At 61.4% G+C, this 57,671-nt stretch carries 42 protein-coding genes and 1 pseudogene (2 of these 43 only partly in view); 21 read left to right on the top strand and 22 right to left on the bottom strand.

Annotated features, from left to right (window positions below; all coding sequences use genetic code 11):
* The 5 genes from U1A53_RS10990 to U1A53_RS10970 form a co-directional block, all read right to left on the bottom strand.
* Positions 1–517, bottom strand: the 5' portion of a protein-coding gene (locus U1A53_RS10990; protein WP_322280853.1) for a GYF domain-containing protein. Its footprint begins 164 nt before the window's first position; only the first 517 of its 681 coding nucleotides appear in the window; its start codon is at positions 515–517; its stop codon lies beyond the left edge, outside the window.
* A gap of 29 nt (positions 518–546) precedes the next feature.
* The gene (locus U1A53_RS10985) at positions 547–5,157 is read right to left on the bottom strand and encodes a hypothetical protein (RefSeq protein WP_322280851.1); all 4,611 of its coding nucleotides are present in this window, start codon (positions 5,155–5,157) and stop codon (positions 547–549) included.
* 18 nt (positions 5,158–5,175) lie between these two features.
* A complete protein-coding gene (locus U1A53_RS10980) occupies positions 5,176–6,210 on the bottom strand; it encodes a hypothetical protein (RefSeq protein ID WP_322280849.1) in 1,035 nt (344 codons plus the stop codon).
* 157 nt (positions 6,211–6,367) lie between these two features.
* On the bottom strand, positions 6,368–7,525 hold the full coding sequence (locus tag U1A53_RS10975) for a two-component regulator propeller domain-containing protein (protein ID WP_322280848.1): 1,158 nt from the start codon (positions 7,523–7,525) through the stop codon (positions 6,368–6,370).
* Complete coding sequence (locus U1A53_RS10970) at positions 7,522–8,139, bottom strand: DUF6789 family protein (RefSeq protein WP_322280846.1); 618 nt, start codon at positions 8,137–8,139, stop codon at positions 7,522–7,524. The genes U1A53_RS10975 and U1A53_RS10970 overlap by 4 nt, the downstream gene beginning before the upstream one ends.
* 97 nt (positions 8,140–8,236) lie before the next feature.
* Between U1A53_RS10970 and U1A53_RS10965 the strand changes: the two genes are divergently transcribed.
* The 3 genes from U1A53_RS10965 to U1A53_RS10955 all read left to right on the top strand — a co-directional run bounded on the left by U1A53_RS10965 (position 8,237) and on the right by U1A53_RS10955 (position 11,204).
* On the top strand, positions 8,237–9,763 hold the full coding sequence (locus U1A53_RS10965; RefSeq protein WP_322280845.1) for a zinc ribbon domain-containing protein: 1,527 nt from the start codon (positions 8,237–8,239) through the stop codon (positions 9,761–9,763).
* A gap of 128 nt (positions 9,764–9,891) precedes the next feature.
* Complete coding sequence (locus U1A53_RS10960; RefSeq protein WP_322280843.1) at positions 9,892–10,425, top strand: DUF2726 domain-containing protein; 534 nt, start codon at positions 9,892–9,894, stop codon at positions 10,423–10,425.
* Between the two features lie 146 nt (positions 10,426–10,571).
* Positions 10,572–11,204: a PEP-CTERM sorting domain-containing protein gene (locus tag U1A53_RS10955; RefSeq protein ID WP_322280842.1), complete on the top strand. Its 633-nt coding sequence runs from the start codon at positions 10,572–10,574 to the stop codon at positions 11,202–11,204.
* Between the two features lie 150 nt (positions 11,205–11,354).
* Here the strand turns inward: U1A53_RS10955 and U1A53_RS10950 are convergent, their stop codons facing one another.
* Positions 11,355–12,392 (bottom strand): sialidase family protein, encoded by a 1,038-nt coding sequence (locus U1A53_RS10950; protein WP_322280840.1) that lies wholly within the window; start codon positions 12,390–12,392, stop codon positions 11,355–11,357.
* 56 nt (positions 12,393–12,448) lie between these two features.
* Between U1A53_RS10950 and U1A53_RS10945 the strand changes: the two genes are divergently transcribed.
* From U1A53_RS10945 to U1A53_RS10925, 5 genes are all read left to right on the top strand, one after another.
* The gene (locus U1A53_RS10945; protein ID WP_322280838.1) at positions 12,449–12,802 is read left to right on the top strand and encodes a DUF2200 domain-containing protein; all 354 of its coding nucleotides are present in this window, start codon (positions 12,449–12,451) and stop codon (positions 12,800–12,802) included.
* Between the two features lie 177 nt (positions 12,803–12,979).
* The gene (locus U1A53_RS10940) at positions 12,980–15,973 is read left to right on the top strand and encodes a PQQ-binding-like beta-propeller repeat protein (protein WP_322280836.1); all 2,994 of its coding nucleotides are present in this window, start codon (positions 12,980–12,982) and stop codon (positions 15,971–15,973) included.
* A gap of 315 nt (positions 15,974–16,288) precedes the next feature.
* Positions 16,289–17,167, top strand: coding sequence for a DUF4238 domain-containing protein (locus tag U1A53_RS10935; RefSeq protein WP_322280835.1), 879 nt, complete (start codon positions 16,289–16,291; stop codon positions 17,165–17,167).
* Positions 17,168–17,235: 68 nt separating this feature from the next.
* On the top strand, positions 17,236–18,489 hold the full coding sequence (locus tag U1A53_RS10930) for an MFS transporter (RefSeq protein WP_322280834.1): 1,254 nt from the start codon (positions 17,236–17,238) through the stop codon (positions 18,487–18,489).
* A gap of 406 nt (positions 18,490–18,895) precedes the next feature.
* On the top strand, positions 18,896–20,071 hold the full coding sequence (locus U1A53_RS10925; protein ID WP_322280832.1) for a fatty acid desaturase: 1,176 nt from the start codon (positions 18,896–18,898) through the stop codon (positions 20,069–20,071).
* A 238-nt stretch (positions 20,072–20,309) separates the two neighbouring features.
* On the opposite strand, the gene U1A53_RS10920 is transcribed toward U1A53_RS10925, so the two are convergent.
* Genes U1A53_RS10920 through U1A53_RS10905 form a run of 4 tightly spaced genes read right to left on the bottom strand, consistent with a single transcriptional unit; the run spans position 20,310 to position 23,956 of the window.
* Entirely contained in the window at positions 20,310–20,702 is a 393-nt protein-coding gene (locus U1A53_RS10920) for a c-type cytochrome domain-containing protein (RefSeq protein ID WP_322280831.1), read from the bottom strand.
* A gap of 17 nt (positions 20,703–20,719) precedes the next feature.
* The gene (locus U1A53_RS10915) at positions 20,720–21,775 is read right to left on the bottom strand and encodes a DUF3500 domain-containing protein (protein ID WP_322280830.1); all 1,056 of its coding nucleotides are present in this window, start codon (positions 21,773–21,775) and stop codon (positions 20,720–20,722) included.
* A 52-nt stretch (positions 21,776–21,827) separates the two neighbouring features.
* On the bottom strand, positions 21,828–22,829 hold the full coding sequence (locus U1A53_RS10910) for an Ig-like domain-containing protein (protein ID WP_322280828.1): 1,002 nt from the start codon (positions 22,827–22,829) through the stop codon (positions 21,828–21,830).
* Complete coding sequence (locus U1A53_RS10905; RefSeq protein WP_322280826.1) at positions 22,826–23,956, bottom strand: hypothetical protein; 1,131 nt, start codon at positions 23,954–23,956, stop codon at positions 22,826–22,828. Before U1A53_RS10905 ends, U1A53_RS10910 begins: the two co-directional genes overlap by 4 nt.
* Positions 23,957–24,096: 140 nt before the next feature.
* Between U1A53_RS10905 and U1A53_RS10900 the strand changes: the two genes are divergently transcribed.
* Positions 24,097–26,274, top strand: coding sequence for a PBP1A family penicillin-binding protein (locus U1A53_RS10900; RefSeq protein ID WP_322280825.1), 2,178 nt, complete (start codon positions 24,097–24,099; stop codon positions 26,272–26,274).
* 70 nt (positions 26,275–26,344) lie between these two features.
* Here U1A53_RS10900 and U1A53_RS27075 read toward each other — a convergent pair whose 3' ends face one another.
* Positions 26,345–28,891, bottom strand: coding sequence for a vitamin B12 dependent-methionine synthase activation domain-containing protein (locus U1A53_RS27075; protein ID WP_345786486.1), 2,547 nt, complete (start codon positions 28,889–28,891; stop codon positions 26,345–26,347).
* Positions 28,874–31,189, bottom strand: a pseudogene (locus U1A53_RS27070) (homocysteine S-methyltransferase family protein); the annotation flags it as partial. The gene U1A53_RS27075 and the pseudogene U1A53_RS27070, both read right to left, overlap by 18 nt.
* Before the next feature lie 113 nt (positions 31,190–31,302).
* Between U1A53_RS27070 and U1A53_RS10890 the strand changes: the two are divergent.
* Together U1A53_RS10890 and U1A53_RS10885 are read left to right on the top strand one after the other, a co-directional pair.
* Entirely contained in the window at positions 31,303–31,902 is a 600-nt protein-coding gene (locus U1A53_RS10890; RefSeq protein WP_322280821.1) for an XRE family transcriptional regulator, read from the top strand.
* A gap of 20 nt (positions 31,903–31,922) precedes the next feature.
* The gene (locus tag U1A53_RS10885) at positions 31,923–34,124 is read left to right on the top strand and encodes a M60 family metallopeptidase (RefSeq protein ID WP_322280819.1); all 2,202 of its coding nucleotides are present in this window, start codon (positions 31,923–31,925) and stop codon (positions 34,122–34,124) included.
* Between the two features lie 7 nt (positions 34,125–34,131).
* Here the strand turns inward: U1A53_RS10885 and U1A53_RS10880 are convergent, their stop codons facing one another.
* The gene (locus U1A53_RS10880) at positions 34,132–35,559 is read right to left on the bottom strand and encodes a DUF1501 domain-containing protein (protein ID WP_322280817.1); all 1,428 of its coding nucleotides are present in this window, start codon (positions 35,557–35,559) and stop codon (positions 34,132–34,134) included.
* 150 nt (positions 35,560–35,709) lie between these two features.
* Here U1A53_RS10880 and U1A53_RS10875 point away from each other — a divergent pair, with 150 nt between their 5' ends.
* Genes U1A53_RS10875 through U1A53_RS10865 form a run of 3 tightly spaced genes read left to right on the top strand, consistent with a single transcriptional unit; the run spans position 35,710 to position 42,768 of the window.
* Complete coding sequence (locus tag U1A53_RS10875) at positions 35,710–40,713, top strand: DUF1800 family protein (RefSeq protein WP_322280815.1); 5,004 nt, start codon at positions 35,710–35,712, stop codon at positions 40,711–40,713.
* Between the two features lie 26 nt (positions 40,714–40,739).
* Entirely contained in the window at positions 40,740–42,182 is a 1,443-nt protein-coding gene (locus U1A53_RS10870) for a DUF1501 domain-containing protein (RefSeq protein WP_322280813.1), read from the top strand.
* A gap of 25 nt (positions 42,183–42,207) precedes the next feature.
* Entirely contained in the window at positions 42,208–42,768 is a 561-nt protein-coding gene (locus U1A53_RS10865; protein WP_322280811.1) for a hypothetical protein, read from the top strand.
* Between the two features lie 6 nt (positions 42,769–42,774).
* Here the strand turns inward: U1A53_RS10865 and U1A53_RS10860 are convergent, their stop codons facing one another.
* Positions 42,775–44,118: a PQQ-binding-like beta-propeller repeat protein gene (locus U1A53_RS10860; RefSeq protein WP_322280809.1), complete on the bottom strand. Its 1,344-nt coding sequence runs from the start codon at positions 44,116–44,118 to the stop codon at positions 42,775–42,777.
* Between the two features lie 67 nt (positions 44,119–44,185).
* Here U1A53_RS10860 and U1A53_RS10855 point away from each other — a divergent pair, with 67 nt between their 5' ends.
* Positions 44,186–44,482: a hypothetical protein gene (locus U1A53_RS10855; RefSeq protein WP_322280808.1), complete on the top strand. Its 297-nt coding sequence runs from the start codon at positions 44,186–44,188 to the stop codon at positions 44,480–44,482.
* 43 nt (positions 44,483–44,525) lie between these two features.
* Here U1A53_RS10855 and U1A53_RS10850 read toward each other — a convergent pair whose 3' ends face one another.
* The 3 genes from U1A53_RS10850 to U1A53_RS10840 are packed head-to-tail and all read right to left on the bottom strand — an operon-like array spanning position 44,526 to position 47,119.
* Positions 44,526–45,452 carry a hypothetical protein gene (locus U1A53_RS10850; RefSeq protein WP_322280806.1) on the bottom strand — a complete coding sequence of 309 codons (927 nt, stop codon included), beginning with the start codon at positions 45,450–45,452 and terminating at the stop codon, positions 44,526–44,528.
* 3 nt (positions 45,453–45,455) lie between these two features.
* Positions 45,456–46,184 carry a peptidoglycan recognition family protein gene (locus U1A53_RS10845; RefSeq protein ID WP_322280804.1) on the bottom strand — a complete coding sequence of 243 codons (729 nt, stop codon included), beginning with the start codon at positions 46,182–46,184 and terminating at the stop codon, positions 45,456–45,458.
* Positions 46,185–46,228: 44 nt separating this feature from the next.
* Entirely contained in the window at positions 46,229–47,119 is an 891-nt protein-coding gene (locus U1A53_RS10840; RefSeq protein WP_322280802.1) for a PfkB family carbohydrate kinase, read from the bottom strand.
* Between the two features lie 67 nt (positions 47,120–47,186).
* Between U1A53_RS10840 and U1A53_RS10835 the strand changes: the two genes are divergently transcribed.
* The 3 genes from U1A53_RS10835 to argA are packed head-to-tail and all read left to right on the top strand — an operon-like array spanning position 47,187 to position 50,198.
* Positions 47,187–48,584 (top strand): MFS transporter, encoded by a 1,398-nt coding sequence (locus tag U1A53_RS10835; RefSeq protein ID WP_322280801.1) that lies wholly within the window; start codon positions 47,187–47,189, stop codon positions 48,582–48,584.
* Positions 48,585–48,588: 4 nt separating this feature from the next.
* Positions 48,589–48,873 carry a hypothetical protein gene (locus tag U1A53_RS10830; RefSeq protein WP_322280799.1) on the top strand — a complete coding sequence of 95 codons (285 nt, stop codon included), beginning with the start codon at positions 48,589–48,591 and terminating at the stop codon, positions 48,871–48,873.
* 11 nt (positions 48,874–48,884) lie between these two features.
* On the top strand, positions 48,885–50,198 hold the full coding sequence (gene argA / locus U1A53_RS10825) for an amino-acid N-acetyltransferase (RefSeq protein WP_322280797.1): 1,314 nt from the start codon (positions 48,885–48,887) through the stop codon (positions 50,196–50,198).
* Positions 50,199–50,204: 6 nt separating this feature from the next.
* Here argA and U1A53_RS10820 read toward each other — a convergent pair whose 3' ends face one another.
* The gene (locus tag U1A53_RS10820) at positions 50,205–51,836 is read right to left on the bottom strand and encodes a putative transporter (protein WP_322280795.1); all 1,632 of its coding nucleotides are present in this window, start codon (positions 51,834–51,836) and stop codon (positions 50,205–50,207) included.
* 190 nt (positions 51,837–52,026) lie between these two features.
* On the opposite strand from U1A53_RS10820, the gene U1A53_RS10815 reads away from it, so the two are divergent.
* Positions 52,027–52,401 carry a group 1 truncated hemoglobin gene (locus U1A53_RS10815; RefSeq protein ID WP_322280793.1) on the top strand — a complete coding sequence of 125 codons (375 nt, stop codon included), beginning with the start codon at positions 52,027–52,029 and terminating at the stop codon, positions 52,399–52,401.
* Between the two features lie 6 nt (positions 52,402–52,407).
* Here the strand turns inward: U1A53_RS10815 and U1A53_RS10810 are convergent, their stop codons facing one another.
* From U1A53_RS10810 to U1A53_RS10795, 4 genes are all read right to left on the bottom strand, one after another.
* Positions 52,408–52,992 carry a hypothetical protein gene (locus U1A53_RS10810; protein ID WP_322280792.1) on the bottom strand — a complete coding sequence of 195 codons (585 nt, stop codon included), beginning with the start codon at positions 52,990–52,992 and terminating at the stop codon, positions 52,408–52,410.
* 39 nt (positions 52,993–53,031) lie between these two features.
* Positions 53,032–54,429, bottom strand: a complete 1,398-nt coding sequence (thrC, locus tag U1A53_RS10805; protein ID WP_322280791.1) for a threonine synthase — start codon at positions 54,427–54,429, stop codon at positions 53,032–53,034.
* Positions 54,430–54,496: 67 nt separating this feature from the next.
* Entirely contained in the window at positions 54,497–54,997 is a 501-nt protein-coding gene (locus U1A53_RS10800; RefSeq protein WP_322280789.1) for a hypothetical protein, read from the bottom strand.
* 184 nt (positions 54,998–55,181) lie between these two features.
* Positions 55,182–56,132, bottom strand: a complete 951-nt coding sequence (locus tag U1A53_RS10795; protein WP_322280788.1) for an efflux RND transporter periplasmic adaptor subunit — start codon at positions 56,130–56,132, stop codon at positions 55,182–55,184.
* Between the two features lie 109 nt (positions 56,133–56,241).
* Between U1A53_RS10795 and U1A53_RS10790 the strand changes: the two genes are divergently transcribed.
* Together U1A53_RS10790 and U1A53_RS10785 are read left to right on the top strand one after the other, a co-directional pair.
* Positions 56,242–56,454 carry a hypothetical protein gene (locus U1A53_RS10790; protein WP_322280786.1) on the top strand — a complete coding sequence of 71 codons (213 nt, stop codon included), beginning with the start codon at positions 56,242–56,244 and terminating at the stop codon, positions 56,452–56,454.
* A gap of 46 nt (positions 56,455–56,500) precedes the next feature.
* Positions 56,501–57,671: the 5' portion of a sialate O-acetylesterase gene (locus tag U1A53_RS10785; protein WP_322280784.1), read on the top strand. 461 nt of this gene lie beyond the right edge of the window; the window shows 1,171 of its 1,632 coding nt (coding positions 1–1,171); its start codon is at positions 56,501–56,503; its stop codon lies off the right edge, out of view.

Below are 57,671 nucleotides of genomic sequence, written 5' to 3'. Positions count from 1 at the left end.
AGAGCGGTGTGTCAGCCAGCCGGATCCACTCGCTCATGGTTTTGTTCCAAACGAGCGTGGAGAGCTTCACCTCACCCTCCGTCAGCAGGTTGAGCAGCTCTTCCTCGCTCACCGGGCCATGCGATTCATCGTCCAGAGCATAGTGCCATAGCAGGGACTTCTTCGGCAGCGGTGGCGGAGCGACGTGACGTTTGACGACGGCAGCAACCTGTGCGGCGGCCGCATCACCCGCCTCTTCAAGCAGGTGATCGCGCATTCCCTGCCAGTCCATGCCGCCCTTGGGGCGGGCCTCCGCATCGACGTCGAAGTAGTCGAGAGCTTTCTCCTTGGTCGTCTGGAGGGTCGTTTCAAAGACGGTTGCTTCACTGCGCGCGCTTTCCCACACGTCTGGGGGCGGGGCCGCTGCATCAGGCGTCGCGGTGAAGCTGGGGACTTCGGCACGATGGGCGAGATCCTCCAGTTCGCTGAGGAACTGTGGCGGCACCGAGTCGAGTGAAGCCGGGCTGGTGGGGATCATGATGAGGGGAGGCTAAAGCTGACGGACGATCATTGCTCCACAATGTCCATGGAAGAGCTGGCGGTGAAACGCGAACCTTCAGGCCCGAAGGCCATGTCATAAGTCAGGGCCTGGGCACGCGCGAGGTCGAGCGGGAAGACGAGCACCTTGGGATAGGTGCCCAACACAGTGACGAGCACCTTGAGGAAGCCGGCGAGGCAGTCGCCCAAGTCGGTGGTTTCCAAGATGGACGCGGCGAGCGGCAGCGGCAGTCCACAAGTGAGCGCGGCGAGCAGGACGATGCCGCGGCAGAGCCACGCAAAGGACCAGCCCATCCAGTCGATCACCGTGTCCACGAGCTTCCAGTTGACGTTGCGCAGGCTGATGCCGCTGCGGAAGTCGGCCTTGTAGTAAGCAGACATGAGCGAGGTGCCAAACTGCTGCTTGTCAGCGTCCACATCGCCGTAAGCATCCCAATAGCGGTCAATGTCCTGCCGCAAACCGACCGCAGCGGCCTGGCCGCGATGGATGAACTGAATATCCTCGGGCGTCGCGGTGGAGCGCTTGAGATGCTTCAGGTCCATGGCGTGGGCGCACAGACCGACGTAGATGCGGTAGCCTGCCTTCTTCAATCCGGGGTAGTAGTGATCATAGCCGGCCTGGGCATAACGTTTTAAATCGGCCTCGGCGGCGGACCATGCGCTCAGTGCGCCGTTGCCGGCGGTGGCGGCTTTCTCGCGAAGCTGCTGCACGATGTAGAGTTCCTGGTCGAACTTGAACTCGAAGAGGTTCTGTTCACGCAGGTTCAGGTTGGTGAGCACGGCATCGCCGGCATCACGCGCTTTTTCCTTCAAGCGGCTGCTCTGCGTCCAGTTCGGCACATATTCGGGCTGGGTGAAGAAATAGATGATGACGTCGGCATATTTTCCCAGCAGGTAATACACGACCATGCAGGTGAACTGTATCAGGCTGACAATCCAACCGACGATGGTGCCGATGATCTTGCGTGACACGAAGAGGGCGACGTCCACACAGCCTTTGATGACGCTGAAGACGAACCAGGCGAGGAAGTTCCAGTTGCCGGCATCGAGCGACTTCTTTTGCAGGTACTGCTCCACCTCCGAGGGCAAGTTCACCAGTGTTTGGACAATGGTGCCAAGCGCGCTGGTGATTTTCTGGCAGGCGGGCGCGATGGCATCGATCCAGCCGACGCCATTGGTGGCGGGCTGCACATTGGCCGGATCCTGACCCGCCTGGAAGAAGCCGGAAAGCGCCTCGTGATGGCTGATGGCACCGCTTTTGCAGCCGTCTTTGTAGATCTCGAAGACTGAGGCGATGGTGCCATCCAGCAAGTTCATCGAGCGGCGGAGGTTCGACTGAGTCTGCGTGTCGAAGCGGCCTTGGACCCAGGCGAGATTGGACTCGACGGCGCTGGTGGCCTGGGGGGCGGACTGGCGGACGCGCTCGCCGAGATTGAACGCCCGCTGCATGCGCGGGGTGTTGATGGCGCCCAGCGCGCCAAGATCGGCAACGGCACCAGTGGCACCGTCAATGGCGGCGCTCATGGAACGATTGAGTTGATCGATCTGATTCTGGGTGGGACCGCGCAGGTTGTGCTGCATGTTGTCGGCCACTTGGTTGAGGCGCTCGCGCACTTGATTGGCCCCGAGTCCAAGAGAGTCGATGTCGCGGCAGTCGCGCTCGAGCTGATGCAGGGCCGCATCGTCAAGCTGGCGTCCGTCGATCGCACGGTCCACCACCCGCATCTGCGAGGAGAGGGTGGAGTTGGCATCGGTGATGACGCGATGACCGAACTCCTCGGCGCGTTTGGCACATTCGCTGTCCACGAACTCGCCGAGAGACTCGATCATCTTGCCATTGAGCTTGGGCGCTTCATCCAAGTGCCCGGCAAGAGTCATCATCCTGGCGCCGAGCTGGGTGGAAACGTCGTCGATCTGGCGGTTGATGTCGTCGATGTTAGGCACGTGGAGTTCAGCGGCCCTCTCCTGGAGTTTGATCAACTTCTCGCGGAGCTCCCGCACCTCTTTGGTGACACTTCGGATGGAATCCGTGAGAGCGTTCAGCGCGTTGCGCGCCTCTCCATACAAACGACGCGCCTCATTGGCTTTTGCGGTCAGGCTGGCAAGCCGCTGAGACGCTTCTTCGACGGCCCGGGTCAGCACATTGCCAGCGCGACCCATGGGCCGCCGTACGCCCATCCAAATGCTGCCGCGCGCGAGCTGGGTGTAGCTCCATTGAAGGAACTCGCCGCCTTTCTTGGTGGCTCTCTCCATGGTCTCGCTGGCGAACCTGCTGACGCTGCTCGGATCGATCAACGGCCGGGTGAGCGCATTGGGACCGATGGCATCGAGCGCGGCTTTGCGCGCGGAGAAGGCGATGCCAAACATCTTCTGAATCGGCACCATAAGCTTGCGCAGGCCGATGACATCGAAGAACGCATTGATGAGATTGTCCTTGAAGCGGTCGAAGGTCAGCTTGTGCAGTTCAAACGCGCGCACCATGTCCGGGCAGGTCTTGGCGGTGGCGATCAGATAATCGGCGATGGCCTCCAACGTGCTGATGATGGAATCCGCGTTGGTGATGAGTTCTTCCTGCGTGCTGTCGCCAAAATAAGCACAGGCTTCGTTGAAGTACTTCTGCACCACGGCGGGCAGCGACCCCGCGCTATCGTTGTCGGCGTTGAGCACGGCCAGGGCGGTGTTGGTGTCCTTGCTCTTGTTGTCGATGTCGATGAGCGCGAAGGCGATGTTGGGATGGATCGGCATCTCCGGCTTGTTCACCAGCTCCTTCGGTTCACCCGAGTGCCGGATTCCAGGTTTGAAGTCGATGGGATAACGTGCGGGCGATGTGTCGATGGCACCGCTGCCACCGGCGGGCGCGCTGGAGGCATCTCCGGCAGGCGCGCCTTCCATGGGGATCACTTCGGCAGTGCGCTGGCCGTCTTTGGGCAGTTCGGCGCTCTTGCGGAAGAACCATTTGCAATGACGCAGTCGAAAAGTCTTCGGACTGCCGTGCCCGGTCGCTGGATTGACCTGATCGCCGCCAGGAACCGGGTGCGGGAACGAAGGCTCGAACACGAACTTGCCACCGTTGCGGAACAGCAGCCGGTATTCATGCCAGTCTTCGATCTCGATCTTGATCCCTTTGACCTCCTGTTCGGTCGGGATCTTCGGACGATTGGCCGGATTGCCACGCCCCCCCTCCCAGGCACTATCTTCGTAAGAGTAGTGGAAAGGCAGCTTGAAGCCCTCGGCTTCGATGAAGGGCGCCCAGTCAAAGTTGAATGAATCCGCAGGCTCGTCGTTGGGATGCGCATCACTGCGGATCTTTCTGCCGCGCTTGCCGTCGGCGTTCTGCTGGTAGAGATCGAAATCGCCGTAGTAGAGGCCTGGCTTGGACTGGAAGAACAAATTCTCGTCGCGCGGCAGGTAGTGGAGGTGAACCTCGCCTTTTTCCTCCACGATGAACACGCCGTCGGCATCGCTCTCTTTGTCCTTATAGATCACCTTGCCTGGCCGGTGCTCAGCACCGCTGTAGCGCTGCTCCCACTCGACCTTCAAGCCGGGCGGCATGAAGCGTTTGTTACCAGAGCTGTCGAGGCAGTAAATCTCCAGCACCACGGGCATGCCTTCCTTCAACTGCGGTTCGTGCGCGAAGTGGAAGGGCACCAGATCGAGGTCGGGCTCCTTCACGCGCACCAGCCAGTGTGACTTGGTCAGGATGAGCGGGATCTCGCGCAGTGCGAGTGGTGCCTTGGCTGGCGGATTCAAAAGCGGTCCCAGCTCGTGGCGGTGCTGCTTGATCGAGTGCGCCGGGTAGGCATGCACCCGCAGCGTGGTTTCGATTTTCTCCTGCTGGAGCAACGGGTGATCCTCGGGCAGCGGCTCCATCCACCACTTGGTGTCGATGCGCCTGCGGTCGGGATCATCCCAAGGCTGGGGGACACCTTTGATCACTTTGTCGTCGAGTTTGTGATCCGGGGACAAGTATTGAGTGAAGTCCGCTTCGCTGGGGCTGTAGGTGCCGTCGGGCAGACGCTTGTCCAGGTCCAGGCTGAGCATGAAGCCATGCAGACCGGTGCCGTCCAGCGGCAGTTCGATGGGCTTGTCCATCACCGACTCGCCGTCGGTGCATTCCTTGCCCTTGTCATCCTTGACCAGAGCCTGCCACTCCCAGTGGATGGCGTTGAAGTTCACGGTCAGTTCGGCATCGCGATAAACGTACGGCGGCAGATTCGCTTTCCCTTCCTGCTGAATGCCGATGTGAAAGCGAAACGGCAGCTTCTTCGGTGGCGCGGCGGCTTTCTCGACCGATCCCCATGCGGGCTCCGCGCAGATCTTCTCCACATCGAGTTCCACGCGGAGTTCGACGATGCCCTGGTCTTTCTTGCTCCAGTCTTCCGATCCCGTCCGAATCTTCATCGGACACACAGACGGACCGGGCGCAGGCCCGCTGCTGCCGGGTGGCGGTGCAGGCGGCAGCACCTCGATGGTGCCGGAGTATTTCACACCGTCCGTCTTGAGTTGAAGGTGCCGGCAATCCTTCATCGACGGGTCGTCCACATAGTCCTCGAAGTCCGCATCGAAATTGATTTCGATTTGCTTCGGCGGCTGTTGCAGCTGTTTGCGCTGACGTGCCATGGGGAGTGAGTGGAGAGGTTAGGCGAGGACTTCGATGTCCACCTTCAGCGGCGGATCGAGGTCAAGGGTGACATCGCCATGCATCGGCTGGCCGTCGGCGGTGGCTCCGGCGACGGTGACAATGACCTTCGCGCCCTCCTCGATGTCCACGTCGGGACTCGGGGGCGTACAGGCGAGCAGCACTGCTTTGTAACCGCTGTGGGCTTGGGTGGAGTTGATGGACATCCAGCCGGCATATTTGCTGCCGCCGAAGGTGAAACTGATCGCGTTGGTCAGGCCCTGCGCGTTCACACTGGCCTTGCTGCACATGACCTTCGCGTACATCCACAGGCGATCCTCACCATCGGCGCCGAGGGAGGTGCGCTGGTCTTCGGTGCGGATGTCCATGGTGTATTGGGTGGGCTCCTCGCCGTCCGGTCCGGGCTTGCCCGGCTGCTGAAACACGAGCGAGCCGTTCACCAGCACATTGATCGCTGTCGCCGTCGTGCCGGCGATGGTCTCAGCCCAGCCAGGCGTGCGCAAGCCGTCCTCGATGCGCGTGAAATCGTCGGCGAAGTCGTGGGCGAAAAGAACCGCCGAATCACCGAGCCACATGGCGGCGATGAGCCCCAGCAACACCCAGCCGGGGGTGGCGGCGGTGAGGTTGCGCATACCGCCCGCGCCCCCCCCTGGGATGCGCAGCAGGATGTAGGGAAGGATGGTGCCCCAGGCGATGCTTTTATGCATCAGGGGATAGTTGCTGTGGCCCTGTTTGTAAAAGTAGTGGGCTAAAAAATACGGCAGTGCGAGCGCGATGCCGATCAACACCAGGCGCGGGATGTGTTTCGTCAACGCGTAAACCGGCGCCAGCAGGGCGTCGATCGGCTTGCGCAGAAAAATCACTGCGGCGGTGAAACCCAGGATGTAGAGCTGCGTGAAGCCATCCCTGCCCGCATTCGGATCCAGCGTCGTCCAGAAATGCCAGCCGAACGCGCTGAGAGCGGCGCCAACGATGGCGGCGGCATCCCAGCGGGAAAAACCGAAGATCTTTTTCTCCGCGCCTGCCGGTGCCACGCTGGCTGCTGCTTGTGTCGGCGCATCTCCAATGGTTGCGCCACATCCAGGGCAAAACTTGCCCTGTGGCGGCAATTCCCGTCCACATTTCGTACAGCGGCCCATGAAGCAGGAGTAAAAAGAATCCCCCGCGCGGTAGCAAGCCTGTTTTGCAGTTTTATTTGAAGTCGATGATGCGCCCCAGCCCGTGTTCATTGCCTAGCCAGAGCGTGCCATCGCCATCTTCGAGCATCACCTTGATCTCGTTGCCAGGGAGCCCTTCGTTCAGCGTGAGCCGACGCCAGTTTGTGCCGTCCAGAATGGCGACGCCTTCGAACTCGGAGCAGAACCACAGACGTTGCTCCGTGTCTTGAAAAAGCGACCGGATCTTGGACCGGCTCAGTCCCCGAATTTCAAAGGGAGCAGAGAGCCTGCCGTTCTCGAATCGATACGCCGCGCCACCCGCGCCGAAACCACAGGCGATCCACAAAGTGCCCTGATGATCCTCGCGGATGTCATTGACGGCCGGATGCGCCAGGCCGGAAGAGGCATCGAACAGCGTCCACTTCTCACCCTCGCGCCGCCACAGCCCCGGTGCCTCCGGTTCCTTCGAGGCGAACCACAGCGCTCCGTTCTTGTCTTCATAGATCGTGTCCACCATCGGCAGGCGCAGCCCTTCCTTCTCGCCAAACCATTGCCATTGATCTGCGGTCAAACGCCACGCGCCCAGCGTCGCACCGATCCACATCGCGCCATCGCGTGTGCGTCGCAGCGCGGTGATGGGGCCGGTGTCCGCTTGCGAGGGCGGCAGCAGCTTGTCGAGCTGCTGCCCGTTCCAACGAAACACACCCGCCTTGCAGCCGATCCACAACGTCTCACCTTCCACAATCAGCGCACGCACGGCGCGCAGATCGCGCGAGCGCAGCGGGGTGTCGATGAGCGCAGCGCTCTTGCGATCGATGGCGAACAATCCTTCGCGTCCACCCGCCCAGAGTGTGTCGCCCTGCAACGCGAGCGTGCTGATTTCATTCGGCGGCGAGATCAGCAACCAGCCTTCGGGCCTTTGCGGGGCGGGAAGCGTCAGCCTTGCAAACAACAGCACGGCGAGCACACCCGCCGCTGTCTGGCCCACACCGATGAGCGTCCGCCGCATGAACGGCCAGCCGCGTTCATGCTCCCCGGCGGTGCGATCACCTGCCGGAGGTTGCAACCACCAGCGCAGGGTACTGATGCTGCCGAGCGCGCATGCGATGATGGCCAGCGCGATCAGCCCGCGCTCCGCGTACACGCTGCGCTCCAGTCCGAGGTCGGCAAGGATGAATGCGGCGGTCGTCATCGTTTCACCGCGCCCCGTGCCGTGTATCCCAGCGCAAGCCCGTAGGCGATGTGGCCGATGATGCTGATGCTGAGGAAGGGCCAGTCCAGTTTCACCCGCAGCATGGAAGGATAAGTGACGATCATCGCCGCCTCCAGCACCAGGCTCCACACCACCGCCTGCCAGATTTTGCCACGGCCAAACGCCAGCGTGAACATGATCGCGAACGTCAGGCCGTTCCAGGTGTGAAACAGCCAGCCCACGGTCTTGGTGAGCGGCGTGTCCACATCGGATTTCAGGATGAGCAGGCCGAAGACCTCGATGGCGCGGAAGGGATTGAACGGCACCATGCCGCTGAGCATGATCAGCCAGCGAATCACATCGTAGGCGATGAGGCCCATCAGCCCCGCGAAGGCCCCGCCCCACACGCGCTGGAGAAACACCTCGCGTCCCTGGATGCGTCTGCCTGCTATCATCGCGGCCAGCAGCACCACCGTGAGCGGTGTCATCACGATCACCGTGAAGGCGAGATGCACCCCGGCGAATGCATGCAACAGCAGTGCCACGCCGCTGAGAGATGCGGTGATGACGCCCACCGCGAGGAGCCATGTCTTGGGAGAGGAATTTTCTTCCATTGCGGCCAGCGTGCCAAACCGAGCGCGTCATGTCCAGCATCGTTTGGAGGATGCGTGCTTGCATTGATCTGGCGGCCTGCTCACAATCCGCGCCGTCATGAGCACGAAACTCAAACAATGGGGCGCGGTCTTCATCGCCTACGGTGTCATCGCACTGGTTCTGCCCTCGGTGACCGGGATGCAGTTGAAGATCTTCAACGTCTTTGGCGAAAACAGCACCGCAGCGGCCATCGCCGCCATCGTCATCGGCGGTGTGATGTGGTTGATCGGCATGGGCAGTGGCGGACAAACTGCCGTGGCCGGTCAGGCAATGGCGGACGCGGCCCCCGCCCCTCCGCCACCGCTGCCCAATGTGCACATGGCCGCAGTCCCGCGCCTCTGCCCGAAGTGCGGCGCTCCCGCCACGCCTGCTGACAACTTCTGCATGCAGTGCGGCACACCGGTCGCGCCCGCAGCGCAGCCGCAGATCACGCCCGCGGCCCCACCACCGGCACCGGCCACCAAAAAGGGCGGCGGCGGCTGTTTCAAGATCGGCTGCCTCGGCCTCGTGGTTCTCATCGTCGCTGTGGTTGGCTTGTTGTTCTTTGGCGGCGGCATGGGCACCTACACCGCGCCACCGCGCAATGCGCCCTCCGTCCCGCCACGCATGGCCGGCACCTTGACCGAGTTCCCGGTGGACCCGGCGGCCACGAACCGCATGGAGCCGACCAGCGTCGTCAGCCAGTCCTTCGAGCCAGGGGCAAGCTCTTCCGTCGCCGCGCAGCCAAACACCCTGCCGCCCGGCCTCAACACCAGCAGCATCCCGCAGTCGGCCACCACGATGACCTCCACCACCTACCGCAGCGATCCCTCCTCCACCCCGGTGAACGTGCATGTGCTGCAATCGAACAATCCCAACGTCGCCGGTCAGTGGGCGCAGGGTGTGGCGCAGAGTTCCGGCGGCCAGTTGCAGGGCACGCGCCTGCAGAGTCCACAGGGGCAAACCTACCAGGGCTGGTCCGTGCGTTCGGCCACGATCCTTGTTTACATCCTCGTCAATTCCAACACCGGCAACATCGTCATTCTCTACACCCCTCAACCGGCCGGCTTCGAAGCCACTCAGCGCCTCGCCGGCAGCGTCGGCAACGGCCGCGGCATCATCGATTACCCGCAGGTGGTGGACACCTTCGGCGCGCTGCCCGCCTACCCGCCACCGGGCTACAACATGACGAACATGGCCAACTTCAACGGCAGCGAGCTCACCTCCTCGCTCACTCAGGCGCAGAGCGGCATGGACCCGCAGATGGTGCGGGCCCTCGGCCAGATCTTGCAGTTGATCCGCATGCTCATTCCCGAGCGCGGCACCCTGGCGCAGTACCGCAATGCCCAGGGTCAGGAAAAAGGCCTGCTCATCGGCAACTACGGTTCCATGCGCAAGGCATCCATCGCCTACCGCGTGCTGTCCTGGACCTTTGGCCTCGCCATGAAAAGCTCCCGCGCTGCCGGCTTCGAGGCCCTGACCTTCTCCGACTCCGGCGGCAAGGCCATGATCTTCCAAAAAGGCCCCTACATTGGCCTCACCGTCGTCCCCGGCACCTCGCCTGACTCCGATCTCGCCGACTTCGCCCGCAGCGTGCAGTTTTGAGCGCCCCTTTCCCATGCCTGCCCGGTTCATCCTGCGATCCGTGAAACGGCCTCCCGTTTCCCCGCCTCAGGACGTCTTTAAATCATTCAGCAGTTGAATTGTTCTATAATTTCCATAAATAGTCCGTCATGCAGCTCTCTGCGTCGGCGTCCTCCTTCTCTCCCCAGCCCCTGCTCACCCCGGCCGAGTCTCTGTTTCACGCCTGCTTGGAAAACCTCTCCTACCAGCGCTGTCACATCCAATGCAAACCGCGCCTCGCGGAGCTCCTCCACTACGAAAGCCTCTCTGGCTTCCACAAGATCTGCCAGCGCCACATCGACTTCCTCATCTACCGCAAAGAGGACTGGCAGCCCATGCTCGCCATCGAGTTCGAAGATGAGAACCCCGACAAGCTCGCGAGCAAGTTGCGTGACCGGACGCTGGTGAACGAAGTTTTCCACGCCACTGGGATCCCTCTCCTGCTGGTTCAAGCGAAGGAAATCTATCAGATGGAGACCCTCGCCCACAAACTCACCGCCGCCTGGCAGGAGCGCTGTGTCGCCTTGGCGGCCACACCTCCGCCCGCCCCGGCAGGCGATACCAGGTCTCTGACCCAGCCACTGGAATCCCCCGCGCCCAAGAACCGCCTGAAGAAAGCGGCGGTGCATTCACTTCTTGGCTGATCGGCCGCCCTGGCTTCCAAGCACCCGTCGGGCCACTGGGCACACACGGCCTGCGTGCGTCTTGTGGATGGCTCGCCTCGCCTAAGCCTACCCTTAACCCGCCTGCGTTGACTTCATCTCCTGGGACCGGGAGCTTTCCTCCGATCATGAAAGCACGCTCCCTCCTCCCCATCCTCCTGCTGGTTCTGCTGACCCTCGGATCCGCCTCGATCCAAGCCGCCGTCGTCTTCTATTCCGACCGCGCCTCTTGGGAAGCTGCCGCTGGCGGCGGTGTGGGCGACATCGTGGACAACATGAATTCCGGCACCTACACCGCAGCCGCCCTCAACCGTGGCTCCTACGTCATCACCGGCGAAGCCTACGGCTTCTTCCCCAACGGCAATCCGGTCAACGCCATCGATGGTAGCGGCTACCTGCGCCTCTTTCTCGATGCCACCAACGACACCACCTTCACCTTTGCCTCACCCATCCAAGCGTTTGGCTTCGACGTGCATCCTGACGGCACCAACCTCGTCGGCCCCACCGTTCTCGTCGCTTTCGACGGCTCCCCCGCCACCACCTACACCCTGCCCACCTCCAATGTGAACGGCTTCCGCGGCTTCATCTCCGACACCTCGCTCACCTCCTTCACCCTCACCAGCACCCAGGACGCTTTGCATGGCGTGGACAATCTCGAAGCCTACACCGCCGCTGTTCCCGAACCCTCCCGCGCCCTCCTGCTCCTCCTCGGCGGCATCACCTGCCTGTTCCGCAGACGCAGAGGAGTTTGCAGTTGTTGACGATGGTTGACGGTTGTTTGCCGTGGTTGGGAATCGTCCTCGTTGGGTGAGTCGTCGCTTAAAGGTGAGGCACTACCACCTCATCACTCCATCACTCCTAACTTCTCCCCATCTCTACTTTCTGCTTTCCCATTTCAGCTTTTCAGTTTCTCAGTTTCTCAGCCTTTCCCCTCTCATCGTCCGGAAAAACACCCCGGAACCACCGGGCTGCTTTTCATCGGTGTCATAATAGATCGTGCCGAGCGTCTCGCTGTCGATCTCCACCGTGCGCGGGCAGGCACGTCCGCCGATGGGGCGACCGGGGTTGTAGAACTCCACGGGATGCTCCAGATCCCAGGTCTGTCCATCATCGCGCGAGACGATGAGGTTGATCACGTCACCGCCGATGCCCGGCCCGACGATTTGCGAGGCGAGCAGCCAGCCGTTGTTCAGGCCCATCATCTCATGACGCCAGCCTTGCGTGAAGACATCCGGGAAGGGCTTGATGGCCTGCCAGGTCTGGCCGCCATCGGTGGAGCGCCGCCCTTTGCCGCTGATGAGCGTCCCGACAGGCGTACGCACGAACGGCACGAGACCGTGGCTCGTCCCGTCGCCAAAGGCGGTCTCCTTTCCGGTCTTCGGATCATAGCGCACCGTGCGGTCGGCCAGCGGCAGCAGCCACGCCGTCGGCGACAACTCGACGATTGGATGACGGATGACGCTGTGAATCTTCGGGTCGGCATTTTTCGCCAGATTCACCGGCGCGCTCCACGTCAGGCCGTCGTCGCTGCTCAGCGAATAGGCGACGTAGCGCGACTTCACCTTTTCCTCCGGCGCAAACCACACATTCCAGCAGTGCAGCAGCCGGCCGTCGGACAACGTGGTCAGCGAACCCGGGTAAATCGCGATCTTGTCCGTCGGCGGAAACAGCGTGGGCGGCGACCACGTCCTGCCACCGTCCGTCGAACGGGTGATGAGATGCGGCATGTATTCCTTCTTGCAGAACGTGGCCACCAGCGTGCCCTTCGTGCTGCGGCATAGCGCCGGATGAATGTGTCCGCTGACGCCTGTTTCAATGCGCACGGGAGCAGAGAGTCCTGTCTCTTGGCCGGACACAGTAGAGCAGACCCAGAGCAAGGCGGCGACAAGCCATGCTGCTGAAAAGCTTCCAGGCGAATGACCCACGGGGAGTGATGGTTGGCGGTGCATGAGTTGGACAAGTACGTCGCGAGCAGGGCGTACTTCATTCTACGACCACAAACCACATGACAACAAAACATCGCATTTTCACAACCAGCTTCGCGAGTGTCTATCCCTACTATGTCGCAAAGGCAGAAAAGAAGGGGCGCACCAAGGCAGAAGTGGATGCCATCATTTGCTGGCTGACAGGCTACAATCAGAACGAGTTGGAAGGACAACTGAAAGAGCAGACGGATTTTGAAACCTTCTTCCAGGAAGCTCCCAATCTGAATCCTTCCCGCGCTTTGATCAAAGGTGTCGTTTGCGGCGTCCGGGTGGAAGACATTCAAGAGCCGACGATGCGGGAAATACGTTACCTGGATAAATTGGTTGATGAACTAGCCAAGGGGAAGTCGATGGACAAGATTTTGCGGGTCTAGTCTTGGTACCGCAGCGAACCGCTGGCTGTTGGACCGGGAGTGACGTTCATCGCAGCGGCGGCACCCACGAATCATGGGACCTCCCTGAGGGATCTCCCGGACAGGCGGAGAGATTTACGGAGTTCCTTTCGTTCACACTTCTCTCGTCAACATGTGGTTGGCACCTCTTTATCTGCCATGAAACACCTCTCCACACTGGCGATCACCCTCTTCGTGGTCGCGACGGCAACCGCCGCCGACTGGCCCACGTATCGCGCCGACGCTCAGCGCAGCGGCTACACCTCGGAGCAATTGCCGCGCGAACTGTCGCTAGCTTGGAGCTACCGACCGCTGCACGGCCCGAACCCCGCGTGGCCGCGCGACGACCGCATGATGTTTGATCGCGCGTTTGATGTCACGGTTTCGGGGTCGCTGGCCTTTTTCGGCAGCTCTGAGGATGGCCGCGTGGCGGCACTCGATACCGCCACGGGCCGTGAGCGCTGGTCGTTCTTTACCGACGGACCGGTGCGCTTTGCGCCCACCGTGTGGAAGGACCGCGTCTTCGCCGCCAGCGACGATGGGTATCTCTACGCGCTGTCGATGGCCGATGGGCGGTTGATCGATCGGTGGCGCTGCGGGACGACCGACGAGATGATCCTGGGCAATGGTCGCATGGTCTCGCGCTGGCCGATGCGAGGAGCGCCGGTGGTGTATGACGACATCGTGTACTTTGCGAGCGGCGTGTGGCAGTCCGGTGGCATCTTTATTCGTGCCCACGATGCCGCCACCGGGAAAGAGGTGTGGCGCAACGACGAGGCGGGCAAAATTTACATGCCGCAACCCCACGGCGGTGCCAACGCGGAGAGCGGCGTCTCGCCGCAAGGGTACTTCGTGGCCACGGCGGAGCAACTGCTCGTGCCCACCGGCCGCGCCGTGCCGGCGGGTTTTTCGCGCCGCACGGGCGAGTTCAAGTATTACCAACTCCAGGCAAATGGCCGCGTGGGTGGCACTCTCGCGGTGGCGATGGGTGAGAGCTTCTACAACGCCGGCAACGCCTATGACGTGAAGACCGGCGATCTCCGGGCCAAGCTCGGCGCGGGCACGGTGGCCGCCATGCCAGGCGGGCTCGTGAATGGCACGGCCACCGGCGTCAAGGTCGTGCGGCTCGTCGAGAAGGAAGCGCCAGATCGCAAAGGCAAAATGGTCAAACAAGTCGCTCACGAAGTCGATTGGAGCGCGGACAAGATCGATGGCAGCTCGGCGGTGATCGTGGCGGGCAAAACCATTTTCGCAGGCGGTGGCACCACGGTCACCGCCATCGATACGGAATCGCGCCAAAAGGTCTGGTCTGCCGAAGTCGATGGCGCTCCCTTGGGTTTGGCGGTCGCTGGCGGCCGGTTGTTTGTCAGCACGGACCGTGGCACGATCTACGCCTTTGATAGTGGGAAGCATGAATCGCCTGCGGTGATCCAGGCAACGCCGCAGGCCGTTGTAGTCGATGATTTCTTCCAAAAAGCAGCGGACGAAATCATCGAGCAGACCGGCGTGAAGGATGGCTACTGCCTGGATCTGGACTGTGGCGACGGCAGTCTGGCGCTGGCCCTGGCCGCAAAAACGAATCTGCAAATCTATGCGATGAGCGCTTCGGCCGATGACGTCGCCAAAGTGCGCAAGCGCGTGAGCGAGGCCGGTTTGTACGGAGTGCGCATCACCGTGCATCAAGGCGATCCAAAGGCGCCACGCTACGGGAAGTATTTTGCCGACTTGGTGGTGTCGTCGCTCTCACTGCGGGAAGGGCCGATGGCCGCAACAGCCGAGAATCCGCCGGCCGTACTGCGTCCGTATGGGGGCCAGCTTTGCTCCGGCCCGCCCGGGGCGATGAAGGTCGTGACGCGCGGAGCCCTCGCCAACACCGGAAGTTGGACCCACCAATATTCGGACCTGGGCAACACGAGCTGTTCGACCGACGACGTGGTGAAAGGTCCGCTGCGCGCGCTGTGGTTCCGCGATGTCGATCTCGAACTGCCGCAGCGCCACGGTCGCGGACCGGCGCCGCTGTTTTACGAAGGACGAATGTTTGCCGAAGGGCTGCACGAACTGCGAGCGGTCGATGCCTACAATGGTCGCACCCTCTGGACGTTCGCGCTGCCGGATGTGCTAACTTCCTACAATCAGGATCACCTTTCGGGCACCGCGATCACCGGGAGCAATTTCTGCGTCGCGGGAAAGCATGTGTTCGTGCATGACAAGAAGAACTGCTACAAGCTCGACACTGCCACTGGCGAAAAAGTCGCCGTGTTCCCAGCCCCGCCTCAGGTGGATGGCACGCCCGGGGTGTGGGGCTACATCGCTTGCGATGGCGAGACGCTGTTCGGTTCGCTGGCCCGGGCGGAGGTGAAAGTCCGCCACAATTGGAAGGCGGCCGACATGAACGAGCTGCTCAGCGAATCGTCGGCCTTGTTCGCGATCGACCCGGCCACGGGCAAACTGCGGTGGCGCTACGACGCCCAGCAGTCGATCCGTCACAACGCCATCGCCATCGGCTCGGGTCGCGCCTATTTGATCGACCGTCCCCTCGCCGCAGGTGACACATGGGACCCTCGTGCCGACGCCAAGACGAAACCGCCGGTGATCAAGCAGGCGCCGGGTCTCCTGGTGGCAATCGACATCAAGACCGGCAAGACGGCGTGGACGAACGACGACGACATCTTCGGCACACTGCTGGCCTATCAGGCCGATCAAGACTCCTTGCTCATGAGCTACCAATCCACACGCTTCAAGCTGCCGTCGGAAGTCGGCGGCCGCATCGCGATGCATCGCGGAGCCACGGGTGAGCGAGTGTGGGCCAAAGACGCGACCTACACCACCCGCCCGCTGATCAATGGCGGCACGATCTATACCCAAGGCGGTTCGTGGGACCTGGCGACCGGCGCGGATCGGCCATTCGAGTTCAAGCGCTCGTACGGTTGCGGTCAACTCGCCGGCTCAAAGCACATGCTGCTCTACCGGTCGGCCACCTTGGGTTATCTGGACCTCACGCGCGGATACCCGGAGGATTTCGGCGGCATCCGCCCCGGCTGCTGGATCAACGCGCTGCCCGTCGGCGGGCTGGTGCTTCTGCCCGACGCCTCGGCCGGCTGCTCATGCAGCTACCAGAACCGCTCATGGATGGCGCTCGAAGGGAATTGGTAGTCGGTGGAAGGAATCAGGAACAGGTGCGGGCAAAGTGTTGAGTTCAGAGCCTTTTCTCGTTCACTGCCCAATGCCCTCCTCCTCCCGCGTTCGTTACCGTGTTGTCGGCTTCATGCTGGCGCTCGGTGCCGTCACCTATCTCGACCGCGCGTGACCCTCAGCGGCGAGCCACCGGCGTCACTGGGTCGTTTGCTGGCCGATTCCGCGTTGAAAACTGCGGGCTGACCAGCCGGAAAATAATAAGGAAGACAGTTCCAGGCTCTTATTTCACGTCCTCACTTCTGGCGAAATAATCGGATTAAGCTACGGTGCGTCATGGGAAAAGACCATTATGTGCCCAAGACGTATTTGCGCGGATTTACGCCGGAGTATCGTCGCGGTCGGAACGGAGGGGAGCTCGCTGTCTACCGGCCCGGTTGCAAGGATGGCAAGAAACTGAGCATCAAAGGCTATGTGGCATGTGAGCCTGACTTTTACGGCTGTCATCCTTTGGACAAAAATTGGTCGACCACGATTGAAGACAAGTGGCCTGGTGTTCGAAAGGGAATTAAGGATGGAAACATTGACACAGCGCTGCTGGACAACTTGTTTTCATTCGTCAGCGCCCAACTCCTGCGAACTCCTTCGTCAATGGATCGTTTGGCCCGCATCCTCAACTACGAGAACGCCTCAGTTAAGGAAATCGAAATAGAAGGACGCAAGTCGAAAGCTTTGTTTATGGGTTACGCCAATACTCAGGACGTGCTAAAACACGTTGAGGCACTTTGGCCGGAAGTTCGACGTGATTTGGAATACTCATACCAATGGACTGTGCTACGGGCCACAGGCACGAACGCATTTTTGACGAGTGACAATCCGTGCTCCATGGATTCGTACGGAAGCATCCTCATGCCTGTCGCCCTTGACTTGACCCTCTTCGGATTTCGGACTGCGTCGTCCGCTGCACCCATGGGGCACATAACGGTCGCCCGTGAGACTGTTGATGATGTAAATGAACGCATCGTTGGTGCATGTGATTCGTTCATTTACTCTCATGAATTGTCGGATGACGTAGGCTCCTTTGTGGTTCAACACTACAGGGCCAAGGATATCATGGAGTCGGGTCGCGCTTTCAAGAACGGCGCAACTTCTTTGAGTGAGGAAGAAATGATTCACATGGTAAAGCGCTTTGAAGATCTTCGGAAGAATCCCTGAGACTGTCCACTTCGACACAGATGCGTGAGCGCTGGTTGAATACCGGGCATTTTCTCGTTCACTGCCCGATGCCCTCCTCCACCCGCGTCCGCTACCGTGTTGTCGGCTTCATGCTGGCTCTCGGGGCCGTCACCTATCTCGACCGCGCGTGCATCGCCACGTTGTCGCCGGACATCCGGCGGGATCTCGGGCTGAGCAAGGATCAGATGAGCTGGATCTACAGCGCCTTCGCCATCGCTTACGCAGCGTTTGAGATTCCGACGGCCTGGTGGGCTGACCGCATGGGTACGCGCCGAGTGCTCACGCGCATTGTGGCGTGGTGGTCCGTGTTTACGATGGCCACCGCCGCCGCCTGGAATTTCTCATCGATGCTGGTCATCCGCTTTCTGTTTGGTGCCGGTGAGGCCGGCGCTTGGCCGAACATGGCGCGGACTTTCTCCCGCTGGATCCCGCGATCCGAACGCGGCACGATCCAGGGCATCTTCTTTGCCGCCGCACATGTCACGGGAGGATTGACGCCGCTGATCGCGCTGGCGGTGGCGGGCCTGTGCGGATGGCGCTGGACGTTTGTGCTCTTTGGTGTGCCCGGCATCTTGTGGGCCATCGCCTGGCACCGTTGGTTCCGGGATGATCCCGAGCAACATCCTGCGGTGAATCCGGCGGAACTGGCAAAGATCGTCGCAGGCCGCGATCAAAGCACCGGGCTACACGAAGGCTGGGCTTATTGGAAGCAATTGCTGAGGCACCGCAATACCCTGCCGCTCTGCCTGATGTATTTTCCCAACAGCTTTGGCTTCTACTTCTGCATCACCTGGCTGCCGGATTATCTCCGGGAGCAGCACGGCTTTGATGCGATGCGGCTGGGCTTTTTCTCCGGCCTGCCGCTCCTGCTCAGCATCGTGGCGGACCTGCTCGGCGGACTGGCCACGGATGCCGTCACGCGGCGCTTTGGATTGCGCCTCGGGCGTGCGGGCGTCGGTGCCGCCTCCTACCTCGTCGCTGGCTGCGCCATGCTTTTAGCGACGACCACCACGCATCCAGAACTCGCGGCGTGGTGCATCGCCACCGCGGTGGCGGCCAGCATGTTCACCCTCGGCGCCTCCTGGGGAACGGTCATCGACATCGGTGGCAGTCATACGGGCGTGGTGGGCGCAGCGATGAACACCAGCGGCCAGATCGGCAGCGTGATTTGTCCGCTGATCGTGATCTGGTTGCAACAACACTACGACTGGAATGCTCCCCTGTATCTCATCGGCGCCCTCTTCCTGGTGGGAGCCGTCGCCTGGGGCTTCATCAATCCGCACCGGAAGATCTTCGAATAGCTGAGGTGGTAGGGCGCGTGGTCCCCCACACGCCGGGATGACGGCGGCTGGGGGCCAGCCGCCCTACCCCGGAGGAACGTGAGACAGGCAGTCTGTGTCACAAACTGGAGTGGTCCGCACATTCCATGTGCGGTTCAGACTGCCGCACACGGAGTGTGCGGACCACATCGGCTTTGCCGACTTTGGAACCCGGGGTAAGAGCGCCGATCTACAGAGCGGCCAGGGTCTTGCGTCAGGCGTATCCTCGAGTGCGAGAAGCCCGCTACCGCCGTGAAGGCAGGAAGCCGGCCGGGTGAACGGCTTCTGTCCAAAGGCTGTCCAAACCTTCACACGGAGTTCCACGAGCGAACTCGTTCCGCCGGAACCGGCGTTCCCGACCATCCCAACCCTGATCCCCCTTTCGATCATGTCCGCCCTCCCCATGACCGCCCCCTTCGGCCTCCCGCCACCGCCGCCTTTGCCCAAGGCCCCGGCGCCGGGGGCTGCGCCCGCCGCGCGCTTTCCCACGGTGCGCGAGTGGAAGGCCATCGTGGCCGAGTACCAGCAGCCTTCCACCTGGCGTGCCACGTGGCAGTTGGTGAACACGCTGGTGCCCTATGCCGCGCTGTGGCTCCTGATGCACCACTTCCTGAGTGTGTCGTGGTGGATCGTGGTGCCGCTGGCGATGCTGGCCGGGGCGATGCTGGCCCGTGTGTTCATCATCTTCCATGACTGCGGCCACGGATCGTTTTTCAAATCGCGCCGTGCCAATGACATCACCGGCTTCATCACCGGCCTGCTGACCTTCACGCCCTACCATCACTGGCGCTGGGAGCACTCGCTGCACCATGCCACCACCGGCGACCTCGACAACCGTGGCGTGGGCGACCTGTGGACGATGACAGTACAGGAGTATCTCGAAGCCTCGCGCTGGCAGCGCTTTGCCTACAAGCTGGCGCGCAATCCCATCGTGCTCTTCGTCATCGCGCCGTTCTACGTCTTCATCATTCATCAGCGCTTTCCCAAACGGGCCGCTGACCTGCGCGAGCGGCGCTCGGTCTGGTTCATGAACCTGGCGCTGCTGGGCATGGCGCTGCTGCTGATCTGGTGGTTCGGCCTTGTGCCGTATCTGATCATCCAGTCCATCATCATCGGCGTGGTGGGCGCGGCGGGGCTGTGGATGTTCTATGTGCAGCATCAGTTTGAGGACGCCTACTGGGAGCATCACGAAGACTGGGACTACACCGCCGCCGCGCTGCAAGGCTCGTCCTTCTACAAGCTGCCGCGCATCCTCCAGTGGTTCACCGGCAACATCGGCTACCACCACATCCACCACCTCAGCACGCGCATTCCGAACTACAACCTGGAGCGCTGCCACCACTCACACCCCGTCTTCCAGCAGGTGAAGCCGCTGACCATCCGCACCAGCCTCAAGTCCCTGGCCTTCCGCCTGTGGGATGAAAAGCTGCGCAAGCTCGTGGGCTACCGCCGCATGCGCGAGGTGCGCCGCGAGCAGGCGGCGGCGAAAGCCCAGGCCAAGGATCTGGCCGTGCAGAACTTCGAGAACGAGGGCGGCCACGTCATCCAACCGAACGCGAAGTGAGGGAGGGGCACGAGTCGTGCTTTGACTCGTCCTATTCCTACTCGTCCTCCTACTCGATGGATCGGTTCGGCGTTGATTGACTCCATCCTTCGTAGCGCTGCGATGCCAATCCTGCTCCCTGCATTCAACCAAGGGAGGAAGAGGAGGAGTAGGATGATGAAGAGGATTCTTGAGAAGGTAGGGCGGGTTGCCCTCAACCCGCTGTGACACCACGAGCGGCGGCTGGGGACCAGCCGCCCTACCCACGGGCCTTGCTGGCGGCGGCAGGCGGCATGGCGTTGATCCAGCGTCGCAGCAGCTCGAACTCCGCGCTGGTGACGACGGACTTCTCTTTCTTCGGCGGCATCTCTTTGAAATGAATGAGCTCGATGAGCAGGCTTTTTTGCGCATTGCCCGGCTTGATCGCCGGGCCTGTGTCTCCGCCGGTGAGCATGGATTCCAGCGTCCGCATGTCGAGCTTGCCACCACGGCGCTTTGCACCGTGGCAACTGAGGCATTTCGCCTCGAAGATCGGCAGCACGTCCCGCTGGAAATCCGGTGCCGCAGCCTGCTTGTCGTCCGCCCATGCATCGACCTCGGCGAGGCTGCCAAGCAGCAGCCCGCAGAGGAGGACATGAGGACGGATCAGCATTGCCCGCCGGGAATGATCTAGGCCTGAGCGACCACGTTCACGAAGCAATGCACGTGCGGCAGCACCCGGTAGTTCCAGACGAAGCCGGGGCCCTCGATGCGCCAGGCGTCCCAGCGGTCATTGCCCTTCTCCGCGTTGTCCTTGTAGAAAGCGAGGCGCAGCTTCTCCATGCCGCCATTGGTCTTGATGAGCTGCATCACCTCGTCGCCATCCTCCTGGCGGAAGGGGCTCAGCAGCTTGCGCATGACACCAGCCACCAGCGTGCGCTGGGATTCGTCCAGATCGCCGTAACCGACGCCAGTCGCCGGCTTGTCCACCAGCTTGGGCTTGAGCGCGCCGACACCGTCACCCGGTGAGCCGACGATGACGGCCTGCTTGCGCTGGGGTTCATTGAGCATGTCAAACACGCTCATGACTTCCTTCGTCTGATCGTTGTACACGTTCACGTCGCTGTGGCCGTTGGCGGAATGGCCGTAATACATCGGGCCGCCGAAGGCCGTGTTCGGCTGCGAGTTGCCGTCGCAGCGCAAGGTCAGGTGATGCCCGGCGAAGACCCAGGAGAAGGGATCCTTGCCCGATGGATCGCCGAAGATGGCGATGCCGTTGTTTTCAAAGGCCCCGCTGTTGTCCCACTTCCCACGGCGGCTGATGCGGTCATAGGCTTCATCGCCGGACAGGATCGCCTTGAAGGTCTGCTGGATGAGATCCTGCTGCGGCTTGGTGAACTGCTCGCCGATTTTCTTGCCGAGCGGCGCGGCGTTGTGCGTCTTGAGGCGTGTCGCCACGCCCGAATCAGCGCCATGCGCCCAAGGCAGCACCACCGCTGATTTTTGCTCCGGCGTCAGCGTGCTGAAGAGCTCCCGCGCCAGTCCTTCCGCAGGCTTGGCCGCGCGTGCCGTTTCATTCGCCGCACGCACCGTCGTGGGAGAGAGCAGCGCCGTGCCGCCCATCATTCCCATCGCTCCGCCCGTCATCACGCGCATGAAGTCGCGCCGGCCTAGAGCGGCCGATGGCGTGACGTGTTCGGAGCATTCGGGGCAAAACTGCGGCGCTGGGTTGGGATGTGTGTTCATGGCTGGTGACATCATACCGCGCCAGGGATTCACTTCTTGCTGCCGACGATGGCTACCGGACCTCAAAGCGCAGCGTCGTGGCCTGGGCCGGTGTCACCGGCTGGTCGCGATCCACCTCAAAGGGTCCGAGGAGGTTGTTCCCGGCGAGGTCTTCGAGCAGCGGGTCGATGACGATTTCGTAGCGACCGGGCGGCCACTCCTCCGCAGGGATCAACGACCATGACCGGGCGTCTGTCGCGACATGGATCGCTCCCTTCACCTCTTGATCGCCGCTGCGGACGTGCAGCGCGGAGTACAGCATGGCGGGATCGAGCGATTCATCGAAAAGGAGGTGCAGTGGATCGCGCGTGCCGCGTTTCGGAGCGGTAACCTTCCAACGCTGCGGCTCAGGACAGGCATGATCGACGGCTCCGGCGGTGATCGGGAACGTGATCTCCTTGCCCAAGGCGATCCCGGCGGCGGAGCGCCACGTGGCGGCGAGCTTCAGCGTGTACGTCTCCCCTTCCACGAGCACCGGGCCTTCATCCTTGTTCAAATTAACGCCGGTCTTCTGCCGCCCGGGATGCAGCCAGAGCGTGAGGCGTTTGCCATCGGGCGACCACAGCTCCGTTTCACGAAACGCACCCTGAACCACGCTGCCATCCAGGCGATGCAGGGTGATGCGGTCGAGAAACACGCCCTGCTCCATCGGCTGGCTGAAGTGCAGGTAGAACTTCAACGCGTTCGCCGGAAACGGTGTGTCGGAGTGCAGCATGATGGCGGTGGGCGCCACGGCCTTCGGCAGTTCAAAGCGCAAGCGCTGCGTGCTCCAGGTGCCGTCTGTCTTTTGAAACTCGACGCGATAGCTTTCTCCCGGCACGAAGGGCAGCGCGGGCGCAAAGCGCACGATGGCCTGTTCCTTCGAGACGCTGCCAAACAAGGGCGCCTTCGCCTCACCGCGAAACACCCGCACATCGCTGCCCGGTGCCTCGACCTGTCCGGCTTCGTTTACGCGCACCTCGGCGGCGTGAAGCATCACGCAGCCGAGGAGATGCAATACCAGCCACCGTTTCACGGCAGCGCGGCGACTTCGAGGCTCAGGGTGCCCTCGGTGTCGCGCAGGATGATGGCCTCGGTGTTGCTGAGCTTGTCCACCTGCACGGCGCCGAACAGCGCATCGACGATCTCGATGCCCTCGGGGCCTTTGGACTCCTTCTCGTCACGACGCGCGGCGTTTTCATTCGTCTTGTCGGGCGTCTTGGCGTCGAGGTAGTCCATGCTGATGCGCGCGCCCCACATCTTGCTGGGACCGAAGGCGTTCTGCTTGAAGCGCTGGGTGTGGACGACGAGCCACTCCTTGCCGCTCTTGTCCTCGTAGCTGAAGAGATCGAGCGGACGGTTGCCGCTGCCGAGCTCGACCATGCTCACGCCTTTGACCTGCGCGCCACTCTGGATGTCATCAACCTTGAACTTCGCCACCGGCGTGCAGGCGAAGGCACCGACCACAAACGTGCCTTCCTTCGATTGATACGGGACGAAACTCTGGATCGGGGCCTTCGTCTCCCACTTGCGATGCGCCACATGATACGTCTCCGCGCTGAACACGCTGGCCGTGGCGCCATTCTTGATCGGCACGGGGATGGTGAAGATGCGCGAGGCGAACTCCTCATTGCAGGTGCCGGTGGCAAACACGCGGTCCTTGTCGAAGGCGACGTCGGTGATGTTGGTGACCTTGCTGGAGGTGCCACCGGGCAGCGTGACGCGCACCCAGGGCAGCGGATCGAGATTCAACGGAGCCACCTTGCCCTCGGCATCGACGCTTACAATGAGCACCGCATTGTCAGGACGACGCTGCACGGCGAGGTAGATGCGGCCGCTGGCCGGATTCACGGCGAGATCTTTGACGGTGATGTCCTCCTTCTTCGCGCCGAGGCCGTCGGCAATCGCCCCGCCTACATCAGCCACAGTTTTTTTGAGCACGGCCTTCGTCGCAGCGGTGTCACCGGTCTGAATGGCGAGAATGCTGGCGGTGCCCGGTTCAGCGACGAGCAGCAACCCCTCGGGGCCGAAGCTGATCGAACTGAGGGACTGGAGTTTCAAACCGCCGGTCTGCGGCGATTCGATGAGGCGGGAGGCGGCGACCGGCGCTGCGGAAGCACCGAGCGTGGCGGCAAACACAAAGGAGAGGCAGATGGCTTTCATGGCTGGTTGGATTGGGATTCGCGGGATGGTACGGGATTGGCCGGGCGAATGTCACGAACAAAGATGAAATCGAAGTTCACACGGAGTTCATCGTCTGAGGCTTGATCTTTCCTTGAAAACAACGACCCCGTACAAGCCGCATGAAAAAAACGCCCCCTGAAGACCGCAAGCCGCCAAAACGCACTTTGTCGCGCTGGCAGTCGCTCAAGCGGCTCACGTTGATCGTGGTCATGGGCGGCTCGCTGCTTTGCACGCTGACGGCGGCGGTGGTCATCGGCATCTACAGTCATCTGGCGAAGGATTACGACCTCACGAAGCTCGGCCAGATGCCGGAGCGCACCATCGTGATGGATTACAAGGGCGAGATCCTCGGCCGCATGCATGGCGAGAACCGCATCATCGTGCCGTTGAGCGAAGTATCTCCCTGGTTTGTGAAGGCGCTGCTCGCCCGCGAGGATTCACGCTTCTACAGCCACAGCGGCATCGACTACAAAGGCGTGGCGCGCGCAACGGTGCGCAATGTGAAGGAGATGCGCGTGGTGCAGGGAGCGAGCACGCTGACGATGCAGCTCGCACGCAACAGCTACCCCGACCTCGACGACCGCAGCCTGCACCGCAAGCTGGTGGAGATGATGCTGGCCCGGCGCATCGAGAAGGCCTGCTCGAAGGAGCAGATCATCGAGCACTATGTGAACCGCATCTTCTACGGCCCGGGCATTTACGGCGTGCAGCGCGCCAGCCAGGTGTACTTCGGCAAACATGCCAGCCAGCTCAACCTGAGCGAGGCGGCGATGATCGCGGGCATCATCCGCAGCCCCGTGCGTTTCTCCCCCTTCCGCAATTACGAAGGAGCGCTCAAAGAGCGCGACACGGTGCTCCAGCGCATGGTGGAGACGAAGGTCATCACACCGGAGGAGGAACTGGCCGCGCGCTATGCGGACATCGCGCTGCATGCGCAGCCCGTGTTTCTAAGCCAGGGCGGCTATGCGCTCGACACCGTGCGTCGCGACCTTGATTTGATCCTGGAGCAGCAGGAGATCGAGGACGGCGGCCTGCAGGTCTTCACCACGCTGAACAAGGAGCTGCAAGACGCCGCCGAGGCCTCGGTGGAGAAGCGCCTCACCGCCGTCGAAAAGCAGCGCGGCTTCCAGCACCCGAAGAAAGCGGATTTTGACAAGACCTGGGACGGAACGCTGGAGATCACCAGCACGCCTTACCTCCAGGGAGCGCTCATGATGCTCGACAACGAGACCGGCGGCATCCTGGCCGTCGTCGGCGGGCGTGACTACCGCCACAGCAAGTACAACCGCGCCACGCAGGGCGAGCGGCAGATCGGATCGACGGTGAAGCCGTTTGTGTATGCCGCGGGTGTCTCCGCCGGCTTCATGCCCGGCACCTTGATCAACGACGCGCCCATCCAGCCCGGTGAGATCGACGGTGCCGACCCGAACTGGAGTCCGCAGAACTCGGACAACAAATTTCTCGGCATGGCCACCGTCACCGACGGCCTCGTGCGCAGCCGCAACACCATGACCGTGCGCCTTGGCAACTACGCTGGTCTCGACCGCGTGATCGGCCTGCTCACCAACGCCGGATTCAACCAGCCCGCCGAACGCACGCCGCAGATCTTCATCGGCAACCTTGGCGGCAATCCACGCCAGCTCACCAGCGCGATCAGCATCTTCCCGAATCAAGGCCTGCGCCGCCGCCCCTTCCTCATCGACCGCATCATCGACAAGGCGGGCAACATCATCTACCAGACGCCCGTGCTCGAGGCCGAGGTCATCACGCCCAGCGTCGCCCATTTGATGCGGCACATCCTCGCGCAGGTGCTGGATCGCGGCACGGCGGCGGCCCTGCGCAGCACCTACGGCTTCAAGGAGCCCGGCGGCGGCAAGACCGGCACCACGAATGATTACAAGGATGCGTGGTTCGCCGGCTACACCGACCGCCTGAGCTGTGGCGTGTGGGTGGGGCTCGACAAACCGCAGACGATCGTGGAGGAAGGCTACGGTGGAACACTGGCGCTGCCGATCTGGGCCGATGTGATGAAGAAAGCCATCGCGCTCGGCTACAAGACCGAAATCCCCAAGGTCACGCTGCCGCTTTCACGCGTCACGCTGTGCCGCGTGAGCAGCCAGCTCGCCACCGACGGCTGCGGCCATGCCCGCACCGCGTATGAGGAAGCGCTGCCCTACGATCTGGTGCCGCAAAACTTCTGCGCGGAGCACCAGGGCTACGCCGCGCCTCCGCCACAGCGCATGCAGCAACCCTCGCGCAGCGGCCTGTTTGACCGCATCCGCCGGTGGTTTCGGTGAGGCGCAAAGTTGCCTTGTTCCTGCGCAACAAGGAATCCCTGCTCCACAGGAACAGGGCTACTTTCGGCACTCAATACCCCAGCCAAGGTCCGAGCCACTTCTCGGCTTCGGCGAGCGTCATGCCTTTGCGCTTGGCGTAATCTTCGACCTGGTCTTTGGCCAGAACGCTGATGCCGAAGTAATGCACGTCAGGATGGCTGAAGTAGAGGCCGCTGACGGCGCTGCCGGGGTGCATGGCCATGCTTTCGGTGAGTTCGACGCCGGTTTTGGCCGAAGCATCAAGGAGGTCAAAGAGAATTGGCTTCTCGGTGTGATCGGGTTGTGAAGGATAGCCTGGAGCCGGGCGGATGCCGCGGTAGCGCTCTTTGACGAGGTCTTCATTCGTGAAGTCCTCGGGATTTTCATAACCCCAGGCCACGCGTGCCTGCTTGTGCAGGTATTCGGCGAAGGCTTCGGCGAGGCGGTCGGCGAGCGCTTTGACGATGATGGCGCTGAAGGGATCATGCGCCTTCTCGAACTCGTGCGCGAAGTCATCCGCACCATGAATGCCAACGACGAATCCACCAATGTAATCGGCGCGGCCGTTGTTTTTCGGCGCGATGTAATCGCTGAGGGCGTAGTTCGGTGTGTCTTTCTTGATCACCTGCTGACGCAGCGTGTGGAAGGTGCAGCGCACGCTGCCATCCTCTGCATAGACTTCGATGTCGTCGCCGATGCTGTTCGCCGGGAAGAAGCCGAACACGCCGCGCGGGTTGAAGCGTTTCTCGGCGATGACGCGGTCGAGCAGATCGTTGGCACTTTTAAACAGCTTCACCGCTTCTTCTTCAGCCTTCACTTTCATCTCGGCATCTTCATGCGAGGAAGAGAAACGGCCTTCCGCCGTGATCCAGCGTCCGCGCAACTCCCACGAGTGGAAGAAGGGCGACCAGTCGATGTACGGACGCAGTGTGGCGACCATGTCGGCGCCTTCGTGAACCTTCGTGCCGATGAAGCTCGGCTTTGCGATCTCCTGCGTGCTCCAGTCGCACTTGAAGGCCTTCTCGCGTGATTCGGCGATGCTGAGCAGCTTGCGCTCCTTCTTCTTGCCGTATTCTTCACGCAAACGGATGTGGCGCGCTTCGTTTTCGGCGATGTAGGCGTCTCTGTTTTCATCGCTGATCAAAGAAGTCGTCACCGGCACGCTGCGGGAGGCATCGAGCACATGCACGATTGGCCCGGAGTAATGCGGCGCGATCTTGATGGCTGTGTGCGCGGGGCTGGTGGTGGCTCCGCCGATCAAAAGCGGAATCTTCATGCCGCGGCGTTCCATTTCGGACGCGACGTGAGCCATTTCATCGAGCGATGGCGTGATCAGTCCGCTGAGGCCGATGACGTCCGCGCCTTTCTCGATGGCAGCGGCGAGAATTTTGTCGCACGGCACCATGACGCCGAGGTCGGTGACTTCGAAGCCATTGCAGGCCAGCACGACGCCGACGATGTTCTTGCCGATGTCATGCACGTCACCTTTGACCGTGGCCATGATGATCTTTCCACCACCCTGCTTCGCCGCCTCGGCCGGGATGAGATCGGCAGCGGTCAGGGACGTTGAAGAGGAGCCGCCGCAGGCTTCTCCATCACTCGTCCGTCCAGACCCGATGCCCGGCTGAGAGCTTCCAGGGTTCCCTCCTCGATCTGACGAAACCGCGCCGCCACTTCCTGGCTGAGGCGTGGCTTGAAATTGCGCCAGGAGTCGGGCGCTGTAGTCTGGATCGTCGCTGTGGAGTTTGAATTCATCTTGTAGGGTAGTTTGGCCGGTTTGGAGGAGTTCCTCAACGGAATTGTGCAGATGCCCGGCGAGCCAGGCGAGATTTAAGGAGCGCGGCAGCTCGCCGATTCGGTTTTCGACGACAAAGACATCGAGTTCAGGTTTGTCGGCGAACTCACCGCAGAGCTTTAGCGTGGTGCGGGCGGCTTCAAAGTGGCCTTTGGCGGCTCGTTTGAGTGGAACGACGCGGCCCGCACCTTTCGCGGCCCGTTTTGCCATGTTGCAAACGGCATCTGGCCAGTTGCAGTAAACGAAACGCAGCTCAATCGAGCATCCAGCGGCGAAGGCAGAACGGAAGTGCTCCACGGAGCGCGCATGGTTTTGCAGCGTGCCGTCCATGACAAGGATCGCATTGCCAGTCACCTTGATGTCGGCCGTGGCGGTCGTCTTGCCGCTTCCCTGACCGCCTGCGTTGAATAGGATGGTGTCTTTTGGCTCTGCCTTGCTCAGGACTTTGGCAAACAGCCAATCCACAAACGCCCCCGCTGGCTCCAGGGTGGCGACGCTCCATTGCTGGCGGCTTTCGCGGGTGGCGGCGTAGTCGGGGCTGAGTTCCTGGACGTTGTTGCGGTCGAGGACGTTGTCAAAGCGGCGCTTGTATTCGGTGGAGGCGGCTTCGAGGTCGGCGGCCAGCTCGGCGGCGAACTTCACTTCAATGCGGCGTTCTTCGAGGCTGAGGCCGACGTAAGGCGTGTAATGGAAATCGTCGCTGACGATGACATCACTGCCGGTTTGCAGCGCGGTGGCGGTTTTTTCGGCGATCTCGATGAGCAGCTCGCGTTCGCGGGCTTTGCGGGCTTTTTCGGCCTCCATGAAGGGCTGCAAATAAGCGACGCTTTGCTTCATCACGCGCGCGCTTTTCACGACCTGAGGCAGGAACATTTTACCAGCGCCGAAGAGGTCGCCGACGACGCTCATGCCGTCCATCAGCGGGCCTTCGATGACGAGCAGCGGCTTGCCGAGCTTATCGAGCGCCTCTTGGGTATCGACAGCGATGAAATCAGTGATGCCTTTGAGCAGCGCGTGTTCGAGGCGCTTCTCGACGGGCGCATCGCGCCATTGGAGATCGGCTTCGATCTTCTTGCCGCCGCCCTGGCCTTTGAACTGCTCGGCGTAATCGACGAGGATCTCAGTGGCATCGGGACGACGGTTGAGCAGCACGTCCTCAACCTTATGCAGCAGTTCCTTTGGGATCTCCTCATACACTTCGAGCATGCCGGCATTCACGATGCCCATGTCCATGCCCGCCTGGATCGCATGATAAAGGAAGGCGCTGTGCATGGCCTCGCGCACGAGGTTGTTGCCGCGGAAGCTGAAGCTGATGTTCGACACACCGCCACTGACCTTGGCACCGGGCAGGTGATGCTTGATCCAGCGCGTGGCGTTGATGAAATCGAGCGCGTAGTTGTTGTGCTCCTCCATGCCCGTCGCGACAGTGAGGATGTTCGGGTCAAAGATGATGTCCTCCGGCGGGAAGCCCACCTCATCGACGAGGATGCGGTAAGCGCGTTCGCAGATGCGGATCTTCTCATCGTAAGTCGCCGCCTGGCCGTTCTCATCGAAGGCCATGACGACTGTCGCAGCACCGTAGCGCTTGATGGCGCGCGCACGTTCCTTGAAGGCTTCTTCGCCTTCCTTGAGCGAGATGGAATTCGCGATGCCCTTGCCTTGCAGCATTTTCAGGCCCGCCTCGATGATCTCCCACTTCGAGGAATCGACCATGAACGGCACCTTGGCGACTTCCGGCTCGGTTTGCAGCAGGTTGAGAAACTTCGTCATCGTCGGCACGCCGTCGATGAGACCTTCGTCCATGCAGATGTCGATGACGTTCGCGCCGTTCTCGACCTGCTGACGCGCAATGGCCACCGCCTCCTCGAATTTGCCTTCCTTGATCAGCTTCGCGAACTTCGGCGAACCGGCGACGTTCGTGCGCTCGCCGATCATGAGATAGTTCGCTTCCTTCGTGTGATTGTAGGGCTGCGAGCCGCTCAAACGCATGATCGGTTCCGGCGTCGGCACATGGCGCGGCTCCAGGCCTTCCACGGCTTTGGCAATGGCGGCGATATGCTCCGGCGTGTTGCCGCAGCAGCCGCCCATGATGTTCACGAAGCCCGACTTCGCGAAGTCGGTGGCGAAGTTCGCCATGTCCGGGGGCAGCAAATCAAAGCCCGTTGGTGCGAGCGGGTTGGGCATGCCCGCATTCGGATAGGCGGAGACAAAGCAATCGGCCTTCGTCGCCAGTTCTTCGAGGAAGGGTCGCATCTTGTCCGGCCCGAGCGAGCAGTTCAAACCGATCGACAACGGCTTCACATGCCGCATCGCATTGAGGTAAGCCTCCGTGATCTGGCCCGAGATCATCGTCTCTCCGCCCGGACCGACTGCGGCAGAAATCTGGATCGGTAGCTCCACGCCATCCGCTTCAAATACCTCGCGAATCGCCACCAGCGCGGCCTTGGCATTGAGGGAGTCGAAAATCGTCTCCACCATGAGCGTATCGACACCACCAGCGATCAGAGCGCGGACTTGATGCGCGTAGGCAGTCTTCACCTGATCAAAGGTGACGTAGCGGAAGCTCAGGTCCGTGAGATCCGGGAACTGCGACAGCGAGACAGTCAGGGGCCCCACCGCACCCGCGACGTAGCGCTTGCGGCCCGTTTTTTCGGCCACGATGTCCGCCCACTTTCGGCACTGCTTGGCCGACTCGAAATTGATCTCCCAGGCGAGGTCGTTGAGGAACTTGTCGTCGATGATCTTCTGGAAGAACTCAGGATCTTTGCGCCCGCCTTTCTCACGCGGGTCTTCCACGAAGAACTCGCTCTGCGCGATGCTCGTGGCCGAAAACGTGTTCGTCTCGATGATGTCCGCCCCGGCTTCCAGGAAGCGGCGATGGATGTCCTCAATGATGTCCGGGCGCGTGATGGAGAGGATGTCCCCGTTGTTCAGGATGTCCTTCTCGTTGTCGCGGAAGCGCTCGCCACGCGCCGAGGCCTCGTCGAGCACTCCCTTCTCCTTGTAGCCGCGAATCGTCGTCCCCATGGCGCCATCGAGCACCAAGATGCGCTGGCGCATGGCGGCTTCGAGTTCAGTGCGGCAATTGGGACGGGCGGGCATGGTCGAAACTAGCGCCGTAGCTGGGCAGGTCAACAGTCATATCAACGCATCATGATTTGAGCATGTGATATAAATTCTAATTTACAAGACGAACATCCGTTATACCGACACCCATGCCCGCCAAACTCAAGACCACTCCTGTCGAATCCAGCCCCGAGGCCATCAATGAGAACTTGGGCAAGCGTGTGAAGAAGCTGCGAGGAGATCGCGGCTGGTCGCTCGAAGAACTCGCCAGTGTCAGCGGCGTGAGCCGGTCGATGCTCAGCGAGATCGAGCGCGAGAAGGCGAATCCGACGCTGACGGTCACCTTTCGCATCGCACGGGCCTTTGGGCTGACGTTGCAGGAGCTGATCGAGAGCGCGGAGGCCAGCGCGTCGAAAATTCAGGTCATTCGTGCCAGCGACCGCGCCCAGGTCTTCCGCAGCGACAAGCATCACGAGATCCGCACGCTCTCACCGCTGAATCTGGAGAAAGATGTCGAGTTTTACGAGGTCACTCTGAAGCCCGGCGGCGCGTTGCGCTCGCAGCCGCACTTTGAAGGCACTCGCGAGTTTTTGACCGTCGAGGAAGGCAGTGTGCGCATCGAATCCGACCAGGACACCGATGAACTCACCAAAGGCGACTCCGGCACCTACCGAGCCGATGTGCCGCACGCCATCGTGAACACCGGCAAAGGCGAGGCGCTGGTGTTTCTCGTCGTGATCTATCGCTGAGCGCTTTTCCCAACCCAATCATGAAGCCAACCATCCTCCTGCCCCTCTTGTTTTGCGCCTTCGCCCAAGCGCAGATGCCGCCTGCGCTTGTGAACGCGGAACGCGCTAAAATCCTCGAAGGCGTCAAATCGGTGCCGAAGGCGGGTGCGCCGGGACCGGTGGGGATTTGGGGGAACATCGCGTTCCCGATTCTCTCCGCGCCGGACAAGGATGGGGTCGAAATCGCCGTCGCGGCTGCGGCGGCGTATGCCAAAGGGCGCGTCATCTTGTTTGGACACAACAGCTACCTCGGCGGTGGCGAGGGCGGTGATCACGCGAAGCTCATGGAGAACTGTGTCAAGTGGGCTGGCAACAAGGAGAAGCCACGCATCGGGCTCAAAGGCGTGAACGCGGTCAATTTCTTCAAGCAGCGCGGCTTCAACGCCGAAACCTTCGACACGATCGAGAAAAAGAACCTGTCCGACTACGATGTCGTCATCCTGAACATGCAGGGCGTCACCGGAGCGGAGGAAGGCGCGGTGCTGGCCGAATACATCCAAGCTGGCGGCGGTTTCATCGGCGGCATGACGGGCTGGGCCTTTGGACAGACGAGCGGCGGCAAAGACCTCGCGGTGTCACACGGATTGAATCAAGCGCTGATGCCTGCGGGCGTGGCGATCACGGACATGAGCGCGTTTGACCAGCTTCGCGGTTTCGACGCGCGCATCGAGTTGCCGCAGATGATGAACGCCTCCGAGGCCATCGCCGCGATCAAAAAGCAGCGTGAGGGTGGCCCGGCGCTCGAAGCTGTGGCGATGAAACAGGGAACGAACGCGATCCAGATCGCCATGGCCGCGCAACCGCCGGATCGCAGCAATTTGAAGAACGCCGTACTCGCCGCCTTGGGCAATGCCGGAGCGGATGCGGTAGTCCCCACGGCCCAAGCACCGCTTACTGCCGACAAACATGCCGCGCAGAGATTGCGCCTCGGAATGGAGACGCGCGTGCTGCGTCTCGCTGCGGGTGAAGGTGTGGCCGCTCATCCCGCGCATGAAGTTTTCCCCGGCAAAGTGCCTGCGGGTGCTCCGCGCATCACGGGTGAGATTAAAGTGACGCCATCCATCCTTGGCTGGACCAGCACGGGGCTTTATGCGGCTGCAGGGGAGACGATCACGGTCACTTTGCCCGAAAATCTCGCCGACAAAGGCTACGCCGTGCGCATCGGCTGCCATAGCGACACGCTGTATCATTTAGACAAATGGGAACGCGCTCCCGACATCGCCCGCAGCGTGCCGCTGGCCACTGCGACGACGAAAACGGCCAGCGCCTTCGGCGGTTTGATCTATATCGAGGTTCCTGGTCGCGCGAAGGACGACGCGCCCTTCACTGCGACGATTCAAAATGGTGTTCCCGCGCCGCTGTTCGTTCTCGGTCAGGATGACGACGCAAAGTGGAAAGAGATTCGCCAGCGTCCGGCGCCGTGGGCCGAGATGTCGTGTGACAAGCTCATCATCAGCTTTCCCTCCGAGGTTGGTCGCCTCGTGAATAACCCGACCGAACTCATGACCTTCTGGAAGAAGGTGGTCGAGGCGCAGGACGACATCACCAATCAAACCGCCGAGCGCAAACGGCCCGAGCGCATCGTTGCTGATGTGCAGATCAGCGCCGGTTACATGCACAGCGGCTATCCCATCATGATTCCGACCAGCGCCGCGCCGGAGATGGTGACGTTTGGCAAACTGAAGTTCCCCGGCTGGGGTTTTTATCATGAGATCGGCCACAACCATCAGCGCGGTGATTTCACCTTCGACGGTACCGGCGAAGTCACGAACAACGTCATCGGCATGTACTGCTACCACGAGGTCTTGAAGAAAGACTGGCTCATCGGCCATGGCGCGATCACCGAGGAGGAGCGCAAGGCGAACGTGCAGAAGATCAAGAAGTCCGCCAACAAATGGCAGGAGTGGAAAAGCAGCCCGTTCCTCGCGTTGACGACCTACATCCAGCTCATTCAGGAGTTCGGCTGGGAAAGCTGGCGCAAGTATCTCCACAGCTTCGCTGGCAACGAGTTTGGCCCTGCCCCCAAAGGCGATGATGAGCGCCGCGACCAGTTCCTCGTTCGCTATTCGAAAATCACGAACAAAAACCTCGGTCCGTTCTTTGATGCCTGGGGCATTCCGGTCAGTTCATCCGCGAAGGCGGAAGTGAGCAAGCTGGAGGCCTGGATGCCGAAGGGGATGTGAGGACGATTTACATCCGGATCAATTCACGAATCGGACTGCCGTTCGGCACGATGGGAGTGGGGCGGCCGCTGAAGTCGTTGATTGTTTCCTTGGCGGAGTCGATGCCGAGGTGGTGGTAGATGGTGGCGAGGAAGTCGTGTGGCGTGCAGGCGTGTTCGGCAACGTCTTCGCCGCGTTTGTCGCTGGCACCGATGACGCCGCCAGTTTGCAGGCCGCCGCCGGCCCAGAGATTGGTGAAGGCCCGCGGCCAGTGATCGCGGCCCGGTTGCACGACACCTGCGGCAGCGCTGGCCTCGCCGGCACCGGAACTGGCGACATGGCTGATCTTCGGCGTGCGGCCAAACTCGCCACTGACGACGACGAGCACACGTTTGTCGAGGCCACGGGCATACACATCCTCGATCAAGGCTGAAACGGCCTGGTCGAAGGCTCCGGCACGAAAACGCAGCGCCTCGAAGACATTGTGATTCACCGCATGATCGTCCCAGTTGCCCACGCGACCGCATTGCGGGCCGTCGAGGCAGCTTGTGATGATTTCAACGCCGGATTCGACAAGACGACGCGCCAGCAGCAACTGCTGGCCCCAGCGGTGCATGCCATAGCGTTCGCGGGTGCGCTTGTCTTCCTTGCCGAGGTCGAAGGCGTGGCGTGTCTGCGGATTCGTGAGCAGGGTCATCGCTTGGGACTCAAATTGGTCCATCGCACCCATTTCACCGGCGGCATCGACGTTGCGCTCGAGTTTGTCGAGACTGTGCAGCAGCGCCATGCGGTCATTGAGGCGGGCCAGTTGGGATGGATTGGACAGACCGACATTGGGAACGGCGAAATCGGGGCGGCTGGGATCGCTCAATACTGCCAGCGGCGAGTAGGCGGCGTTGACGAAGCCGGGACCGGCGATGGTGAAGCTGTCGTAATTGATGATCGGGTTTACGCCGACGTAGTTCGGCAGCGGGCTGCTGCGCTTGTTCTTTGAGCGCAGGGAATTCGCCACCGTCATCCAGTCGGGCAGCAGCGGCTTCGGTTTGTCGCGCGGATCAGGGTCGCCGCTGAGCATTTGCAGCGAACCCGCCGGATGTCCGCCGCCTGTGTGAGTCATCGAGCGCAGCAGCGTGAACTTGTCCGCGATTTTCGCCTGCAACGGGAGCAACTCCGTGAGCTGCATGCCGGGCACCTTGGTTTTGATCGTCTTGAACGGTCCTCGATACTCGCTGCCGATGTCCGGCTTCGGATCGTAGGTGTCGAGATGCGAGCACCCACCGCGCAACCACACCAAGATAATGGCGGTGCGTTCGCGTGTGGGCTTCACGGCATTTTCCGCACGCAGTTTCAGCAATCCAGGCCAGCTCAGGCTTGCGAATCCGGTGAGTCCTATCCGCATGAACCCACGCCGGTCGAGAGGGCCGGAGCAGATGATGGGAGGCGAGGCGGAGGGCATGGGCGCAGAGCATACGGCTGCCGGGCTGGAATTCTTCGCTTCGGAGGCAGGGCCTGATTGTTGTGCACACCTTCCGAGGCTTGGACAGTTCATCGTGTGGATGGTAGAATCCGCGTCATGCGCTGTTTCTGGCCGATTTGGATCTTTGGAATGCTTGTTTCGCCTCTGAAGGCGGAATTCGAGACCCTTTGGTCCTTGGGTGTTTGGGATGGGAATCCACAGGATGAGTTTGGCGACCCGACCTGGACCACGAATGCCGCGCCGGGCAGCGCCGCCAACCGCGACAACGATTTTTACTTCGCGGGCACCTATCCCCTGCCGATCGGCACCGTCGCAGGCGAGCCGGAAACAAATTTGGAGAATGGGCTGAATGACGGCAACCAGTCTGTTCGCCTGCATTTCCAGCTCACGCCTGCGCAGGCCACCGGCACGGCGCGCATGCGGCTGAACCTGCACCAAGTCTGGGGTGGCTGGGAGGTGGCACCCTCTGTCACGGGTGAGGGCTACGGCACCCATCAGTTTGAGGTGTTTTGGAACGGGGTGCTTCTCAAGACGGCGGTCCACACGCAAAGCGACACGCTGATCGTGGAGGCGAACGCAGGGACGTTCACGCCGGTGACGGGAGCAAACACGCTGGAGATCCACCGGGCACCACCGCCGGCTTCATCGCCCAGCGGGTGGATTATATTCGATGCGCTGTCACTGGAGATTGATCCGCTGGCGACACAGGATGTGGATGGGGATGGTCTGCCACGCTGGTGGGAGCAGGATCACGGTTTCAATGATGCCTTGGCCTCCGACGCGGCGCAGGATGCGGATCATGACGGGCGCACGAATGCGCAGGAGTTCGCCACGCAGACGCTGCCGCTGATCAAAGACAGCGATGGCGATGGTCTCAGCGACGGAGCGGAATTCACCGCTGGCACGAATCCGCTGAATTCGGACACGGATGGCGATTCGTTGAACGATGGCGAGGAAACGACCTCGAATCCGCTGTTGGCAGACACGGATGCCGATGGTGCGGGCGATGCCTGGGAAGTGCGCACGGGCTACACGGCGAACTCGGCCTCAAGCACGCCTCCGGCTTTCGGTGGTGCTGTTGGGATCAATTTTGTCTCGGAGCTGAATCCCAAGAACGCGCTTGGCAGTGTTGAGGCGACTGGTGTGGTGCCGCAGCGCTTTTGGAACAACACCTGGGCGCTCACGGGCTGGCGGAATCAAACCGGAACACACACAGACATCGCCACCCCGCAGGCGGATGTGATTGTGAACAGCTCGGGCGTGGCAACGGGCATGACGATGAGCTGGAGCGTGCCAAACAGCGCGTGGGCGAACGGCCAGGGCGGCAGCTCCACGCGGAAGCTGCTGCATGGTTATCTGAATGTGTCTTCTGACACGCCCGGCAGTCTCACGCTCGCGGGCATTCCTTACGCGACGTATGATGTGATCGTGTATGTGGGGGCGAATTATGACGGAGCCATCGGCTACACACGACTGAATGACGATCCGCTGCTGGACCGCTGGGTGATGACGGGCAGCGCGGCGCCTGAAACGCGGCTGGTGGAGTTGGTGAAGTCCGATGCGGTCAAACCCTGGCGTGCCAACGCCATTCGCTACCGCAACGTGACCGGTTCCAGCGTGAACGTGAAGTTCTGGCGCACGAGCTGGTATGAAATGGGCCTGCATGGCATTCAGATCGTGAATTCGACACTCGACAGCGATGCGGACGGCATGCCGGATGCGTTTGAGTGGCAGCATCAGCTTCGGTCGGATGTCGCGGATGCCGCGCTGGATGCGGATGCCGATGGTTTGACGAATCTGGCGGAGATGAACCGCCAGACCAACCCACGCAGTCGTGATACCGATGGCGATGGCCTCACGGATGCCGTGGAGACGAACACGGGCACCTGGGTGAGCGCCAGCGATACGGGATCGAACCCGCAAATCGCGGATAGTGATGGCGATGGCCTCACGGATGGCGCTGAGGCGGCCGTTTTGCCCGCGCCCACGAATCCGAATGATGCGGACAGCGACAACGATGGCCGTGGCGATGCGGAAGAGGTGAACGGGTGGACAAACCCGCTGCTGGCCGATGCCGTGAGCGCGCAGATGCCGGTGGTGAGCACGAGTCCACGCACGCTGGACTGGGTGGTGGAGAACGTGCAGGTCGTGTGGGACCATTCGCGTGGTGGTGTGACAGATCAGGAGTGGGGAGATGATGAAATGATGAGCTTTCAAGTCCGCAATGCGGCGGCGACCAGCACGGACACGTTCAATGTGGCGTTGAGGGTGAAAGCGGGCCGCGTGTCGCATTTTCTCTATTCGAGCTGGCTGGGCGGCTTCAGCCACCCGGACAATGACGAGTGGGACATCTGGGAGGCGGACTGGCAGGACTTTCCGGTCGATCTGAAGGCAGCGCTGGGTTTCAGCGGCCATGGCGCGGCGGACATCAGCGACCGGCTGCGTTTCCGCATCCAGGGCAGCAGCACGGGCAATCGCACGGCGTGGAACTTCACGTTCAGCATCACGAATCAAGACATGAGTCAAACCGTGGTGAGCCGCACATTCACAAACTGTGCCCTGGCGCAAAATGTGCATGATGGGCTGGCCACATGGCAGGATCGCAGTGATCCAGCGGTGGCGAACCGCCTGTCGCTGTCGCAACACGATGGCGTGAGGGTTTATTTCCAGAGCACACCGCTGGAAGACACCCCTGCCTTTGCCGCTTTCAAAGACACGGACGAGGATGGCATGCCGGACGTGTGGGAGGATTTGCATGGTCTGAACAAAAACTCGGCGGCGGATGGTTCTTTAGATGGCGATGCCGACGGCCTGACGAACGTGCGTGAGTATCTGGCAGGAACACTTCCGAATGATGCGGACAGTGATGATGATCTGGCGAAGGATGGCATCGAGACCGACAGCAGCAGTGATCCGCTGCTCGCGACGAGTTTGCCGCCGTTGTATCGCGGCGCGCCTGCGGGAGTGAATGGCGAGGATTTGAATGGCAACGGCCTTTCGGATGCCTGGGAGCAGTGGATTGGCGATTTTGGCCTGCTATCTCTCGACGATGAGGATGGCGACGGCATGACGAACGCGGCGGAGGCCATGGCGGGGACGAATCCGCGTGATGCACGGTCGCGGCTGTGGAGTGATGTGATTCGTGGCGGGGCTGATTTGACGGTGTGCTGGCCGGTTTTGCCGTGGAAGCGGCATCGCGTGCTGCAAAGCACAGATCTGGCTTCATGGAGCCTCGCGCCGGGTCTGCCGGTGATGGTGGGGAATGAGTATCGGCAGACGTTTGGTCTTGGAGGCCCAAATACGTTCTACCGTGCCAGCGTGGACAATCTGGACACGGATGGTGATGGCGTGAGCGACTGGACGGAGTCAAACGTGCTCGGCTCCTCCACCACCCTGGCCACGAGCACACGTAGTGCCGTGAGCATTGACGCGAACAACGATGGCACGGCGGAAACGACGCTGAGCGGTGATTACGCGACGCTGATCGAGCAACTGCAAGGCGCGGACGGCGATGGCGGATTCGCTGGCGGCAGTGCGGGAGCGGTTTCACGCGTGCAGGCTGCGCGTTTCCTGATGCAGGCCACGTTTGGACCGACATTGGAGGACGTTCAACGTGTGCAGACCCTCGGCTACTCGGCGTGGATCACGGAGCAGATGGGGCTGCCGCAAACGCGGCATTCGGACTATATCCAGACAATCTTCGCGGACATGACGACGCAGCGCAGTCGCAGCAACTACAGCCGCGGCGGCGGTGATGCCGATCCGTTTTTGTTCGGCAACAACATGCAGACGGCCTTTGCCCGCGCGGCCATCCAGGGGCCGGATCAGTTGCGGCAACGCGTCGCGTTTGCGCTGAGCCAGATTCTCGTGGCTTCGCGCCGTGATGCGAATTTAGAGAACCGCTGCCTCGGCATGGCGGATTTTTATGACCTCTTTGTGCGGCATGCCTTCGGCAATTATGAAGACGTGCTGATGGAGGTGACGATGCATCCGGTGATGGGCCGGTATTTGAGCCATGTGGGCAATCAGAAGGCTGATCCGGGCATCAATCGCTATCCCGATGAAAACTATGCGCGCGAGGTTATGCAGCTCTTCAGCGTGGGCCTGTGGGAGCTGAATCCCGATGGCTCAAGACAGCTCGACGGTCTCGGGGCCCCGGTTCCGACGTACTCCAATGCCGAGATCACGCAGCTCGCGCGTGTGATGACGGGCTTTTGGTTTGGCAGCTACAACTGGGGCGGCGGCGGCTGGACGGAGCAGGACTACGCCACACCGATGAGCCTGCACGCGGACCGCCATGACTTCGGCGCGAAGACGCTGCTGCGAAATTTTGTGATTCCTGCCCGCGCGGCCACGCAGGAGAACGCGCAGCGTGATGTGCGGGACGCGATCCATCATTTGTTCATGCATCCGAATACGGGCGTGTTCGTCGGGAAGCAGTTGATCCAGTTCCTCGTCACGGACAATCCGAGCCCGGCCTATGTGCAGCGCGTGGGGCAGGTCTTTGCCGACAACGGCCTCGGCGTGCGTGGTGATCTGGCAGCGGTGGTGCGCGCGATCTTGCTCGATGATGAGGCGCGCGCGCCTGTTGGCACGCAGGCGGCTGGATTTGGGCGGCTGAAGGAGCCTGTCGTCCGCACCATGGCGATGGCGCGTGTGTTTGGCATGAAGCAGGTGCCCGATCTGCTGTGGTGGGACTGGAGTGACTTCTACAACGAGAGCCGCCAGGCGCCGACGAACTCGCCGAGCGTGTTCAATTTCTATCGCCCGGAGTATCGCGCGCCGGGACTGCTGACTCAGAATGGACTCGCCGGGCCGGTGTTTCAGATCACGGACAGCTACAGTTCGATCTCCTTCCCCAATCGCCTCTGGCACATGCTGGAAGAGGGATTCAGCCTATGGGAGACGTATCGCTTCCCGCTCGGCATCGCCCAGGAATCAATACTGGCATCATCGCCGGAGCGCTTGATGGACCATTTGAACCTGCTGTTCTGCGCCGGGCAGATGAAGGCATCCACCCGCACGCTCATCCTCAATACCCTCGCTCAAATCCCCGCCTATCAATCGGCCGCACGCGTCCGCGTGGCCGCCTATCTTGCGCTGACCTGCCCGGAGGGGGCGGTGATGCGTTGAGTTTCAGCTTTTTTCTTTTTCATGAAATGAATGCCTCACTTCAACGACGCCAGTTCTTCGGCAAGACCGCCTGCGCAGCGATGAGCAGTGTGCCGATCATGAACACGCTGCTCAATCTGCAGCTCGCGAGCCGCGCGGCGGCGCTGGACGCGCCCACCGATCATCGGACGCTGGTGTGCTTCTTTTTGAACGGCGGGATGGACTCGTTCAACTGGCTGGTGCCTCGCGATGCAGCCAGGCACGCGACGTACACGACGACACGGGGAAATCTGGCGCTGACGACGGGCCAGTTGCTCAGTTTGAACCAGGATGGCGGCGACGGGCAGCTCTACGGCATTCACCCGAGTTGTGCCGGCTTGCAGGAGATGTTCAACGGCCTGGGCGGCGACACAGCGAAGCGTCGCGCGGCGCTTTTGACGAATGTGGGCACGCTGATCCAACCAGTGACGAAGGCGCAGTATCTGGCGGAGAGCGTGCCGCTGCCGCGGGCACTTTATTCGCACAGCGATCAGATCGACCAGTGGCAGACCTCCGTGCCGCAGGGCATGACGCAGCTCAGCGGCTGGGCGGGACGCGCGGCGGATGTGCTGCACAGCACGGTGAATGGCAACAGCATCGCCATGAACATCTCGCTGGCTGGCAACAGCCTGTGGCAGGTGGGCAATGCGACGACGCAGTTTGTGGTGACGGATCGCGGTGCCCTGACCTTCACCGGCAGCGAGATCACAGACCCGCTGCACCCGATGCGGCTGAAAAACACGGCGCATCGCAGCGTGATCCAGCAAAACTACGCCAACCTGATGCAGCAGAGCTATGGTCAGCTCACGAAAAGCAGCATCGAGCTTCAAGAATTCTTCCTGGAGCAGTACAACAGCTATGATGACAGCGCGGTGGCCGGTTTGTTCCCGACGAACAACTACATCGCCCAGCAGTTTCGCGCGGCGGTGAGGATGATCGCGCTGCGACAGGCGCTGGGACTGCACCGGCAGACGATTTTCATCACGCAGGGCGGCTGGGACCACCACGGCGAGCTGCTGAACACGCAGGCGGGCATGCTCACGACGCTGAGCACGGCGCTGACCGCCTTTCAGCGAGCGTTGGATCAACTGAACCTCCATGATGGGGTGATCACCTTCAGCGCGTCCGACTTTGGCCGCACGCTACGCAGCAACGGTCGCGGCACGGACCACGCCTGGGGCGGCAACGCGCTCGTCATGGGCGGTCCGGTGCAGGGCGGGCGCATCTACGGCACCTTCCCGGACCAGACGCTCGAAAGCGCCAACGACACCGGTTACGGCGGCCGCATGATTCCGACGACAAGCGTGGATGCGTTCTTCGCGGAGATGCTGCGCTGGTTCGGCGTGCCTGCGGCGAGCATGGACGCGGTGCTGCCAAACATTGGGAACTTTTACAACGTGAATTCGTCGTCGTTGCCGATTGGGTTTTTGAGAACGGGGACGTGGATTTGAGGCGGGTCAAAGAGTCAAGCATGTGATGAATAAGCGACTGGCAGTGCTGGGAGTGATACTGCCGATGGCAGTGGGATGGTGGCTGCTGCAGCGTGGTGAGAAGCAGGTAGTCAAAGCTGAAAGCAGGATGCCCATGGCAGCCGCCAAGGCGATGGAGGAGGAGGCGAAGCTGCGTGGCAGTGAGGCTTTGCCGGGCACGGAGATCTTGAAACATTATGGAGAACCGGGAGTGAGGCCGGAGGAGGATTTGCAGGCGGTGGCGCATGCGTTTTCGAACCTGATGCTGCTCGTGAAGAGCGACGCGCCGTTTCGGTTGGGGGCAAATGAGGAGTTCGCTGCGGCGCTGATGGGCAAAAATGCCACCAAGACCGTTTTCCTGGCACCGCCGCATGCCTGCCTGAATGAGCAGGGGCAGCTCATTGACCGCTGGGACACGCCGTTGTTTTTTCATGTGAGCGATGCGACGCGCATCGACATCCGCAGTGCGGGGCCTGACCGCGAGATGTGGACAGAGGACGATCTGCACCGGCGCCATGACGGGGAGTTTCTTCGCGGGGCTTCGCTGCCTGAACCGAAAAGGAAGTGAACGCGCTTACTTCGCCAGCGAGACACACACGATCTCCTCGTCATTGCGCATGAAGACGCACTGATTCGCGAAAGCGGGGTGTGACCACACAACGGCACGTCTGGGGTCGGTGGTCGTGGGCTTGAGGAGCTTGGCGCGGCTGAGTTCTTCGTAGCCTTGCGGCGTGAGCTTGGCGATGATGAGGTCGCCTTGTTCGTTGGCGAGGAAGAAGCGGTCGGCGTGCTTGATGATGAAGGCATTGGCCCAGCGCACAGGCGGGCCGCCGGTGGTGGCGGCGAAGGTTTCCCAGAGACGTTCGCCGGTGTCGAGCTTGAGGCAGCGGAGCTGGCCGTAGCTGCACACGCCGTAGATGTGGCCGTTTTCGATGTAGGGCGTGCTCATGAGGCTGTGCAGCGTGTCGGTGTTCTTTTCACTGAAGCTTTTGCCCTCCCATTGCAGCGTGGCGGCGGGTTTGGCGGCGTCGAGCTTGAAGCACTTCGAACTGGTGTAAAACGAGCTCAGCAGGAGCAGATCGCCCGCGAGTCGCGGCGTGGCAACGGTGAGGCCGGCACGAATCTCCCACGGATGCGACCAGAACACCTTGCCTGTGGCCGGATCGAGCGAGTTCACGGCCTGCGGATGCCAGAGGATGAGCTGTTTGGTGCCACCGGCCTCGATCATGGTCGGCGGTGCATAACCAGGCTCGCGCGCATCAAGCGCACGCCAGAGTTCTTTGCCAGTGTCCTTGTCAAAAGCCATCGCCACGCTGCCAGGGCCACCGACGAGGCAGATGAGGCGCTGACCATCGAGCAGCGGATGACCTGCGAAGCCCCACATCGGTGTGCGAGCACCATAGTCCGTTTTGAAGTCGTGTGACCAGAGCACCTTGCCGCTGGCGGCGTCGAGGCAGAACAGATTTCCCTCCGCGCCGAGTGTCCACACCTTGCCGCCGCTCACCAGCGGCGTGCACCGCGGACCGGTGGAGTAGCTCATGGTGTAGGTGCAGTCGTAGCGATGCTCCCAAACCTGTTTGCCACTCGCAACATCAAGGCAGAGCACACGTTCCGTGCCGGGAATGATGCCACGGGCAAAGGCATTGCCCGGCGCTCGCGTCTCCACGGCCACCTGGCGGTCCATGAGATACACTTTGCCATTCGCAATCGCCGGGCCGGTGTAGCCGCCGCCGATCTTCACGCGCCAGCGCACTTTCTGCCCGCCTTCAGGAAACTTTTCGATGATGCCGGTTTCACGCCACACACCGTCACGCTGCGGGCCGAGCCACTGCGGCCAGTCCTCGGCATGCAGGGCGGTGCCAAGGAGGAGAAAGAGCAGGATGCGCATGCTGCAAACAAACTCGCGGTGGTGATTCATGTTGCAGATGATTTGGCGCTAAGTTTCTTCAAATGGGTGTGATCCATACGCTGACCAACTGCAAATCATGAAAAGTTCATCGAGAATACTGGTGGTTGGACTCTTGGTTTCACTGGCATCTGCTTTGGCGATCATCCTTTGTGCCTGCTTGGTTTTTGAACATTGGCTCGGTGATACACAACCCTTAATCGGCTATGCTTTCGCCTTAGTCGTCGCGGCTGGCGTCTTTTGCATTGGCTTCATTGTCACTATTGTCGTTGCCGTTAGCGAAATAAGCCATGGCGCTGCTCGGCATCGTGGTGGGTTAAATGCACCAGCCGAACGTGACATTCACGGCGAAGCAGACGAACAAACTCCGCAATGAACTCGAAGCGCCTTGATTCATCGAGTGGGTGAAGTAAACGCAGTCAGCGTGTCACACGAAACAGCGGCGTCGGCAGGCGCTCGCTGGTGAACCAGAGGGTCTGGCTGTCGGCATCGTAGCAGACGCCCTCGACCTGCGGCACGAGTTGCGGTTCGATGCGCGTCGGCGTTTGTTTTAGCGCCACCGTCAACGGTTGGTCCTTCGCCAGCTTCCATTCATAGAGGCTGCTGTACGTGGCGACGACGAGACGGCCGCCATCCGGCGAGAAGCAGGCGGCGGTGGCCATGCAGTTGTCATGCGGGCGTTTGCCGGGACGAATCAGCGTGGGGAAACTGAGGTCCGCGATTTTTTCGAGCGGCATGCTCACCTTTTCCTGCAGAGGCTGCGGGAAGGCATAGAGGGCGCTCTTTCCGTCCTCGCTCTTGGTGAGAATGTAGAGCCGGTTGGTCTGCGGATGAATGAGCAGGCTTTCGGCGTTGTGCTTGCCGTCGGGATAGTTGGCACGCCAGATGTGCGACGCGGGGCTTTCCGTTTCGGCGACGGGTTTGCCTGTGGCGACGATCCCAGGTTCAGGAATTTGATACACCTGGATGGTGGGCCGCATCTGGAAGTTGTCGCCGATGTCACCGATGAAGAGAGCCGGGGATCCCTGGTCATCCTTGCCCAGCGTAAGATCTTCCCAGTCAAAATTGGCGGCCTCGCGCACGCGCACTTTGGCGCGTGTTTTGCCGCTGTGGTCGATGGCGAAGACGCAGGGTTCACCACCGGAGTCATTCACGGTCCAGAAGATCGAAGGATCGCGGCGGCCTTGGATGAGACCGGAGCTTTCCTTGATCCGCTTGTCTTCCAGAATCGCGACACGCTCGCTGGTGCTGGGCACCGGTTTTTCCGGCCAGGAGGAAGCGCTCTGCCCCCAAACAACCGTGGAAACGGCAAGAAAGAGACCAAGCTGGAGAGTCGCGGCATTCATGACTCAGCCGAGCGGTGTCGCAGGCCCGGCGAGCATGCGGTTGTAATGAAGCTGCACGCGGCCTTGGAACCAGCGCCAGGTGGGGCCGGGGCGGCCACGGTCGAGCAGGAAATGCGGGCAGTCTTTGTTCGGCGGGTTCAAGCCCTTGCGCGGCCAGTGGTAATGCCCCACGACATGGCTGAGCGGAATGTCATAGGCGCGCATCAGATACGCGGCGAGGCGCGCGGTGCGATCAATGGTGAGGCCGATGTCGTTGCCGCTGTGCTCGCACATCTCGATGCCGATGCTGTAATTGTTGCCCGGCCCGTCAAAGTCGGCGTGCTCGCCCTGCTCACGGCAGGGCAGGTGCTGGATGGCGATGTTTTCCTGCACGGTGAAGTGCCAGGTGAGGAAGCCGATGCGGTTGCCGCCTTTGCGCTTGGTGGCGCGCAACGCACCGCGTTTCAAGGCCAGCGCATGCTGGTAGGCGTCTCCCGTGTAGTTCTGCGTGCTGTGAATGGTGATGTATCGCGGCCGCATCGGCCGGTAATAACGACGGCCCACGGTGCCGGGGGGAATGAGATCGAGCTTCACCCGCGCTTCGGCGAGGAGCTGATCGGGCGTCACCGGACCGAGAGCGGCGTCATTATAACGCGACTCCCAGCGGGAGATGCGGGAGCCGTCGTAGGTGGCGCAAGCCACGACAATCAGAGCAAGAGAGAGTGGTAGAAAAAGTGCGGCGTGTCGGCGCATGTCATTGTTTACCTGTTCAAGGGTCAAAATTCAATGTGCAAGGTTCAAAGTTTCAGCCGCAAGACGTGTCGTCCGCCCAATCCTTGAGCGTTTAACGCCGCCCGGCGGCTGGCGACACCCGCGCATTGTTCCAACGGCCAGCCTTTGAGCCAGCCGTGCAAAAACCACCCGTGATACACATCGCCGCAGCCGGTGGTGTCGATCACGAGGCATGCGTGAGCCGGCTGATGGAAATAGGTGCCGTCGGCGGTCCAGACATGACTGCCTGCCGCACCCGCTGTGATGACGAGCACTTGAGCGGGTGGTTGGAGCAATGTGGCAGCCATTTCAGGCAAATCGTCTCTGCTGCTGCAATTCGTGGCAAAATCTCGCGAAAAGATGCGGATGTGGCTCGCTTCGACGAGATCGCGCAACGATTCGCGCCATCTTCCAGCTCCGCCATCGAAAGAAATCGTGACGCCATGCTCTTGCGCGAGTTTCACGGCCCGGCGCGCGGCGTTTTCATGGCGGCCATTGATGTGCAGGAGCCGTGCGCTATTGAAAAGTGACCCGTCCACCTCCCCATGAGCCGGTTCTCCCGCTGTGGAAGGTGCATAAACGATCTGCCGCGCGCCATCGCTCTGCCGCACGAGGATGCAGGCGCTGGCGGAGCGCGTTCCTGGCACCACATGCAGATGATTCGTGCTCACGCCGAATTCTTCCAATCCGGCGCGGATTTTCTGACCTGTGGCATCATCCCCACAGCGGTCGATCAACACGCATGAATGTCCTTCCGCCGCCAGCACGCACAACGCCGTCGCCACTGGTCCGCCGCCGTCCTCGGCATGGGCCAACGCCTGCGTCACATGCTCTTCGGCGCGGAATTCGCGCACAATCGAGAACGCATCGTGCGTTGCCGCGCCGATGCCGATGACGGTGAAAGAACCGGCGGCCATGAGGCGGGCACGATTCCTGTGATTTCGTGATTGTCATCCTCGGGCATGTCATTCAACATCCGCGCCCATGAGCACCCCGACCACTTACAACCCGGACATCCCTTGGTACAAGCAACTCAGCCCCTACCACTGGTTTGTTTTCTTCGTCGCCTCCGCCGCGTGGTGCTTTGACTGCCTGGACCAGCAGCTCTTCATCCTGGCGCGTGACAATGCGGTGAAAGCGCTCACGCCAGGCGCGACCGGGCCTGAGCAGACCAACTACAGCGGCTGGGCCATGGCCATTTTCATCGCAGGCTGGGCGACTGGCGGGCTCATCTTCGGTGCCGTCGGTGATCGTATCGGGCGTGCCAAGACGCTGGCGATCACGGTGCTCATCTACTCGCTTTTCACCGGCCTCTCGTCGTTCGCGGCCAACATCGAGCAGTTCATGATCTACCGCGCTCTCACCGGCCTGGGTGTCGGCGGGGTGTTCGGACTCGCCGTCGCGCTGGTCGCGGATGCCTTGCCTGACGCCGCACGACCGAAAGCGCTCGGCATGTTGCAGGCCCTCTCAGCAGTGGGCAACGTGACCGCCGGCCTGTGCGCCATGGCGCTCTCGGGCATGGATCCGATGGTCTCGTGGAAGTATCTGTTCTGGATCGGGTCGATTCCGGCGTTCCTGTGCATCTTCATCATGCTGCGGCTGAAGGAGCCGGAGAAATGGATCGCAGCCAAGGCGCTGAGCAAGACGGACAAAACTCAGTCGATGGGGTCCTACCTGAGCCTCTTCGGCGACGTCCGCTGGCGGAAGTCCGCGCTGTTCGGCATGCTGCTCTGCGTGTCCGCCGTCGTCGGCCTGTGGGGCATCGGCTTTTTCAGCAACAAGCTTGTCGCCTTCGCCATCGCCGACTCGCTCGCGGGCCAGAACCTGAGCCCCCAGGAGGTCAGCACGGCCAAGCAATGGTGGTCAGCGGCCAATCTCATCGTTCTCAACATCGGCGCGTTCATCGGCATGATCGCCTTCAGCAAGGCCGCGCATCGTTTTGGCCGGAAGCCGGTGTTCGTCGTCGCCTTCCTCGCGGCTATGGCCGCGACCATTTTCTTCTACCTCTGCTTCGACGAACGCGCCGACATCTGGATGAGCCTGGTGCTGGGGATCTGCCAGCTCTCGCTGTTCGCGGGCTTCGCGATCTATCTGCCGGAGCTGTTCCCCACGCGTCTGCGCAGCACGGGCACGAGCTTCTGCTACAATGTCGGACGCTTCATCGCCGCCAGCGGACCGATCACGCTCGGTGCGCTGAACAAGAGCCTGAGTGACAAGGCGATCCTGGCTCTGCCGGCGGGTTATACCGACGCCATGAAGAACGCTGCCGAACTCGACGCATTCCGCTCCGCGGGCTGCTACATGAGCAGTGTGTTCCTGCTCGGGATAGTGGCGCTGATGTTCCTGCCGGAAACGAAAGGCCGTCCGCTCCCGGAGGGTTGATCCCATGACCGCAGATGAACTCAAAACCGCCTCGCAATCTGAGGCGGAAGCCGTTTCTCCAGAAGCGCTGGCGCTCTGGCATGCCAAGCAAGGCCACTGGGACGCCGCGCACAACATCGCGCAGGACATTCAGACCCAGATGGGATCGTGGATTCATGCGCTGCTGCATGTGATCGAGGGTGACCAGTGGAACGCGGACTACTGGTTTGCCAAAGCAGGCAAACCGTCGCACGGGCCGAAGGAGATCGACAAACTTTGGGACGAAATCGCAGGCGTTGTGCTATCTTGATGCCTCTTGCCGTGACCAACGAACCCAACAAACCCCAGCAACGCTTCGAAGACCTGCGTGGCATCCTGCATTACGTGCCGCAGTTCCGGCAGCGTGTCTTCGTGATCGCGTTCGACGGGGCGCTGATGTCGATGCCGGGCTTCGCCAGCCTGTTGCAGGACGTGGCGGTGCTGCAATCACTCAACATCGAGGTCGTGCTCGTCTTTGGCGCACGCGCCCAAGTGCGTGCGCTGGCCGAAAAACGCGGCATCACGCTTTACAACGACGACGGCATGGGCCGCACCGACGCGGCGGGCATCGAGATCGCCATCGACGCGATCATGCGGCAGGCGAATGACCTCGTGGCCGATCTGACCGCGCTGGAGATGCCTGTGGCCGTTTCCAACGCGCTCGCGGTGCATCCGGCGGGGGTGATTGACGGCGTGGACCAGGAATTCACCGGCCGGATTGAACGTGTGGATGAGGAGACGCTGCGCGCGCTGCTCAAGGCCGACATCATCCCGATTCTGCCCCCGCTCGGCTACGACGGCAAAGGCACCACGCTGCGGCTGAACTCGGACGCGGTCGCCGTGGAGGTCGCCATCGCGCTTCAGGCAGCCAAGGTCATCTTTTTGGCCGAATCGGGCCTCACAGCGACCGACGGCACGCGTTTGGCTCAGCTTTCCGTCGCCGATGCGAGGGAAATGTACAAGTCCAAGGATCCGAAGCATGATGTGAGCATGCTCTCCAAATTGCGCTATGCCTCCCTGGCCTGCCAGGAGGGCGTGCCGCGTGTCCACATCGTCGATGGCACGCAGGATGAAGCGCTGCTTGCCGAGCTCTTCTCGAATGAAGGCGTCGGCACCATGATCCATGGCGATGAGTATCAGCAAATTCGCAAAGCACGCGCAGGCGATGTTCCCGCGCTTCTTTCCATGATGCAGCAGAGCGTGGATGACGCCGCCCTGGTGCCGCGCACACGCGACCAGATTCAATCCAAGATCAAAGACTTCTTTGTGCTCGAACTCGACGGACACCCCATCGGCTCCGTGGCTGTGCACACCTATGAGGAAGATGGCCGCAAGGTTGCCGAACTGGCCTGCCTGTTTGTGCGGCGTTCGCACAAGAACAAGAACCATGGCCGCAAGCTGGTCGCTTTCGCCGAGGAAACGGCAAAGCAGCGCGGCTGCGAAATCATCGTGGCGCTCAGCACGCAGGCGTTCCGCTTCTTCGAGGAGAAGATGGGTTACACCGTCGCCGATCCTGATGCTTTGCCGCCCACCCGCCGCGAAAAATACGACAAAAGCGGCCGAAACTCGAAGGTGCTGGTCAAGGCGCTGAAGTAGCCGCACTCACCCCATCTGCGCGATGACCTGCGCCGCCACGATGCGCAGAAGCATCGTCAGCGGATACACCGCCGCATAGGCCACGGCGGGCGAATCACAGCGCGCCATCGTCGTGGCAAAGGCGAGCGCGGGAGGATCCGTCATACCGCCGGAAAGCAGGCCGCAGAGGGACATGAAGTTCATGCGATGCCATTTGCGGGCCACAAAGCCGACAGCAAGCAGCGGCAGCATGGTGACCAAGATGCCGAGCAGCACCCATTGCAGACCCTGAGTGGAAAACACCGTGGCCGCGAATTTCTCGCCTGAGAGCAGGCCGACATTGGCGAGGAAGAGGATGATGCCGAGTTCGCGCAAGGCGCGATTCGCATTGATCGGCATGTGCATGACCATCGGGCCGAGGCGACCGAGGTGGCTGAGCAAGATCGCCATCACCAGCGGTCCACCTGCCAAACCAAGGCGCACCGGAGCAGGCAGGCCCGCGATCTGAAACGGATAGAGGCCAAGAAGAACGCCGAGCAGGATGCCGGCGAAGATGGCGGCGAATTTCGTCTCCTGAAGCATGTGGACGGCGTTGCCGAGGACTTGGGTGGCGGCGTTGAGAGATTCCTCATCACCGACAAGCTGGAGCATGTCGCCAAACTGCAAGCGCACGTCCGGCAGCGCGGTGAAAATCAGATCGCCGCGGCTGACGCGGGTGACGGTGACGTTGTGGAGGTGATCCAGGCCGAGTTCGCGCACGGTTTTGCCGAGCATGCTTTTGTTGGTCACCACGACACGACGATAGGTCACACTGCCGGGCGCTTTCATGAGGTTTTCCCCGCTCACGCTGCCGATGACGAGGCGGAACTGCTCCAGATGCGGCTGCGTGCCCACCGCCATGATCACATCGCCCACATGCAGCTTTGTTTCGGGCGTGGCGGCATGCACCTCGCTGCCGGAAGCCGGACGATGGCGTGAAATGACCACGCCTGTTTCGTGAATGCCCGGCACCTCGGCCAGCAGGACGCCCTCAAGGTTCGGATTCTCCACACGCAGGTTCATGCGTTGCAGGGGTTCAACCCCTTCGCCCTGGTCGCGGCGGAACTGCTCCGCCTCGGCGGACACATCAATCTTGAAGAAGGTGCGCAGAAGAATGAGCGAAAGGATGATGCCCACAATCGCCAGCGGATAGGCCGCCGCGTAAGACAGGGCGGGCAACGTGACGGTGGCAGGATCGGCGTGGGCGGACTGCAGCGCCTGCTGGGCAGCACCGAGCGCCGGCGTGTTCGTCGTGGCGCCGGCGAAAAGCCCTGCGATGGCCGGCAACGGCATGCCGAGCATCCACCCGCCCAGCAGTGCCACCAGCGCACCGCCCGAGACGAGCGCAAATGCGTAGCCGTTCAGCACGCGCCCCTGACGCCGCAACGAGGCAAAGAAACCCGGCCCCATCTGCATGCCGAGCGCAAAAACAAACAGGACGAGCCCAAAGTCCTTCAAAAAGTGCGCCACCTCCGTCTCCGGCTGCAAACCAAAGTGGGACGCCGCCAGACCGGCAAACAGCACGCCTGCCACACCGAGCCTGACACCTGCCACGCGGATGTTCCCCAGCCCGATGCCCGCCAGCACCACGATGCTGAAAATCAGCAGGTCGTGGGCCACGGGCGAAGTTTGGTTCAATTGCTCCAGAAAGGTCATGTCTTCTTACTGGCACGAAGGATGCCAGTCGTGCACGGCTTTTATGCACCATTTTTGTGAGGTGGTCCCGCGTGTGCTGGCATTCACTGCGCGTGATTTGAGAACGGCTGCATTGCGGCTTCAACACGGTCGATTTTGTGCTTCTTGAAGGATCATGAGTCCAAATTCTCCCTCTCTTTATGACCGACTCGGCGGCGAAGACATGATCGCCAGCCTCATCCCCGCCTTTTACGTCCGTGCGCTGGCCGATCCCGTGCTGGCACCGTTCTTCAAACACACCGCGCTGGACAAACTGCACGGCATGCAGCGCGAGTTCTTCGCCATGGCCACCGGCGGGCCGATCACCTACTCCGGCAAACCCCTGGCGCACGCCCATCATGGCCGTGGCATCACAAAACATCACTTTGCCCTCTTCACCGGCCATCTGGCGGACACGCTGCTCGACATCGGCGTCACCCAGGAGGAAGCGGATGAGGTGATCAAACGAATCAATTCCTACACCAACGAGGTGACGGGAACCTCCTATTGACCGGCCTCAGTTTTGGGACCGCGGCACGTTGGTGGAACTCAGCGCGTTCTCCGTGATCGCGATGGCCTTGTCCTGGAGTTTTTCGCCGATGTAGCGCTGCTGAAACTCCACGCGGCATTGACGGCCGTCTTTGGCAAAGACAATCCAGAACTCGGTCGATTTGATGCGCTCCGATGCAGAACTGGCTTCAGTCCAGTCAAAGCGAGTGACGGTGTCACGCGTCATCTCGGTCAGTCCCGTAGCAGTGAGCGTCACGGAGTAGCCCTGGCTCTGCCATCCCAGCCAGGTGGCGGCTCCGCCAATCAGCAGACAGGCTGCTCCCAAGGTGATGAATGGAGCGATGACCCTGACCCGGCCAAAGAAAGTGCCGTTGCCAAATTCCAGCGCGAAGAACTTCACCCGCGTAAACATGATCTTCACCAGCATGAGCCCGCCGAGGATCAGCAACGGACCGCCGCCGAGCAACAGCCAAGTGTAAAGATCACCGATCTTCAAGGTGACGCCGTTGCCCGCGTCGCTGCCTTTGGTGAGGAACGGGGAGATGTCCGGCAAGGTGATGGCTGCGGCGAGGAGAGGCGGGAATGAATTCATGACAGCAGATGCGATTAAACCAAGCTGGCAGCAGGAACGTCAAGCACTCGTTCCGTGACTTGTGTGTTTCCGAATGAACTCCTTCACCTCCGCCACGTCCGCGTTGAGCGGCCAGGTTTGCAGCGGTTTCGATTTCAGCGCTTCGAGCGTGGGGTGCGTCGGCTCGCTGCCGGTGGCCTTCTGCACGACTTCGGGGAATTTTGCCGGGCTGGCGGTGGCCAGCACCACACTCACGCGATCCTGCGCCATGTCGGTGAATGCGCAGGCGGTGTGCGGATCGAGCACGTATTGCCAGTCCTGCCACATCTGGGCGATGACACGTTCGATGTGCGCGTCGTCCATGCGCGTGGAGCGCAGGCTGGTCTTCGGCAGGTTGATCTTGAAGGGCGCACCCGATTTGATCTGCGTCATGACTTCACGCACACGCCCGGAATCTTGATCGAGGATGTAGTAGAGGAAGCGCTCGAAGTTTGACGCGGCCTGGATGTCCATGCTCGGCGCATGGCTCGGATGCACGTCGCTCTGGTGGTAATCACCGCTGGTGAGGAAGCGGTGCAGGATGTCGTTCTGATTCGTCGCCACGCGGAAACCGCCTGCGGGCATGCCCATCTGCTGCGCCAGCCAGCCGGCCAGCACGTTGCCAAAGTTTCCGGTGGGCACGACATATTCGGCCGTAGCACGAACACTCTCGGGCAGCTTCAAGCAGGCCCAGATGTAATACACACACTGCGCCAGCACGCGGGCGATGTTGATCGAGTTCACGGCGGAGAGATTCACCGAGTTCGCGAAGGCGGTGTCGCCAAACGTGTCCTTCACCACGCGCTGCGCGTCGTCAAAGGTGCCGGGCACGGGGATGGCGAAGACGTTGTCCGCGCCGGTGCAGGCCATCTGGCGTTCCTGGAGCGGAGCCACACGTCCGTTCGGGTAGAGAATGAAAATCGTGATGCCATCGCGCCCCAGGCAGCCATGGATCGCCGCCGAACCGGTGTCGCCCGAGGTCGCGCCGAGCACGGCGAGCCGTTTGCCAGTCTTTTCGACCTGACGCTTGTACAGCAGGCCCAGCAGTTGCAGCGCGAAGTCCTTGAAGGCCAGCGTCGGGCCGTGAAACAGCTCCAGCACATAGGTTTTGTCCGTGATCTTGCGCAGCGGCGCGACATCCGGTGAATCAAAGCGCCGATAAGCCTCCGCCGTGAGCTGATGCCATTCCGCGTTGCTGATCTCTGGCGCAAACAACGTGAAAAACTCCGCCGCAAGCTGCGGATACGTCAGCTTCGACCATGCAGGCAGCTTGTCAGCGATACTCGGCAGCTTTTCCGGCAAAAACAGGCCGCCATCCGGTGCCAGTCCGGCTTCAACAGCTTCAGAAAACGTGTGCGGCTTCGTTTGTCCGCGGGTGGAGATGTAATGCATGGGCGAGTCAGTCTGACGCGCATTCATGCGTGGGATTTGATGAGACTCAATGGTTCTCTTTCCGGCTGATCCGACGAACACCCCGGTCAAAGCTTTACCTGGCTTTTTCAGCCTTGAGGGCCGCTTCGTAGCCTGGATTTTTCCACTTCATCGACAGAGCGCCGTATTCCTTGAACTGGGGATTGGTCTTCTCATACAAGGCATCCTTCAGGAGGTACTTGCCCGAAACAGCCTTTTCATTGGAAGTCATGATCTGAAGCTCGATTTTGGCTCCAGGGGCGATTGGGGAGAGGTCGGTGTAACCGGCATCTTGGATCGTGTCTGGCAAGGCCTTGCCATTTTCATCGAAGAAAATGACCGTGCCGTTGATGAGCGACACCGGCATGTCGGACACGTTGGTGACCGACATGGTGAATGTCGGCATGACCGGACTGATGCCACGGGACAGCGCTCCTGTCTCGACGGGCGGTTTGCCGGCTTGTATGAGCTGGTCGATGGGGGTCGTGCCAGCGACAGGCCCATTTGATTCTTTGTTGCAGGCGGCCAGGCCGGCCATTGCGGAAATAACAATCAGAATGCCAAGTGTGTGTTTCATAAAAGTGCCTCTTTCCATGGCTTAATGATTCGCTTTGGACGCCCAATGACCATTGGATTTCCAGTGCCAATCTGGCGAATCATGACCCGTTTTTGGCGATCTTGGCCATGGGGCGACGTGAGGAAGAAAAGAGAAGGGAGAGGCTGCCGTCCCCTGATCCAACGAAGTCGCGCCTTGATCTGCCTCACTTCTTCCGCGCAATGAACACATCCACCTGTTGCCCAACGTAGAGGTTGGCATCCTTGGGCTTGTCGAGTTTGTAGATGACCTGCAGGACGCGAGTGTCCACGCGTTCGCTGCTGGCGCCGGTGAGGGATACTTTGGGGATGACGTAGGGCTCGATGCGGACGAACTGCACCTTGAATTTCCGCAAGGAGTCGCTCTTGAGCGAAAAGGTGGCGTCGAGACCGGAGGCGACACCCATGGCGTTTTGTTCATCAACATCAGCACGCACATGCAGTGTGGAGATGTCTCCGAGCATCAGGGCTGGCTGCTTGTTCTGCGGGGAGGCGTATTCGCCAGCGCGGATGTTGACCTGAAGAATGGTGCCGTTGCGCGGGGCTTTTACGGTGAGGCGGTCGATGAGCAACTGTGTCTGCTGCACATCGGCCTTGGCGGCGGCAAGTTGGGCGGCGGCAGCCTGCTGCTGCGCTTTGGTGACGAGAACGTCGTTGGTGCGATTGCGCAGGTCATCCTGGCTGATGGCACGCTGGTCGGGGATGGAGTTCAGGCGGTCCAGCATGTCCTGCATTTTGGCAAGCTGGGCCTGGGCGACGGTTAGATTTGCCTCGGCCACCACGATGGCCGCCTGCTGCTTGAGCAAGGACGCCCGCAGTTCGCGATCATCGAGGATGAGCAACGGATCGCCCGCCTTGACGGTTTGATTGACCTCGACCTTCACCGCTTCGACCAACCCCGGCACCGGCACGCCGATGGCGACGTTTTCCCCCTGCGCTTCGAGAATGCCGGTGGCCGCGATGTCATCCGGCGCGTTTTTCTGCGGCGGGGCGAGGGGCGGTGGCGGGATGGCCGATTCCTGGCTGCGGATGGTCTGCAAAACGAATCCCATGGCGACCACCCCGGCGATGGCGAGGATGAAGGTGAACCAGCGAATGGAGGTGGAGACGAGTTTCATGGCGAAGCGTTCGTTAGGCACGCTGTAGCGTGTTTGGGGCTCGGATGCACGCGGAAGCGTGAACTACGTACGTTCTTGCAGCCTGCGGCGGACGCTCTACGCTGCGCGCATGGAACGCCCCGCTGCCATCGCCCAAATCCGCGAAGCCTGCAAAAACATCGCCCTTCAGTTCATGAAGATTCATCCCGCCGTGCCCGGTCTGGCGGACGAGGAGACGCAGAAGGAGTGCTTCCGCTGCGTGCATGAGATGACCGTCCTGCTGGAGACGATCAAAAAGAAGATCGGCCGCCTCGAACGCGCGGACGACAGCACACTTCTGTGACATTTGGCTTACTTGCGCCAGACAGCGCCGCACACGACATTTTCCCATGAGACACGTCCCTTTGTTCTGTTTTCTACTCCTCGCGACGGCGTTGCATGCCGAGGTCAAACTGCCCGCGATCTTCTCTGACGGCATGGTGCTCCAGCAGGCTCAGCTCGTGCGCATCTGGGGCACCGGCGAAGTCGGCGAGGATGTGAAGATCACCTTTGGCGATCAAACACACAGCTCGGTGACCGACCCGACTGGGAAATGGTCCGTCACACTGAACCCGATGAATGCAAACGCTGCTCCGACCAATCTCGTCGTGAGCGGCAAGAACATGATCACCCTCAAAAACGTGCTCGTCGGCGAGGTGTGGATCTGCTCCGGCCAGTCGAACATGCAGTGGACCGTGCAGCAGGCGGGCAAGGCCCAAGAAGAGATCGCCGCCGGGAATCATCCGCAGATCCGCATGTTCAATGTCGAGCGCAGTCCGAGCATGACACCGCAGGCCGACTGCAAGGGCGCATGGGAAGAGGCCACCAGCGCGAACGTGGGCGATTTTTCCGCGGTAGGTTACTACTTTGGCCGCCACCTGCATCAAGTGCTCAAGGTGCCCGTCGGTTTGATCAACACCTCCTGGGGCGGCACGCGCATCGAGGCCTGGACCAGCCGCGAAGCGCTGGAAGAACGCCCCTGTGCCAGTGAAATGATCGCCGACTGGAATGACCACGTCAGCAAATGGGACGCCGCGAAAGAGCAGGCCGCTTTTGAAAAACGCAAAACCGACTGGCAGGCGCAGGTGAAGAAAATCGACGATGAGAATGCCAAACTGCCCGCCGACAAAAAGAAGCCGAAGCCGCAGGCTCCGCGTCCTCCAGACGACCCCGCCAAGACGCCGCATCATCCCAGCGTGCTCTTCAACGGCATGGTAGCTCCGCTCGTTCCGTACGGCATCAAGGGCGCGATCTGGTATCAAGGCGAATCGAACCAACGCCGCGCCTTCCAGTACCAAGAACTGCTGCCCACCATGATCAACGACTGGCGCAGGCAGTGGGTGGACGCGTTCTCATTCTACATCGTGCAACTCGCCAATTTCGGAAACGGACACCCCGTGACCCAGGATGCAGGTGTTCCCGACACTTGGGCCGAGTTGCAGGAGGCACAGACGCTCACGGCACAGACGCTGGACAAATGCGGCATCGCCATCATCAACGACATCGGCGAGCAGAACGACA

It is taken from the genome of Prosthecobacter sp. (genome assembly GCF_034366625.1).
GTDB lineage: Bacteria > Verrucomicrobiota > Verrucomicrobiia > Verrucomicrobiales > Verrucomicrobiaceae > Prosthecobacter.
Note: the sequence above shows the minus strand (reverse complement) of the source record. Positions and strands in the feature narration are given on the sequence as shown.

Excerpts from the sequence above, each read along its gene's own strand:
- U1A53_RS10985 (WP_322280851.1), bottom strand. The coding sequence starts at position 5,157 with ATGGCACGTCAGCGCAAACAGCTGCAACAGCCGCCGAAGCAAATCGAA.
- U1A53_RS10975 (WP_322280848.1), bottom strand. The coding sequence starts at position 7,525 with ATGACGACCGCCGCATTCATCCTTGCCGACCTCGGACTGGAGCGCAGC.
- U1A53_RS10970 (WP_322280846.1), bottom strand. The coding sequence starts at position 8,139 with ATGGAAGAAAATTCCTCTCCCAAGACATGGCTCCTCGCGGTGGGCGTC.
- U1A53_RS10965 (WP_322280845.1), top strand. The coding sequence starts at position 8,237 with ATGAGCACGAAACTCAAACAATGGGGCGCGGTCTTCATCGCCTACGGT.
- U1A53_RS10960 (WP_322280843.1), top strand. The coding sequence starts at position 9,892 with ATGCAGCTCTCTGCGTCGGCGTCCTCCTTCTCTCCCCAGCCCCTGCTC.
- U1A53_RS10955 (WP_322280842.1), top strand. The coding sequence starts at position 10,572 with ATGAAAGCACGCTCCCTCCTCCCCATCCTCCTGCTGGTTCTGCTGACC.
- U1A53_RS10950 (WP_322280840.1), bottom strand. The coding sequence starts at position 12,392 with ATGCACCGCCAACCATCACTCCCCGTGGGTCATTCGCCTGGAAGCTTT.
- U1A53_RS10945 (WP_322280838.1), top strand. The coding sequence starts at position 12,449 with ATGACAACAAAACATCGCATTTTCACAACCAGCTTCGCGAGTGTCTAT.
- U1A53_RS10940 (WP_322280836.1), top strand. The coding sequence starts at position 12,980 with ATGAAACACCTCTCCACACTGGCGATCACCCTCTTCGTGGTCGCGACG.
- U1A53_RS10935 (WP_322280835.1), top strand. The coding sequence starts at position 16,289 with ATGGGAAAAGACCATTATGTGCCCAAGACGTATTTGCGCGGATTTACG.
- U1A53_RS10930 (WP_322280834.1), top strand. The coding sequence starts at position 17,236 with ATGCCCTCCTCCACCCGCGTCCGCTACCGTGTTGTCGGCTTCATGCTG.
- U1A53_RS10925 (WP_322280832.1), top strand. The coding sequence starts at position 18,896 with ATGTCCGCCCTCCCCATGACCGCCCCCTTCGGCCTCCCGCCACCGCCG.
- U1A53_RS10920 (WP_322280831.1), bottom strand. The coding sequence starts at position 20,702 with ATGCTGATCCGTCCTCATGTCCTCCTCTGCGGGCTGCTGCTTGGCAGC.
- U1A53_RS10915 (WP_322280830.1), bottom strand. The coding sequence starts at position 21,775 with ATGAACACACATCCCAACCCAGCGCCGCAGTTTTGCCCCGAATGCTCC.
- U1A53_RS10905 (WP_322280826.1), bottom strand. The coding sequence starts at position 23,956 with ATGAAAGCCATCTGCCTCTCCTTTGTGTTTGCCGCCACGCTCGGTGCT.
- U1A53_RS10900 (WP_322280825.1), top strand. The coding sequence starts at position 24,097 with ATGAAAAAAACGCCCCCTGAAGACCGCAAGCCGCCAAAACGCACTTTG.
- U1A53_RS27075 (WP_345786486.1), bottom strand. The coding sequence starts at position 28,891 with ATGGAGGCCGAAAAAGCCCGCAAAGCCCGCGAACGCGAGCTGCTCATC.
- U1A53_RS10890 (WP_322280821.1), top strand. The coding sequence starts at position 31,303 with ATGCCCGCCAAACTCAAGACCACTCCTGTCGAATCCAGCCCCGAGGCC.
- U1A53_RS10885 (WP_322280819.1), top strand. The coding sequence starts at position 31,923 with ATGAAGCCAACCATCCTCCTGCCCCTCTTGTTTTGCGCCTTCGCCCAA.
- U1A53_RS10880 (WP_322280817.1), bottom strand. The coding sequence starts at position 35,559 with ATGCCCTCCGCCTCGCCTCCCATCATCTGCTCCGGCCCTCTCGACCGG.
- U1A53_RS10875 (WP_322280815.1), top strand. The coding sequence starts at position 35,710 with ATGCTTGTTTCGCCTCTGAAGGCGGAATTCGAGACCCTTTGGTCCTTG.
- U1A53_RS10870 (WP_322280813.1), top strand. The coding sequence starts at position 40,740 with ATGAATGCCTCACTTCAACGACGCCAGTTCTTCGGCAAGACCGCCTGC.
- U1A53_RS10865 (WP_322280811.1), top strand. The coding sequence starts at position 42,208 with ATGAATAAGCGACTGGCAGTGCTGGGAGTGATACTGCCGATGGCAGTG.
- U1A53_RS10860 (WP_322280809.1), bottom strand. The coding sequence starts at position 44,118 with ATGAATCACCACCGCGAGTTTGTTTGCAGCATGCGCATCCTGCTCTTT.
- U1A53_RS10855 (WP_322280808.1), top strand. The coding sequence starts at position 44,186 with ATGAAAAGTTCATCGAGAATACTGGTGGTTGGACTCTTGGTTTCACTG.
- U1A53_RS10850 (WP_322280806.1), bottom strand. The coding sequence starts at position 45,452 with ATGAATGCCGCGACTCTCCAGCTTGGTCTCTTTCTTGCCGTTTCCACG.
- U1A53_RS10845 (WP_322280804.1), bottom strand. The coding sequence starts at position 46,184 with ATGCGCCGACACGCCGCACTTTTTCTACCACTCTCTCTTGCTCTGATT.
- U1A53_RS10840 (WP_322280802.1), bottom strand. The coding sequence starts at position 47,119 with ATGGCCGCCGGTTCTTTCACCGTCATCGGCATCGGCGCGGCAACGCAC.
- U1A53_RS10835 (WP_322280801.1), top strand. The coding sequence starts at position 47,187 with ATGAGCACCCCGACCACTTACAACCCGGACATCCCTTGGTACAAGCAA.
- U1A53_RS10830 (WP_322280799.1), top strand. The coding sequence starts at position 48,589 with ATGACCGCAGATGAACTCAAAACCGCCTCGCAATCTGAGGCGGAAGCC.
- U1A53_RS10815 (WP_322280793.1), top strand. The coding sequence starts at position 52,027 with ATGAGTCCAAATTCTCCCTCTCTTTATGACCGACTCGGCGGCGAAGAC.
- U1A53_RS10810 (WP_322280792.1), bottom strand. The coding sequence starts at position 52,992 with ATGAATTCATTCCCGCCTCTCCTCGCCGCAGCCATCACCTTGCCGGAC.
- thrC (WP_322280791.1), bottom strand. The coding sequence starts at position 54,429 with ATGAATGCGCGTCAGACTGACTCGCCCATGCATTACATCTCCACCCGC.
- U1A53_RS10800 (WP_322280789.1), bottom strand. The coding sequence starts at position 54,997 with ATGAAACACACACTTGGCATTCTGATTGTTATTTCCGCAATGGCCGGC.
- U1A53_RS10795 (WP_322280788.1), bottom strand. The coding sequence starts at position 56,132 with ATGAAACTCGTCTCCACCTCCATTCGCTGGTTCACCTTCATCCTCGCC.
- U1A53_RS10790 (WP_322280786.1), top strand. The coding sequence starts at position 56,242 with ATGGAACGCCCCGCTGCCATCGCCCAAATCCGCGAAGCCTGCAAAAAC.